This is a genomic window from Janthinobacterium aestuarii, from assembly GCF_046113285.1.
GTDB lineage: Bacteria > Pseudomonadota > Gammaproteobacteria > Burkholderiales > Burkholderiaceae_D > Janthinobacterium.
In genome coordinates, this window is record NZ_CP142524.1 from 1832549 (window position 1) to 1888587 (window position 56039).

Annotated in this window: 53 protein-coding genes and 4 tRNA genes (2 of these 57 running past the window's edge); 42 read left to right on the plus strand and 15 right to left on the minus strand. The window is 63.8% G+C overall.

Going from position 1 to position 56039, the window contains the following annotated elements:
* The 12 genes from bamB to OX462_RS08235 form a co-directional block, all read left to right on the plus strand.
* Nucleotides 1-1078, plus strand: the 3' portion of a protein-coding gene (gene bamB, locus OX462_RS08180) for an outer membrane protein assembly factor BamB (protein ID WP_070221914.1). Its footprint begins 68 nt before the window's first position; the window shows 1078 of its 1146 coding nt (coding positions 69-1146); its start codon lies off the left edge, out of view; it ends in the stop codon at nucleotides 1076-1078.
* Nucleotides 1079-1082: 4 nt separating this feature from the next.
* Nucleotides 1083-2429 (plus strand): ribosome biogenesis GTPase Der, encoded by a 1347-nt coding sequence (der, locus tag OX462_RS08185; protein ID WP_070221915.1) that lies wholly within the window; start codon nucleotides 1083-1085, stop codon nucleotides 2427-2429.
* A gap of 242 nt (nucleotides 2430-2671) precedes the next feature.
* Nucleotides 2672-2908, plus strand: a complete 237-nt coding sequence (gene hfq, locus OX462_RS08190) for an RNA chaperone Hfq (RefSeq protein WP_008450615.1) — start codon at nucleotides 2672-2674, stop codon at nucleotides 2906-2908.
* A gap of 114 nt (nucleotides 2909-3022) precedes the next feature.
* Nucleotides 3023-4246, plus strand: coding sequence for a GTPase HflX (gene hflX / locus OX462_RS08195; protein ID WP_046685708.1), 1224 nt, complete (start codon nucleotides 3023-3025; stop codon nucleotides 4244-4246).
* A gap of 2 nt (nucleotides 4247-4248) precedes the next feature.
* Entirely contained in the window at nucleotides 4249-5541 is a 1293-nt protein-coding gene (gene hflK / locus OX462_RS08200; RefSeq protein ID WP_070221916.1) for an FtsH protease activity modulator HflK, read from the plus strand.
* Entirely contained in the window at nucleotides 5541-6428 is an 888-nt protein-coding gene (hflC, locus tag OX462_RS08205) for a protease modulator HflC (RefSeq protein WP_070221917.1), read from the plus strand. The genes hflK and hflC overlap by 1 nt, the downstream gene beginning before the upstream one ends.
* Nucleotides 6429-6696: 268 nt before the next feature.
* Entirely contained in the window at nucleotides 6697-7857 is a 1161-nt protein-coding gene (locus OX462_RS08210; protein WP_070310467.1) for an ATP phosphoribosyltransferase regulatory subunit, read from the plus strand.
* A 3-nt stretch (nucleotides 7858-7860) separates the two neighbouring features.
* On the plus strand, nucleotides 7861-9174 hold the full coding sequence (locus tag OX462_RS08215) for an adenylosuccinate synthase (RefSeq protein ID WP_034752021.1): 1314 nt from the start codon (nucleotides 7861-7863) through the stop codon (nucleotides 9172-9174).
* Between the two features lie 66 nt (nucleotides 9175-9240).
* Complete coding sequence (locus OX462_RS08220; RefSeq protein WP_034752020.1) at nucleotides 9241-9786, plus strand: phosphoribosyltransferase; 546 nt, start codon at nucleotides 9241-9243, stop codon at nucleotides 9784-9786.
* 65 nt (nucleotides 9787-9851) lie between these two features.
* On the plus strand, nucleotides 9852-10361 hold the full coding sequence (locus OX462_RS08225) for a GNAT family N-acetyltransferase (protein WP_070221921.1): 510 nt from the start codon (nucleotides 9852-9854) through the stop codon (nucleotides 10359-10361).
* Nucleotides 10358-11284: a WD40 repeat domain-containing protein gene (locus OX462_RS08230; protein ID WP_409028157.1), complete on the plus strand. Its 927-nt coding sequence runs from the start codon at nucleotides 10358-10360 to the stop codon at nucleotides 11282-11284. The genes OX462_RS08225 and OX462_RS08230 overlap by 4 nt, the downstream gene beginning before the upstream one ends.
* Nucleotides 11281-11586: an NIPSNAP family protein gene (locus OX462_RS08235; RefSeq protein ID WP_034752016.1), complete on the plus strand. Its 306-nt coding sequence runs from the start codon at nucleotides 11281-11283 to the stop codon at nucleotides 11584-11586. Before OX462_RS08230 ends, OX462_RS08235 begins: the two co-directional genes overlap by 4 nt.
* A 19-nt stretch (nucleotides 11587-11605) precedes the next feature.
* Here the strand turns inward: OX462_RS08235 and OX462_RS08240 are convergent, their stop codons facing one another.
* The 4 genes from OX462_RS08240 to OX462_RS08255 all read right to left on the minus strand — a co-directional run bounded on the left by OX462_RS08240 (nucleotide 11606) and on the right by OX462_RS08255 (nucleotide 15726).
* On the minus strand, nucleotides 11606-12265 hold the full coding sequence (locus tag OX462_RS08240) for a glutathione S-transferase family protein (RefSeq protein ID WP_070292229.1): 660 nt from the start codon (nucleotides 12263-12265) through the stop codon (nucleotides 11606-11608).
* A gap of 131 nt (nucleotides 12266-12396) precedes the next feature.
* On the minus strand, nucleotides 12397-13827 hold the full coding sequence (locus tag OX462_RS08245) for a Dyp-type peroxidase (protein WP_070221926.1): 1431 nt from the start codon (nucleotides 13825-13827) through the stop codon (nucleotides 12397-12399).
* A 76-nt stretch (nucleotides 13828-13903) separates the two neighbouring features.
* On the minus strand, nucleotides 13904-14362 hold the full coding sequence (locus tag OX462_RS08250) for a hypothetical protein (protein ID WP_070308399.1): 459 nt from the start codon (nucleotides 14360-14362) through the stop codon (nucleotides 13904-13906).
* Nucleotides 14363-14664: 302 nt separating this feature from the next.
* The gene (locus OX462_RS08255) at nucleotides 14665-15726 is read right to left on the minus strand and encodes an AI-2E family transporter (protein WP_409028158.1); all 1062 of its coding nucleotides are present in this window, start codon (nucleotides 15724-15726) and stop codon (nucleotides 14665-14667) included.
* Nucleotides 15727-15929: 203 nt separating this feature from the next.
* Between OX462_RS08255 and OX462_RS08260 the strand changes: the two genes are divergently transcribed.
* Nucleotides 15930-16556 (plus strand): flavin reductase family protein, encoded by a 627-nt coding sequence (locus tag OX462_RS08260; RefSeq protein ID WP_409028159.1) that lies wholly within the window; start codon nucleotides 15930-15932, stop codon nucleotides 16554-16556.
* A 15-nt stretch (nucleotides 16557-16571) separates the two neighbouring features.
* On the opposite strand, the gene OX462_RS08265 is transcribed toward OX462_RS08260, so the two are convergent.
* Together OX462_RS08265 and OX462_RS08270 are read right to left on the minus strand one after the other, a co-directional pair.
* Complete coding sequence (locus OX462_RS08265) at nucleotides 16572-17906, minus strand: MFS transporter (protein ID WP_409028160.1); 1335 nt, start codon at nucleotides 17904-17906, stop codon at nucleotides 16572-16574.
* A 34-nt stretch (nucleotides 17907-17940) separates the two neighbouring features.
* A complete protein-coding gene (locus OX462_RS08270) occupies nucleotides 17941-18744 on the minus strand; it encodes a substrate-binding domain-containing protein (protein ID WP_409028161.1) in 804 nt (267 codons plus the stop codon).
* A gap of 251 nt (nucleotides 18745-18995) precedes the next feature.
* On the opposite strand from OX462_RS08270, the gene OX462_RS08275 reads away from it, so the two are divergent.
* The gene (locus OX462_RS08275; RefSeq protein ID WP_409028162.1) at nucleotides 18996-19910 is read left to right on the plus strand and encodes a LysR family transcriptional regulator; all 915 of its coding nucleotides are present in this window, start codon (nucleotides 18996-18998) and stop codon (nucleotides 19908-19910) included.
* Nucleotides 19911-19949: 39 nt separating this feature from the next.
* Here the strand turns inward: OX462_RS08275 and OX462_RS08280 are convergent, their stop codons facing one another.
* Nucleotides 19950-20762: a FadR/GntR family transcriptional regulator gene (locus OX462_RS08280; RefSeq protein WP_070221971.1), complete on the minus strand. Its 813-nt coding sequence runs from the start codon at nucleotides 20760-20762 to the stop codon at nucleotides 19950-19952.
* A 189-nt stretch (nucleotides 20763-20951) separates the two neighbouring features.
* Here OX462_RS08280 and OX462_RS08285 point away from each other — a divergent pair, with 189 nt between their 5' ends.
* From OX462_RS08285 to denD, 6 genes are read left to right on the plus strand one after another with little or no spacing between them, the layout of a single operon-like run.
* Entirely contained in the window at nucleotides 20952-22280 is a 1329-nt protein-coding gene (locus tag OX462_RS08285; RefSeq protein WP_409028163.1) for an MFS transporter, read from the plus strand.
* A gap of 14 nt (nucleotides 22281-22294) precedes the next feature.
* Entirely contained in the window at nucleotides 22295-23194 is a 900-nt protein-coding gene (gene ltnD / locus OX462_RS08290; RefSeq protein WP_409028164.1) for an L-threonate dehydrogenase, read from the plus strand.
* Nucleotides 23195-23214: 20 nt separating this feature from the next.
* Nucleotides 23215-24516 carry a 3-oxo-tetronate kinase gene (gene otnK, locus OX462_RS08295; RefSeq protein ID WP_409028165.1) on the plus strand — a complete coding sequence of 434 codons (1302 nt, stop codon included), beginning with the start codon at nucleotides 23215-23217 and terminating at the stop codon, nucleotides 24514-24516.
* Nucleotides 24513-25157 (plus strand): 3-oxo-tetronate 4-phosphate decarboxylase, encoded by a 645-nt coding sequence (otnC, locus tag OX462_RS08300; RefSeq protein ID WP_070221939.1) that lies wholly within the window; start codon nucleotides 24513-24515, stop codon nucleotides 25155-25157. Before otnK ends, otnC begins: the two co-directional genes overlap by 4 nt.
* Before the next feature lie 17 nt (nucleotides 25158-25174).
* Entirely contained in the window at nucleotides 25175-25972 is a 798-nt protein-coding gene (gene otnI / locus OX462_RS08305; RefSeq protein WP_409028166.1) for a 2-oxo-tetronate isomerase, read from the plus strand.
* The gene (denD, locus tag OX462_RS08310) at nucleotides 25969-26940 is read left to right on the plus strand and encodes a D-erythronate dehydrogenase (protein ID WP_121670103.1); all 972 of its coding nucleotides are present in this window, start codon (nucleotides 25969-25971) and stop codon (nucleotides 26938-26940) included. The genes otnI and denD overlap by 4 nt, the downstream gene beginning before the upstream one ends.
* A gap of 135 nt (nucleotides 26941-27075) precedes the next feature.
* Here the strand turns inward: denD and uvrB are convergent, their stop codons facing one another.
* Nucleotides 27076-29163, minus strand: a complete 2088-nt coding sequence (gene uvrB, locus OX462_RS08315; protein ID WP_070221947.1) for an excinuclease ABC subunit UvrB — start codon at nucleotides 29161-29163, stop codon at nucleotides 27076-27078.
* 112 nt (nucleotides 29164-29275) lie between these two features.
* On the opposite strand from uvrB, the gene OX462_RS08320 reads away from it, so the two are divergent.
* From OX462_RS08320 to OX462_RS08335, 4 genes are all read left to right on the plus strand, one after another.
* Nucleotides 29276-30490: an amino acid aminotransferase gene (locus OX462_RS08320; RefSeq protein WP_175444695.1), complete on the plus strand. Its 1215-nt coding sequence runs from the start codon at nucleotides 29276-29278 to the stop codon at nucleotides 30488-30490.
* A 131-nt stretch (nucleotides 30491-30621) separates the two neighbouring features.
* Nucleotides 30622-30697 (plus strand) — tRNA-Asn (locus tag OX462_RS08325).
* A gap of 136 nt (nucleotides 30698-30833) precedes the next feature.
* A tRNA-Asn gene (locus tag OX462_RS08330) sits at nucleotides 30834-30909 on the plus strand.
* A gap of 186 nt (nucleotides 30910-31095) precedes the next feature.
* On the plus strand, nucleotides 31096-31842 hold the full coding sequence (locus OX462_RS08335) for an alpha/beta hydrolase (protein ID WP_070224170.1): 747 nt from the start codon (nucleotides 31096-31098) through the stop codon (nucleotides 31840-31842).
* A gap of 12 nt (nucleotides 31843-31854) precedes the next feature.
* Here the strand turns inward: OX462_RS08335 and OX462_RS08340 are convergent, their stop codons facing one another.
* Complete coding sequence (locus tag OX462_RS08340) at nucleotides 31855-32793, minus strand: alpha/beta fold hydrolase (RefSeq protein ID WP_409028167.1); 939 nt, start codon at nucleotides 32791-32793, stop codon at nucleotides 31855-31857.
* A 203-nt stretch (nucleotides 32794-32996) separates the two neighbouring features.
* Between OX462_RS08340 and OX462_RS08345 the strand changes: the two genes are divergently transcribed.
* The 8 genes from OX462_RS08345 to OX462_RS08380 all read left to right on the plus strand — a co-directional run bounded on the left by OX462_RS08345 (nucleotide 32997) and on the right by OX462_RS08380 (nucleotide 39994).
* Nucleotides 32997-33323 (plus strand): Dabb family protein, encoded by a 327-nt coding sequence (locus tag OX462_RS08345; protein ID WP_070224169.1) that lies wholly within the window; start codon nucleotides 32997-32999, stop codon nucleotides 33321-33323.
* 73 nt (nucleotides 33324-33396) lie between these two features.
* Nucleotides 33397-33472: transfer RNA gene (locus tag OX462_RS08350), tRNA-Asn, on the plus strand.
* Between the two features lie 137 nt (nucleotides 33473-33609).
* Nucleotides 33610-33912, plus strand: coding sequence for a hypothetical protein (locus OX462_RS08355; protein ID WP_205602266.1), 303 nt, complete (start codon nucleotides 33610-33612; stop codon nucleotides 33910-33912).
* 349 nt (nucleotides 33913-34261) lie between these two features.
* Nucleotides 34262-34921, plus strand: coding sequence for a sugar dehydrogenase complex small subunit (locus OX462_RS08360; RefSeq protein ID WP_409028168.1), 660 nt, complete (start codon nucleotides 34262-34264; stop codon nucleotides 34919-34921).
* Nucleotides 34918-36576 carry a GMC family oxidoreductase gene (locus tag OX462_RS08365; protein ID WP_070224167.1) on the plus strand — a complete coding sequence of 553 codons (1659 nt, stop codon included), beginning with the start codon at nucleotides 34918-34920 and terminating at the stop codon, nucleotides 36574-36576. The genes OX462_RS08360 and OX462_RS08365 overlap by 4 nt, the downstream gene beginning before the upstream one ends.
* Complete coding sequence (locus tag OX462_RS08370; protein WP_409028169.1) at nucleotides 36573-38051, plus strand: c-type cytochrome; 1479 nt, start codon at nucleotides 36573-36575, stop codon at nucleotides 38049-38051. Before OX462_RS08365 ends, OX462_RS08370 begins: the two co-directional genes overlap by 4 nt.
* Nucleotides 38052-38194: 143 nt before the next feature.
* Nucleotides 38195-38596 carry a GtrA family protein gene (locus tag OX462_RS08375; RefSeq protein ID WP_070224166.1) on the plus strand — a complete coding sequence of 134 codons (402 nt, stop codon included), beginning with the start codon at nucleotides 38195-38197 and terminating at the stop codon, nucleotides 38594-38596.
* Between the two features lie 99 nt (nucleotides 38597-38695).
* Complete coding sequence (locus tag OX462_RS08380; RefSeq protein ID WP_409028170.1) at nucleotides 38696-39994, plus strand: NCS2 family permease; 1299 nt, start codon at nucleotides 38696-38698, stop codon at nucleotides 39992-39994.
* Nucleotides 39995-40064: 70 nt separating this feature from the next.
* On the opposite strand, the gene OX462_RS08385 is transcribed toward OX462_RS08380, so the two are convergent.
* Nucleotides 40065-40772: a GntR family transcriptional regulator gene (locus OX462_RS08385; protein ID WP_409028171.1), complete on the minus strand. Its 708-nt coding sequence runs from the start codon at nucleotides 40770-40772 to the stop codon at nucleotides 40065-40067.
* A gap of 270 nt (nucleotides 40773-41042) precedes the next feature.
* Between OX462_RS08385 and OX462_RS08390 the strand changes: the two genes are divergently transcribed.
* Nucleotides 41043-41118 (plus strand) — tRNA-Asn (locus tag OX462_RS08390).
* 151 nt (nucleotides 41119-41269) lie between these two features.
* Here the strand turns inward: OX462_RS08390 and OX462_RS08395 are convergent.
* Entirely contained in the window at nucleotides 41270-41653 is a 384-nt protein-coding gene (locus OX462_RS08395) for a hypothetical protein (protein ID WP_227742012.1), read from the minus strand.
* 340 nt (nucleotides 41654-41993) lie between these two features.
* On the opposite strand from OX462_RS08395, the gene OX462_RS08400 reads away from it, so the two are divergent.
* Complete coding sequence (locus OX462_RS08400; RefSeq protein WP_070224163.1) at nucleotides 41994-42785, plus strand: alpha/beta fold hydrolase; 792 nt, start codon at nucleotides 41994-41996, stop codon at nucleotides 42783-42785.
* Complete coding sequence (locus OX462_RS08405; RefSeq protein WP_070224162.1) at nucleotides 42782-43159, plus strand: VOC family protein; 378 nt, start codon at nucleotides 42782-42784, stop codon at nucleotides 43157-43159. The genes OX462_RS08400 and OX462_RS08405 overlap by 4 nt, the downstream gene beginning before the upstream one ends.
* A 23-nt stretch (nucleotides 43160-43182) precedes the next feature.
* On the opposite strand, the gene OX462_RS08410 is transcribed toward OX462_RS08405, so the two are convergent.
* On the minus strand, nucleotides 43183-43887 hold the full coding sequence (locus OX462_RS08410) for a hypothetical protein (protein ID WP_409028172.1): 705 nt from the start codon (nucleotides 43885-43887) through the stop codon (nucleotides 43183-43185).
* A 138-nt stretch (nucleotides 43888-44025) separates the two neighbouring features.
* Here OX462_RS08410 and OX462_RS08415 point away from each other — a divergent pair, with 138 nt between their 5' ends.
* The 4 genes from OX462_RS08415 (at nucleotide 44026) to OX462_RS08430 (ending at nucleotide 50676) form a co-directional block, all read left to right on the plus strand.
* Nucleotides 44026-44865: a M15 family metallopeptidase gene (locus tag OX462_RS08415; RefSeq protein WP_070288797.1), complete on the plus strand. Its 840-nt coding sequence runs from the start codon at nucleotides 44026-44028 to the stop codon at nucleotides 44863-44865.
* Between the two features lie 217 nt (nucleotides 44866-45082).
* On the plus strand, nucleotides 45083-48904 hold the full coding sequence (gene tssM / locus OX462_RS08420; protein WP_409028173.1) for a type VI secretion system membrane subunit TssM: 3822 nt from the start codon (nucleotides 45083-45085) through the stop codon (nucleotides 48902-48904).
* Nucleotides 48901-49881 (plus strand): type VI secretion system-associated protein TagF, encoded by a 981-nt coding sequence (tagF, locus tag OX462_RS08425; protein ID WP_409028174.1) that lies wholly within the window; start codon nucleotides 48901-48903, stop codon nucleotides 49879-49881. Before tssM ends, tagF begins: the two co-directional genes overlap by 4 nt.
* A 9-nt stretch (nucleotides 49882-49890) precedes the next feature.
* The gene (locus OX462_RS08430; protein ID WP_409028175.1) at nucleotides 49891-50676 is read left to right on the plus strand and encodes an OmpA family protein; all 786 of its coding nucleotides are present in this window, start codon (nucleotides 49891-49893) and stop codon (nucleotides 50674-50676) included.
* Between the two features lie 28 nt (nucleotides 50677-50704).
* On the opposite strand, the gene icmH is transcribed toward OX462_RS08430, so the two are convergent.
* From icmH to tssJ, 3 genes are read right to left on the minus strand one after another with little or no spacing between them, the layout of a single operon-like run.
* Complete coding sequence (gene icmH / locus OX462_RS08435) at nucleotides 50705-51490, minus strand: type IVB secretion system protein IcmH/DotU (protein ID WP_070311259.1); 786 nt, start codon at nucleotides 51488-51490, stop codon at nucleotides 50705-50707.
* The gene (gene tssK, locus OX462_RS08440) at nucleotides 51487-52857 is read right to left on the minus strand and encodes a type VI secretion system baseplate subunit TssK (RefSeq protein WP_070311262.1); all 1371 of its coding nucleotides are present in this window, start codon (nucleotides 52855-52857) and stop codon (nucleotides 51487-51489) included. The genes icmH and tssK overlap by 4 nt, the downstream gene beginning before the upstream one ends.
* A gap of 37 nt (nucleotides 52858-52894) precedes the next feature.
* On the minus strand, nucleotides 52895-53491 hold the full coding sequence (gene tssJ / locus OX462_RS08445; protein ID WP_409028176.1) for a type VI secretion system lipoprotein TssJ: 597 nt from the start codon (nucleotides 53489-53491) through the stop codon (nucleotides 52895-52897).
* 271 nt (nucleotides 53492-53762) lie between these two features.
* On the opposite strand from tssJ, the gene OX462_RS08450 reads away from it, so the two are divergent.
* The 3 genes in view from OX462_RS08450 to tssC are tightly spaced (at most 37 nt apart) and all read left to right on the plus strand, a layout consistent with a single transcriptional unit that may run on beyond the window.
* Nucleotides 53763-54353 carry a tetratricopeptide repeat protein gene (locus OX462_RS08450; RefSeq protein ID WP_070288791.1) on the plus strand — a complete coding sequence of 197 codons (591 nt, stop codon included), beginning with the start codon at nucleotides 53763-53765 and terminating at the stop codon, nucleotides 54351-54353.
* A 37-nt stretch (nucleotides 54354-54390) separates the two neighbouring features.
* The gene (gene tssB, locus OX462_RS08455; protein ID WP_121670092.1) at nucleotides 54391-54900 is read left to right on the plus strand and encodes a type VI secretion system contractile sheath small subunit; all 510 of its coding nucleotides are present in this window, start codon (nucleotides 54391-54393) and stop codon (nucleotides 54898-54900) included.
* 1 nt (nucleotide 54901) lies between these two features.
* On the plus strand, nucleotides 54902-56039 hold the 5' portion of the coding sequence (gene tssC, locus OX462_RS08460) for a type VI secretion system contractile sheath large subunit (protein WP_070224152.1). Its footprint extends 353 nt past the window's final position; the window shows 1138 of its 1491 coding nt (coding positions 1-1138); the start codon lies at nucleotides 54902-54904; its stop codon lies off the right edge, out of view.

Consider the following 56039-nt stretch of genomic DNA (forward strand, 5'->3'; position numbering starts at 1 on the left):
CCCGTTCGCCTCGAAAGATCCGAAAGTCGAGCCGGCCAAGCTGGTCGAGTTAAAATCGAGCATTGCCGTGCGCGACGCCTGGAAGTATTCGATCGGCAAGGCCGGCGTGTACGCGTTGACGCCTGCGCTGGCCGGCAGCAGCCTGTACGTGGTCAGCGCCGATGGCGCGCTGGCGCGCCTGGATGCGGCCAGCGGCCGTGAAACGTGGCGCATCAAGGCCGGCAGCGACATCACCTCGGGCGCCGGCAGCGATGGCGCCGTCGTCGCTGTGGGCGCCGCCAAGGGCGCCGTGCTGGCGTTTGACGCCGATGGCAAGCAGCTGTGGAAGGCGCAGGCGTCCAGCGAAGTATTGACGGCGCCCGTCGTGGGGCAGGGCGTGGTCGTGGTGCGCAGCGTGGACAACCGCATCGTCGGCTTCGACGCCAAGACGGGCGAGCGCAAATGGACGGTGCAGCGCGCCACGCCGGCATTGACCTTGCGCAATGCGCCGGGCATGGTGCTGGGCGGCGCGAACATCTACGTGGCCCAGCCGGGCGGCAAGCTGCTGGCACTGACGGCGGCGACCGGTGTGGTACGCTGGGAGATCGTCGTCAGCGAACCGCGCGGCGCCACCGAACTGGAGCGCGTCTCCGACATCGCCGGCACGCCGGTGGTGTTCGAAGGCGAAGTGTGCGCCGTCACGTATCAGGGCAAGGCGGGCTGCTTCGACGCCGCCACGGGCGTGCCGCGCTGGACCAAGCCGATCTCGTCCGATGTGGGCGTGGCCGTCGACCAGCGTTTCGTGTTTGTTGCCGATGACCAGGGCGCCGTGGTGGCGTTCAGCCGCGAAGCCGGCCAGAGCGCCTGGAAGAATGAGGCGCTGGCGCGCCGCCGCCTGTCGACGCCGGCCTCCTACGGCCGCAGCGTCGCCGTCGGCGACTATCAAGGTTATATCCACTTCCTGTCACGGGAAGATGGCGCATTAATAGGTCGTGTCAGCACCGACGGTAGCCCGATTGTTTCGGCTCCCGTCGTTGCCGGTTCGAATTTGATTTTTCAAACCCAATCAGGGACAGTGACCGCTCTCGCGGTCGAGTAATACAATGAAGCCGGTAATTGCACTAGTAGGTCGACCCAATGTTGGGAAATCGACTTTATTCAATCGTCTGACCCGCTCGCGCGATGCGCTGGTGGCGGATTTGCCTGGGTTGACGCGCGATCGTCACTATGGCGAAGGCCGTGTCGGCGAACGTCCCTTCCTCGTCATCGATACGGGTGGTTTCGAACCCGTCGCCAAGGAAGGCATCATGCACCAGATGGCACTGCAGACCAAGCAGGCCGTGGCCGAGGCCGACGTGGTGGTGTTCATCGTGGACGGCCGTCAGGGCCTGACCCCGCATGACAAGACCATCGTCGACTTCCTGCGCAAGAGCGGTCGTCCGGTCTTGCTGGTGGTTAACAAAAGCGAAGGCATGCGCTACACGGCCGTCGTGTCCGAATTCTATGAATTGGGCATGGGCGATCCGTATGCGATCTCGTCGGCGCACGGTGACGGCGTCAACGACCTCGTCGAAGTGATGCTGGACCTGGCGTTCGCGCAGCGTCCGGATGAGCCTGAAGAGCTGGAAAAGACCGACCGCGGCATCAAGATCGCCCTCGTCGGCCGTCCGAACGTGGGCAAGTCGACCTTGATCAACACCCTGCTGGGCGAAGAGCGCGTGATCGCCTTCGACATGCCGGGCACGACGCGCGATTCGATCGAAATCCCGTTCGAACGCGATGGCCAGCAATACACCCTGATCGACACGGCCGGTATCCGCCGCCGCGGCAAGGTGTTTGAAGCGATCGAGAAATTCTCGGTGGTGAAAACGCTGCAGTCGATTTCCGAAGCCAACGTGGTCGTGCTGATGCTCGACGCGCAGCAGGATATTTCGGAGCAGGACGCGCATATCGCCGGCTTTATCCTGGAATCGGGCCGCGCGCTGGTCGTGGCCGTGAATAAATGGGATGGCTTGCAATCGCACCAGCGCGATGAAATCAAGATCGATATCGACCGCAAGCTCGATTTTCTGTCGTTCGCGCAAATGCACTTCATTTCGGCGCTGAAGGGCACCAACATCGGTCCACTGATGAAGTCGCTCAACGCCGCGTATGCGGCCGCCATGTGCGACCTGTCGACGCCGAAGCTGACGCGCGCCCTGATCGAAGCCGTGGAGAAGCAGGAACCGCGCCGCAAGGGTTCGATCCGTCCGAAGCTGCGCTATGCCCACCAGGGCGGCATGAACCCGCCTGTGATCGTTATTCACGGCAATGCGCTCGACGCCGTTGGCGATCCCTACAAGCGTTATCTGGAAAAACATTTCCGCGATACGTTTGCCCTGGTCGGTACGCCGCTGCGCATCGAATTGCGTACGGGTAAAAACCCGTTTGCACGCACGCCAAGCAAGTAATGAGTTAACAGCTGGATTAAGTGCATATTAAGGCGCCGCGGAGATAATGCGGCGCCGACAGCCAATTCAATGGTTATTTGCACGGAAATAATAAAGTGTTAATGCGCCATGCGCGACAGCGATCGCGAAAACAGGTTACAGTAGCTATGACGCATCTTTCTTTCTTTGAAAGGTGTGAGAGCACTTGAAATCAAGCGAGTCGCCTCCAATTCTTACACAACAACATAAACAACGGAGCTGTTATGAGCAACAAAGGGCAACTGTTACAAGACCCATTCCTCAATGCATTACGCAAAGAGCATGTTCCTGTCTCGATCTACCTGGTCAATGGCATTAAATTGCAGGGCCATATCGAATCGTTCGATCAATATGTCGTATTGCTGCGCAATACGGTGACACAGATGGTATACAAGCATGCCATCTCGACAGTGGTGCCGGCCCGTGCCGTCAATCTCAATATTGAATCTGAAGCGGAGTAAAGCGTTGAGCTTGACGGCCCAGCGCCTTTCACCCTCCATCGCCCCCGTCCGCGCCAGCGGCGCTGATGCGTTTGCATCGGCGTCGGCGTTCGCCGCAACTCATCAGATGCCATCATGCGCGCGGCACTAGTCGGGGTTGACTTCGGTCACAGCGACTTCGCCGCCAGCATGGAGGAACTCATGCTGTTGTCGCGTTCGGCTGGCGCGGACCCGATTTCCACCATCACGGCCAAGCGTTCCAGTCCCGATTCCGCGTATTTCGTCGGCAGCGGCAAGGCCGATGAAATTGGCGACGTCGTCGTCAACGATGGCCTGGAAATCGTCATCTTCAATCACGCCCTCTCGCCCGCCCAGCAGCGCAATCTGGAAAAGCGCCTGAATGTGCGCGTGCTCGACCGTACCAGCCTGATCCTCGACATCTTCGCGCAGCGCGCCAAGAGCCACGAGGGCAAGCTGCAAGTCGAGCTGGCCCAGCTGCAGCATCTGGCCACGCGCCTGATCCGCGGCTGGACCCACCTGGAACGGCAAAAGGGCGGTATCGGCTTGCGCGGTCCCGGCGAGACGCAGCTCGAGACCGACCGCCGGCTGATCGGCGACCGTGTCAAGGCCCTGCGCGCGCGCCTGGAAAAACTGCACAAGCAGCGCGAAACGCAGCGCCGCGCGCGCGGCCGCAATCACACATTCTCGGTGTCCCTCGTCGGTTATACCAATGCCGGCAAGTCGACCCTGTTCAATGCCGTGACCAAGGCCGGCGTGTATGTCGCCGACCAGTTGTTCGCCACCCTCGACACCACCTCGCGCCGGGTTTACCTGGGCCAGGAAGTGGGCAACGTGGTGATCTCCGACACGGTCGGCTTCGTACGCGAATTGCCGCACCAGCTGGTGGCCGCCTTCCGCGCCACGCTCGAAGAAACCATCCATGCCGATCTGCTGCTGCACGTCGTCGACGCCGCGTCGCCGGTGCGCATGGAGCAGATCGAGCAGGTCAACCTGGTCTTGAAAGAGATCGGCGCCGATCATATTCCGCAAATCCTCGTGTGGAACAAGATCGATGCGGCCGGGCTGGAGCCTTCGGTGGAGCGCGACGAATATGCTACGATCAGTCGCGTGTTCGTCAGTGCGCAGAAGGGCAGCGGGCTCGACCTGCTGCGCGATGCGATCGTCGAGATGGCCAGGAAGGCGCCCCGTTCTGCCCACCTGTATCAGAACGACGAAGCACCGCAGGAAGATCAGTTTGACGGTCAGTACGACCAGCACGATGGCGCCGCCCCGGACCAGGACGAAGAGCCTGGCGAGGACGATAGGATTTCCACCCACTCCCAAGTCGGAACACGATAGTTATGCTTGTCTCCCTACTCAAAAAAACAGGCTTGAAGTTGTCCCTGAACGATCCCCGCTGGGGCAATCGCAAGGACGACGGCAAGAAAGCCCAAGAAGGCAAAAAGCCCGGCGAAGGTCCGCCGGACCTCGATCAGTTGTGGCGCGATTTCAATCAGCGCCTGAACGCCTTTTTCGGACAGAAGAACCGTCCCGACAACGGCGGCAATAACAACGGTGGCGGCGGTGGCCCGCGCCCCGACATGAAGGGCGCCGGCATCACCGCCGGCGTCGTTGGCGTGATCGCCGTCTTCATCTGGCTCGCCAGCGGCGCCTTCATCGTGCAAGAGGGCCAGAGCGGCGTGGTGCTGACGTTTGGCCAATACACGCGCACGGCGCCGGCCGGTCTCAACTGGCGCTGGCCGTATCCGTTCCAGACCGATGAAACCGTCAACGTGTCGCAGGTGCGCACGGTGGAAGTGGGTTATCGCACCTCGCTGCGCAACAAGCAGGCCAGCGAGTCGCTGATGCTGACGGATGATGAAAACATCATCGACATCCAGTTCGCGGTGCAGTACACCCTGAAAGATCCCGTGGAATGGCTGTTCAGCCTGCGCGACCAGGAAGACACCTTGCGCCAGGTCGCCGAAACGGCGATCCGCGAAGTGGTCGGCCGCAGCAAGATGGACTTCGTGCTGTATGAAGGCCGCGAAAAAGTGGCTTTTGATACGCAGAAATTGATGCAGCAGATTCTTGAAGATTACAAGGCTGGCGTGTTGATCAACAACGTGACGATGCAGGCCGTGCAGCCGCCGGAGCAGGTGCAAGCCGCCTTCGACGATGCCGTCAAGGCAGGCCAGGACCGTGAACGCCAGAAGAATGAAGGCCAGGCCTACGCCAATGACGTCATTCCGAAAGCCCGCGGCGCAGCATTCCGCCTGGTGCAGGAAGCAGAGGCCTACCGGGCCATGGTGACCGAGAACTCCGAAGGTAACGCGTCGCGCTTCAAGCAGGTGCTGGTCGAGTACCAGAAGGCGCCGGCCGTCACGCGCGACCGCATGTACCTGGAAACGATGCAGCAAGTGTTCAGCAGTGCCAGCAAGGTCATGGTTGACGCCAAGACGGGCAGCAATCTGCTGTATCTGCCGCTCGACAAGTTGATCGCCCAGACGGCTGCCACCGATGCTGCCGCTGCCGCCGCCCGTGCTGCCGCGACACCCGCAGCCAACACCGTTTTGCCACAGGAAGCCATGCCGACAGTAGAAGTCAATCAGCGCCGTGACAGCCGCTCTTCGCGTGAACGGGAGAGCCGCTAATGAACCGTATCGTTGCCGCCCTGATCGCGGGCTTTATCGCGATCATGCTCCTTTCCTCGACCGTGTTCGTCGTCGATCAGCGTAAATACGCCATCGTCTTCGCCCTCGGTGAAGTCAAGGACGAGATCAGCAAGCCAGGCTTGTACTTCAAGCTGCCGCCGCCGTTCCAGAACGTCATCTACCTGGACAAGCGTATCCTGACGCTCGATACGCCGGAACCGGAACGCTTCATCACGGCCGAGAAGAAGAATATCCTCGTCGACGCGTATGTGAAGTGGCGCATCGTCAATCCGAAGACCTATTTCCGCAGCTTCGGCGGCGATGAAAGCCGTGCGCGCAACCGCATGTCGCAAATCGTCAAGGCGGCGCTGAACGATGAAATCACCAAGCGCACGGTGCGCGAAGTGATCTCGGGCGAGCGTGGCAAGGTGATGCAGGCGATCAAGGCCAAGGTGGCGGCCGAGGCCGAGGCCATCGGCGTAGGCATCGTCGACGTGCGCCTGAAGCGCGTCGATTACGTCGAGCAGATCAACAACTCCGTGTACGAGCGCATGAAGTCCGAGCGCGTGCGCGTGGCCAATGAACTGCGTTCCACCGGTTCGGCCGACTCCGAGAAAATCCGCGCCGACGCCGACAAGCAGCGCACGGTGATCCTGGCCGAAGCGTATCGCGAAGCCGAGAAGATCCGCGGCGAGGGCGATGCCAAGGCGTCGCAGGTGTATGCGGAAGCGTTTGGCAAGAATCCGGAGTTCTACAAGTTTTACCGCAGCCTGGAAGCCTACCGCGCCACGTTCAAGGACAAGGGCGACGTGATGGTGGTCGATCCGAGTTCGGAATTCTTCAAGTACTTCAAGGGTAACGGCACGGCCGCTCCGTCCAAGAAGTAAGACAGCATCGGTACTGCGCCAGTCCGCAAGGACGGGTGGCAGCAGCGGGGCCGGCATCGATGCCGGCCCCGTTTTTTTGTGCCCGTCCAGTTGTTGCGGGAAGGCGTAAAATGCGGTGTTTTTAGGGCCGTGCGGCAGCGTTTCGGACAACTTATCCCTAAAGGCCCGTGTTTTCGCGTAAAATATCAGGTTCGGCCTCTTGCCTGGCGCGCCCGCCGCTGCCTCGCATGATGCATTTTTTCAACTTTCTTCCGTATCTCGCTCCCTCATGCCGAATTGGCTTTTGCCCGAAAATATTGCCGATGTTCTGCCGTCGGAAGCGCGCAAGATCGAAGAGCTGCGCCGCCTCATGCTGGATAATTTCCGTCTGTACGGATATGAACTGGTGATGCCGCCGCTGCTCGAGTATCTGGAATCGCTGATGACCGGCGCTGGCAAGGATACCGACCTGCGCACGTTCAAACTGGTCGACCAGCTGTCGGGTCGCATGCTCGGCCTGCGCGCCGACATGACGACGCAAGTGGCGCGTATCGACGCCCACCTGCTCAACCGTGCCACCGTCACCCGCCTGTGCTACGCCGGCAGCGTGCTGCATACCCGTCCGTCGGGCCTGCACGCCACCCGCGAACCGCTGCAGATCGGCGCCGAAATCTATGGCCACGCCGGCCTGGAAGCGGATGCCGAGATCCAGGAACTGGCGCTCGCTTCGCTGGCACTGGCCGGTTTCGACAGCGTGCGCCTGGATCTGTCGCACGTCGGCCTGTTGCGCGCTATCATTGCGCAAGACGCCGCCGCCGGGCGCGACGAAGCTGCGCTGTACGCCTTGCTGCGCGCGAAAGATGCGCCGGGCCTGCGCGCCCTGACCGCATCCTACGATGCCGTCACGCGCGATGCGCTGCTGGCCTTGCCGAACCTGTACGGCGACATCGACGTGCTGGCGCGTGCGCGCGAAGTGCTGCCGCCGCTGCCGGGCGTGCTCAAGGCGCTGGCCGAACTGGCCGCGTTGGCAGGATCCGCGCTGGGCCGCGCCGAAGTCGCGATCGACCTGGCCGACCTGCGCGGCTACCAATATGAAAGCGGCGCGATGTTTGCGCTGTATGTACCAGGCTTGCCGAACGCGGTTGCGCGCGGCGGCCGTTATGACCACGTCGGCGAAGCGTTCGGCCGGGCACGTCCCGCGACCGGCTTCTCGCTCGATTTGCGCGAACTGGCGCGCCTGTTGCCGACCGCGGAACGGAAGCATTCGATCCGCGCGCCGTGGGGCAGCGCGCCAGAATTGAAGGAAAAAATCGCCGAGTTGCGCAAGGCGGGCGAGGTCGTGATCCAGAGTATGCCGGGTCACAGTAATGAACAAGACGAGTTCGAGTGCGATCGCGTGCTGGTACTTGCCGATAATGGTAGTAGCTGGATTCTTAAAAACTTAGGTTGAGTGATGTCAAAGAAAATTATGGCAAAGAACGTTGTTGTCATCGGCACCCAATGGGGCGATGAAGGTAAAGGCAAGATCGTCGATTGGTTGACCGATCACGCCCAAGGCGTGGTGCGCTTCCAGGGCGGCCACAATGCAGGCCACACGCTGGTCATCGGCGGCGTCAAAACCGCACTGCAGCTGATCCCGTCGGGCATCATGCGTCCAGGCGTCGCCTGCTACATCGGTAACGGCGTGGTCGTTTCCGTGCCGGACGTGCTGCGCGAAATCGACAAGCTCGAAGCGGTCGGCGTCGAAGTCGCCTCGCGCCTGAAAGTGTCGGACGCGGCACCCGTGATCCTGCCTTACCACACCGCGATCGACCTGGCGCGTGAAGCCAAGCGTGGCGATGCGAAGATCGGCACCACCGGCAAGGGCATCGGCCCGGCCTACGAAGACAAAGTGGCGCGCCGCGCGATCCGTATCGCCGACCTGCTCAACGAGAAGCGCTTTGCCGAAAAGCTGGCCGAAAACCTCGATTACCACAACTTCGTGCTGGAAAACTACCTGAAGGCGCCGAAAGTCGACTATCAGAAGACCCTCGATGACGCGCTGGCCTATGTGCCGCGTCTGCGTCCGATGGTCACCGACGTGTCGAGCGCGCTGTACAAGGCGCACAAGGCCGGCGCGAATCTGCTGTTCGAAGGCGCGCAGGGTTCCCTGCTCGACGTCGACCACGGCACCTATCCGTTCGTCACTTCGTCGAACTGCGTGGCAGGCAATGCCGCCGCCGGTTCGGGTGTCGGTCCTGGCATGCTGCACTACATCATGGGCATCACCAAGGCTTACACGACGCGCGTCGGCTCCGGCCCGTTCCCGTCGGAACTGCCAACGGATGCGGGCGTTGGCCACCATCTGGCGCAAGTCGGCCATGAATTCGGCACCGTGACGGGCCGTGCCCGCCGCTGCGGCTGGTTCGACGCCGCCTTGCTGCGCCGCTCCGTGCAGATCAACGGCGTGACGGGCATGTGCCTGACCAAGCTGGATGTGCTGGACGGTATCGAAACGCTGAAACTGTGCACCGGCTACACCATCGACGGCGTGGCCACGGACATCTTCCCATCGGGCGCTGAAGAAGCCGCCCGTTGCGTGCCCGTGTACGAAGAGATGCCGGGCTGGACGGAAAGCACGGTCGGCGCGAAATCGCTGGCGGCCCTGCCTGCCACGGCGCGCGCCTACATCAAGCGCATCGAAGAACTGGTCGGCGTACCGGTGGACATGGTTTCGACCGGTCCGGATCGTGAAGAAACGATCGTGCTGCGCCACCCATTCGAGTAAGCTGCTGGACACAATCCGCCGCAAGGCGGATTTTTTTAATCACGCTAATAATAAGATTTCACTATCATGACTACCCCACAATCGAACGATCAACATCTCTGGGTCAACTGGGAAGAGTACCACCGCCTGATCGAGCGCCTGGCGCTCAAGGTCTATGAATCGGGCTGGAAATTCGACCAGGTATTGTGCCTGGCGCGCGGCGGCGTGCGTCCTGGCGACGTGTTCTCGCGCATTTTTGATTTGCCGTTGGCCATCCTGTCGACCAGCTCCTACCGCGAAGACGCGGGCACGGTGCGCGGCGACCTCGATATCGCCAAGTACATGACCATGACCAAGGGCCCGCTGGCCGGCCGCATCCTGCTGGTCGACGACCTGGCCGATTCCGGCGTCACGCTGGACAAGGTCACGCGTCACCTGAAGGAAAACTTCCCTGACGTGACCGAAGTCAAATCGGCCGTGATCTGGCTCAAGGGCTGCTCCGTCGTGCGTCCCGACTACTTCCTCGACGAACTGCCGCATAATCCGTGGATCCATCAGCCGTTCGAAGACTACGACGGCCTGCGTCCGCACCAGCTGGCGGCGTGGATCAAGAAGGGCGAAGCAGGCAAGTAATTGCGTGCGCGCTTGCAAAAAAAAGACGATCGTGTATCGTCTTTTTTTTCGTCCAAGGAAATGCGATGACCATACTGACGACGGCGCGGCTGCGCCTGGAACCGATCAACGAGAGCCACTACGAGCGCATGCGCACGCTCAACACCGATCCCGAGGTGATGACCTACCTGAACGCGGGCCAGCCCGAGACCGAAGAGGTGACGCGCGCGGCCATCGCGCGCACCATGGGCCGCTGGGTCGAATGGGGTTATTCGTGGTGGGCGCTGATACGCCTCGATGACGGTGAACTGGTGGGCATGGCCTGCCTGCAGCACCTCTCCGGCGACAGGGCCAATCCCCTTGAAATCGGCTGGCGCCTGGCGCGTACGGGCTGGGGGCAGGGCTATGCCAGCGAGGCGGCGGCCGCCATCGTCGCGCATGCGTTCGACGTCGTCGGCGCGCCGGAAGTGGTGGCCGTGGCCCATCCCGACAACGCCGCCTCGATCAAGGTCATGACGCGCCTGGGCATGCAATATGTGGGCATGGAACGCCATTACGATATCGACAGCGTCGTCTACCGCCTGGCGCGCCCATGACGGCAGCGCGCAAGCCCCTGAAGCTGGGCTGCAGCTACGGCGTGCGGTTTTCGCCCGATGGCACGCGCCTGGCCGTGCTGGGGCGCGACCTGGTCCTGTGGGATGTGGCGGCACGCCAGAAACTGTGGCGCGGCAAATTCATCGCGCACATGTCGGGCATGGCCTTTTCGCCCGATGGCAGCCGGCTGGCCATCAAGAGCACGACGGGCCAGCTGGCCGTGGTGGAAGCGGCATCGGGGCAACTGCTGCTCAATTTCCAGAACAGGAAGGATGGCGAAGGCTGCGGCCCCGCGTGGTCGCCGTGCGGGCAGTATCTTGCCGACGGCGGCTGGGATGGCCGCCTGCGGCTACGCGACGCGCAGACGGGCGAGGTGCGCTTCATGCAGGAGCACCCGGGCGAGATGCTGCGCGGTGTCCACATTATCGACGGCGGGCGGCGCTTGCTGGTCCTGCACGGCGTCAAATCGGTGGACGAGGGGCAGGTGCAGCCGCCCGACTACTGCAGCGTATGGGACTGGCCCCTGCAGGCGGGCGGCGGGCGCAAGGTGCTGTCGCTGCCAGGACTGAAGTCGTGCGCGCCATCGCCCGACGGAGCGTCCCTGGCCGTGCTGCATCACGCGGGCGGCGAGGAGTTCCTGTCGGTGTATGCGCTGGCCGATGGCCGCCGGCTGGCCACGGTGCCGGTGGAGGCGGGCGGCGGCACGGGCGACGCCCTGCGCTGGCTGCCCGACGGCAGCGCGCTGGGACGCATCGGCAAGGGCAAGCTGCTGTTGTATGGCTGGCCCGGGCTCTGCGTCCTGGCGCAGGAAGAATTTACGTATCCCTGCGCGCTGGACTTTTTGCCCGGCTCGCCATTGTCCGCCATCGGCTCCTGGGAATCCGGCATGCTGATGGAGTTGAACATACACAAGGAAACCGCATGATCACCTGTTATTTGCGCTACATCATCGACCCTTATAAATTGCGGGAATTCGAAGCCTACGGCAAGCTGTGGATACCGCTGGTCGAGCGCTTCGGCGGCCAGCACCACGGCTACTTTTTGCCATCGGAAGGCGCGAGCAATGTGGCCCTGGCCATGTTCTCGTTCCCCAGCCTGGCCTTGTACGAGCAGTACCGCAGCGATTCGATGCAGGATGCCGAATGCCAGGCCGCCTTCCGCTATGCCGAGGAGACGCGCTGCATCGTCAGCTACGAGCGCAGTTTTTTCCGGCCCGTGTTTGCCTGAACAGGTTTACTGAACAAGGTCAGTCGCGCTGCGGCGCGCCCAGGGGGAATAGGTGGCGGTACGGACGCGCCTCGTCCACCGCGCGGGCGAACGATGGACGGGCCAGCAAGCGGGCGCGATAGGCGCGCAGCAGGGGCAGCGTGGCGGGAATCGGCTGCGTCCAGTCCGCATAGAACAGCGACGGAGCGGCGGCGCAGTCGGCCAGGGTAAAGTCTTCGCCCGTCGCCCACGTCTTGCCGGCCAGGCGGGTTTCCAGCCAGGCGTAGGCGAGGTCCAGCTTGTTGCCGGCAAACACGCGGCCTTCCTCGGTCTTCGCCGGGTCGCCCGTCAGGGCGGCGCCGACGGCATGCTGCACGGGCGTCATGACGTGCAGGTCGAAATAGCGGTCGAGAAAGCGCACGTCCAGCGCCTGCATGGCGTCGTCCGGCAGCAGGCGCAGCGGGCCGGGATGGGCCAGCTGCAGGTATTCGATGATGATGCTGGTCTCGGCGACGTTGCGCTCCCCATCCACCAGCAGCGGAAACTTGCGCAGCGGCCAGCGCGCCAGCCACTGCTGCAGGTGCTGCGGCATGTCCGGCGCCAGGCAGCGGAAATCGAACGGTATGGCGTTTTCGTACAGGGCGATGAGCACCTTTTGCGTGTACGAGGAAAAGGGATGGCCGTAGAGGATCAGCGACACGGTGGGATCTCCTGTGCAAGGTTGGCAACACGCGCGTGCAGCAACGATAGTGCAATCACAGGATCAATGCAAGCGGTCCGGGCCGATCGTGCACCGGCCGTTTCCGCTTGCACTCCTGGCTCGCCCGCCGTCTAACCGAGGCTCGCCAGGTAGCGCAATCCCGTGATGCTGGGGAAAAAGCAATACACGCCGCCCCGCGTGATGACACTGCGCGAGAAATGCTGCAGTTTTGTATTGCCGCTGCCCTTGGGGCCCACGCCTGGCAGGGTGAAGGAGCTGACGGCAGGGTCGTTGATTCCCAAAAACACGTCCTGGCCGCTGATATTGAACGTGGCATTGCCCGCCTCGGGACCGGCCGGACCGACGGCCGATTTGACGAAGGCATCGTCGTCGTTCCATTGCTCCATCAGAAATTCGAATTGATTGCGCAGGCTGGCATTGATGAAATAGCCGACCAGGCCGCGCTGCTGCGCGATGGGTGCGGCCGGATCATATTCGCTGCCGTAGGGCATGGCGCGCCGCACGATGCGGTGGTGGCGGGCGGAGGTGCCCACGACGCCTTCGTCGCGCGGATTGTTGCGCCGGATATGCGCGCCGACCGGGCATTTCAGGCCCAGCGTGTCATCCAGTTCCGGCTGTGCGCCATCGACATAGTGAAAGCGGTTCAGGCTGTCGTCCGGCAGCACGGGGCCGGCCTGGTCCGGCCTGAGCACCAGTGGATTGCCGTTGCGCCAGCGCCCGCACATCTTGGCGGCCAGCATCTCGGTGCTGAGCCCGGAACTGGCCGCGCCCTGGCTCAGGATGCTGTCGAACAGGGGCACGTCCTGCTCCAAGATGCGGAAGGCGGCATAGCTGCCATTGGTGGACAGTTGCGGCGGCTGCACCTGGTAGGTGCCGCCATTTTCATTCAGGTAGCCCAGCAGGAATTCCCCCGTCTTGACGCTGTTGAGCGGGTCGGGGTCGTGTTCGTGCTTGCGCTGCGGGGCGCCATCGACGTCCGGCTGGGCGATGCTGTCGCGGTAGCCGAAATGCACGCGGTTGCCTGGCAGGGCCATGCCGTCGTGTGCATACAGTTCACGCCAGCCAGCGGCAAATGCGCGGCGCAGTGTGGCCGAGGTCTCCTGCAGCACTTCCTCCGATTCGCTGACCCATAGGCTCAGCAGCGCATGCACCTGGCCATGCTGGGTGGCCGGCCCCAGGTTGCCGAGCCAGTGTTCGGGGGCGCTGTCGCCCACGTCGCCCACGGCAGCGACGCTGGCCGGGTCGGCCGCGCCCCGCTGGAACGCCTGGTCGAAGGTGGCCAGGTTGGCCGCAGCAACGCCCAGCGCGGACAGGCCGGGAGCGGTAAAGCTGAGGTTCAGGAAGCAGGGCGGCTTGGGATGGATATGGCGCGCTGTAGTTATCGACGGCAGTCCGTCGCTGCCGTCGAGCAGGGCCGCGATGGTACGCCGCGCCTGCGCCGCATCCGTGATGCTAAGGATGAAATGGCGCGCCAGGTTGACGCGGTAGCCGCGCAGGATCGTGCCTTGCACGTCGTCGTAATCGATGGTGGGATCGGCCATGCTGTCTCTCCGGGGGCTGGGGTTGTGACTGGCAGGGTGGTGGGGCCGCTTGCGCAGCCCCGGCGTGGTGTCGAGTTCAGACTGAAGCGAGGATTTGCTGGACGGTCTGTGGATAGGCGCTATACAGGCCGTTATTGGGCACGTGCTGCGCAGCGTCGTTGGCGGTGATGAAGGCTTCAAAAGCAGCCACGTGGTTGGCAACGGGCATCAGCGCCTTGCCGCCCACGACAAACTGCAGTAGCGCGTCGAATACCTCGCCCAACTGGGCCACGAAATCCTCGATGTAGCCGTTGAAACTGCCGTCGTACTCGGTGATGACGCCGATGACGAGGGTGTTGGAAGCGCCCGCCGAGTTAATGTTGGGCAGCAGGTTGGCCTGGGAGCGGTCAAGCAGGGTGAAGCGGGCAAAGTGCACGGTACCAATATCGGTGAGGGCGGCATTGATCTTCGCCTGGTATTCCTGCAACGCTGCGGCGATGGAAATCGGATTGGTGTCGGGCAGTACCGGCATCATCAAGCACAGTGGATTTGCCATGGGAAGCTCCTCATTACGTGGTTGTCGGGAGGGCCGACACTACGCTGCGGCGCCCACTGCGTCAAAAACTATATTTTTGAACTTGTTGCTAAATTAGCACCATTGCAACATGATAGTCGATATGAAATGTAGTCTCATGTGGATAGTCGCCGGGGCTGGCCGGCACTGGCGGACACTCTGCCGCCAGGCTGTTCCGGCCTGTTGCGGGAAGCGCAAGTGGCGCCGCCGGCAGCGCCGGATTCTGGACGATTATTTCTGCAGAATGGGATGGCGATGCGATGCCGGCCGCCTGGTGCCTGGCCTTAATCCTCAGCCTGGAATTCGCTGGCCGAGACGAACAGGTCCCACGAGGCGATGAACAGGGCCGCCACCACGGGGCCGATGACAAAGCCGTTCAGACCAAACAGGGCCATGCCGCCCACGGTCGACAGCAGCACCACGTAGTCGGGCATCTTCGTGTCCTTGCCCACCAGGATAGGGCGCAGCACGTTGTCGACCAGACCGATGACGAAGACGCCGAAGGCGGCCAGGCCGGCGCCTTGCCAGATGGCGCCCGTGGCCAGGAAATAGGCTGCCACGGGCGCCCACACGAGGGCGGCGCCGACGGCCGGCAGCAGCGACAGGAAGGCCATCAGCACGGCCCACAGCAGGGGCGCCGGCACGTCGAGGAACCAGAACGCCAGGCCGCCGAGGGCACCCTGGGCGATCGCCACGAGGATGTTGCCCTTCACCGTGGCGCGGATCACCGTGGTGAAATTGGTGAACAGGCGCTGCTTGTACTTGCGGCTCAGCGGCACGGCGTTCTTGATGCGGGCCGACAGGGTCGAGCCATCGCGCATGAGGAAAAACAGCAGGTACAGCATGATGCACAGGCTGGTGAGGAATTCGAAGGTGTACAGGCCCACATTGATGGCTTTGACGGCCACCACCTGGCTTACCTGCGTGGCGCCCTCGGCCAGCTTGTCCTGCAGGCTCGCCAGGCTGGTCAGGTTGAAGCGCTCGAGCAGGTTGATCAGCGACTGCGGCAGCACGGCCATGATTTTATTGAAGAACATGGCGACCGTGATTTCGCCCGAACGCACCATCTCCACGACGCTGGCCGCCTGGTTCACGAGCGATACGGAAATGAGCGACAGCGGCAGGATCACGATGACGATGATCAACAGCAAGGTCAGAAGCGAAGCCAGGCCGGCGCGGCCCCGGGTTTTGGCCAGCAGCCAGCGGTACACGGGCGCGAACAGGATCGCCAGGATGACGCCCCAGAAGATGGCGCCCGCATACGGCGCCAATATCCAGCCGAAGCCGATGGTGACGATGCTCAAGAGGAGCAGGAACACTTTCTGGTGCAGCGTGAGGGTAGGCATGGGCGATAGCGCAATGATAAGGGTTGAGTTGCCCCATCATAAGCGAGGCCAAGGGCCGTGCGCCATACAATTGTCGTGCTGCGTGCGCGAGCGCACCCGGCGCGTCGGCGGGCTGGCAACGCGGTGGCGGCAATTCCAGTAAGCTGTCGTTCCAGGCGTTCCATCCCGGGCGCCGTTGACTTCCTTTGACTTCAGGAATCCGCGTGCTTGACCCCATCCATTTTTATGAACCTGCGCAGGGCCACGGCTTGCCGCACGATCCCTTCAATGCCATCGTGGGGCCGCGGCCCATCGGCTGGATCGCCTCGCGCAGCAGCGCGGGCGTGCTCAATCTGGCGCCGTACAGCTTTTTCAATGCCTTCAATTACACGCCGCCGCTGATCGGCTTTTCCAGCATCGGCCGCAAGGATACCTTGCGCAATATCGAACAGACGGGCGAGTTCGTGTGGAATCTGGCGACCCGCCCGCTGGCCGAGGCGATGAATGCCAGCTGCGCGCCCGCGCCGCCCGAGGTCGACGAATTCGCGCTGGCCGGCCTGACGCCGGCCGCCTCGCGCATCGTGGATGTGCCGCGCGTGGCCGAAAGCCCCGTGTCCTTCGAATGCCGGCGCACGCAGATCATCGAACTGCAAGGCGTCAATGGCGACGGTGTCGGCAGCTGGCTGGTGCTGGGGGAAGTGGTGGGCGTGCACATCGCGCGCCATCTGCTGGTCGACGGCGTGTACGACACGGCCGCCGCCGCGCCGATATTGCGCGGCGGCGGCCCGGCCGATTATTTCGAGATCGGACCGGCCAGCCTGTTCCACATGCGCCGGCCTGCCTGGCCATAAACAGGTCGTACTGGTTCAAGCGGGAACTGGATGGCGCTCCTTGACGATGCCGCGATAGATCAGCCACGTCGCCAGCAGGCTGATGGCGCCGGCGCCCGCCATCCAGTAGCCTGGCGCCGCCTTGTCGCCGGTGCTCTCGATCAGCAGGGTCGACACCAGCGGCGTCAGGCCGCCGAACAGCGCGGTGGCCAGGCTGTAGGCCAGCGAAAAGCCCGTGGTCCGCACGCTGGCCGGGATGATTTCCGTCAGCGCGACGATGGTGGCGCCGTTGTAGCTGCCGTACAGGAAGGACAGCCACAGCTCGACCATGAGCATGTTGTTGAAACTGGGATGGGCGACCAGCCAGGACAGGGACGGGTAGGCGGTCAGCATCGTCAGCGCCGCGCACGCGGCCATGATGGGCCAGCGCCCGATGCGGTCGGACAGCGCCCCCATGACCGGCAGCCAGAGGAAGTTCGACAGGCCGATGCACAAGGTGACGAGCAGGCTGTCTTCGGTGCTCAGTTTGAGCACGCTCTTGCCGAAGGTCGGCGTGTAGACGGTGATCAGGTAGAACGCCACCGTCGTCAGCACGATCAGCATCGCGCCGCTGACGACCAGCGGCCAGTTGAGGCTGATGGTCTTGAGCATCTGGCGGAACGTCGGATGCGACTTGCGCGTCAGATAGGCCTCGGTCTCCTGCAGCGAACGACGGATGTAGAACACCACGGGGATGATGGAGCAACCGATGAAGAACGGAATGCGCCAGCCCCAGTCCGCGATGAATTCCTTGCTCAAGGTTTCGTTGAGATAGTAACCGAGCGCGGCGGAAAAGATGATGGCGACTTGCTGGCTGGCCGATTGCCAGCTGACGTAATAGCCCTTGTTGCCGGGTGTCGCCATCTCGGACAGGTAGACCGACACGCCGCCCAGCTCCACGCCGGCGGAGAAACCTTGCAGCAAGCGCCCGATCAGCACGAGGAACGGCGCCAGCAAGCCGATGGTCGCATAGCCGGGCACGAAGGCGATCAGCGCCGTGCCGGAAGCCATGATGGCCAGGGTCAGCACCAGGCCCTTGCGGCGGCCGATGCGGTCGATATAGCTGCCGAGGATGATGGCGCCCAGCGGCCGCATGAAAAACCCCGCGCCGAAGGTGGCGAAGGTCATCATCAGGGCCGCGTATTCGCTGGTGGCGGGGAAGAAGGCCTTGGCAATATACGTCGCGTAAAAGCCGAACAGGAAAAAATCGTACATTTCGATGAAGTTCCCGCTCGTCACCCGGATGACGGTGGCGATGCGCGAGGGAGGGCGTGCCTGTGCGCGCGGCGCTGCCGGCTCGGCGAGGGGTGCGGCGGTCGATGGAATGGCCATGATTTACCTCTTGATGAAAGATGAGTGACGTCGCCTAGTGCGTTGCTGTCGCTGGCGCCGATGCCGGCTGCAGCCCGGTCGCTTCGATCGCGCCGGCGTTGGCAGGGGCGGCGAGGAAGCGCAGCAGGGCGCGGCCGGCTTCCGGTTCCTTGCCGCCCGGGACCAGCGCCGCCGAAAACTGCGTCATCAGCTGCACTTCCGGCGGCAGCAGGCCGACGATGTCGATGCCTTGGACCGGCAGCAGCTCGCTGCGCTGCTGGCAGCCGAAATCGGCCTCGCCATGCGCGATGATTTCGCCGACGGGGGTGGCGGGAATTTTCGCGGCCTTGCCCTGCATCTGCTCCGCGATGTGCAGTGTCTTCATCAGTTGCTTCTCGATGTATTCGCCGCTGGCGCTGTCCGAATAGGCCACCTTGTGCGCCTGCAGGAAAGCGCTGCGCAAGCCCTCGGTGGTGCTGATGTCAGGCTTTGCCGCGCCGTGGCGCACGGCGCAGGCGATCGGCGAATTGGCCAGGACCACCTTGCTGCCGGGGACCAGGCGGCCTTCCCGCATCAGCGTGTCGAGCGCGTCGCCCACCATGATGACGACGTCGATCGGCTCGCCGCGCGCCAGGCGCGCCGGGATCGCATTCTTGGTGGTGCCCATCGACGGTCCCCATTCGGACAGCAGATGGTCGCCGCTGGCGCGCTCGTAGGCGGGGGCCAGGTTTTTGTAGGCCTGGGCGAAACCGCCCGAGCTGACCACGCGGATGTCGGCGGCATGCGCCGCGCCGGCGGCCAGCAGCACCAGCGCCGCGAGCAGCGGGCGCGAGGTTTGCAGCAGAATATGCTGAGGCATGATGGTTCTCCTGATGTTAAATTTTTTCATGAGGCCGGGTGTCAAGCCCGTGCCGTGGCGGTTGTTGAGGTGTGTTTCCGTGACGCCGGCAGCGTCGCGCCGCCGGCCGCCGGTAAAAGCGCGAACGTGGAATGGTGTCGCATCATGTCTCCTTTTTCAGGTCAGGCCTTCTTGGCGAGGCTCAGCATTCAGACCCCATCATCGTTGAAATGGCATAATTTGATAATTGCAATTTTTCCGAGGATTAATGCATGCAGCGCATCAATTACGAGCTTCATGATTTGCAGGCCTTCGTGGCCGTGGCGGAGCGCAACAGCTTTCGCCAGGCCGCGGCCGACCTGTTCCTGTCGCAGCCGGCGCTGAGCCGCCGCATCGAAAAACTCGAGGATGCGCTGGGGGTCAAGCTGTTCGAGCGCACCACACGGCGCGTGCAGCTGACCAATGTGGGGCAGGCGTTCCTGGTCAACGTGCGCGATGCGCTCAACGGCCTGGAAGATGCCGTGCTGGGAGTGGCCGACCTGGCCGCGCACCGCACGGGGACGGTGACGTTCGCCTGCGTGCCTTCGGCCGTGTGGCACTTCCTGCCGGACGTGCTCAAGCGCTTCAGCGCGCAGTTTCCGAAAATCCGCGTGCGCGTGCATGACGAAAGCGCGCAGGACGTGCTCAACCTCGTGCTGGCCGGCGAGGCGGACTTCGGCATCAGCTTTACGGGCGCGGAAAATCCGGAGATCCACTTCCAGCCCATCTACGTCGAGACCTACGTGCTGGCCATGCGGGCCGATCACCGGCTGGCCAAGCGCAAGAAGCTGAGCTGGAAGGATACGGTCGACGAACGCTATATCTCGGTGGCCAAGTCGAGCGGCAACCGCAGCGTGCTCGATGCGGCGCTGGCCGGCGTGGAAAAGCACCCGTGGATCTCGTGCGAGATCAACCACGTCTCAGGCATCCTGGCGCTGGTGGAGTCGGGCTTGGGCGTGGCGGCGGTGCCGGGCCTGTCGATTCTGCCGGAGCGGCAAGGCACGGTGGTCGGCGTGCCGCTCGTCAATCCCGCCGTCAAGCGCACGCTGGGCTTGATCAGCCGGCATCAGCACGCGATGCCGCCCGCGTCACGCACTCTGTTCGAGATGATGAGCGCGAGCATAGGAAAGCAGGGGCGGCGGGCATGAGCGCTGCAGTGCGGCGCAGGAGAATCGAGGGCCCGGACCTTATTTTTGCATGATGGGATCGCGCCCCAGCGTGCGCGCCAGCGCGCCGCCGTCGCCGCGCCAGAATTCGCGGTCGGCCAGGCGCACGCGCTCGGCCGCGTGCTGCATGTGTTCCATGGCCGCCTGGCGCGCCCGCTGCGGGTCGCCGTCGGCGATCGCCTGCACGATCTTTTCATGTTCGCGCCGCACTTCGATGGAAAAGTCCGTGCGCCGCGCTTCGTTCGCGCGCGTCACCTTCACGGCCGAGCGGATCGGGTCGGCGAACATGGCGACGAATTTCGGCCAATAGGGGTTGCCCGTCGCTTCGGCGATGCACAGGTGCAGGCGCACGTCTTCTTCCACGCCGTCGACGCCGGCCGCCACGGCTTCCTCGATGCGGCGCAGCGCGTGTTCGATGTCGGCCAGCTGGCCCGGCGTGCGCCGCACGGCCGCCAGCGCGGCGATTTCCGCTTCCAGTCCCTGGCGTACCTCGATCAGGTTCAGCAGCGACTGCACGGACTGCTCCGTCAGCTCGTCGCCCCGTTCGCCCGTCTTCGCGCCATCCTGCGCGCACACGAAAGTGCCGCTGCCCTTGCGCGTGGCGACGATGCCGTCCGCCTGCAGCAGGGCGATGGCTTCGCGCAGCACCGTGCGGCTGACGCCAAAGTGGCTGGCCATGGCTTGCTCCGACGGCAAGCGCGTGCCGCCGGCCAGGCCGTCGTTGTGGATTTGCTGGCGCAGCCGTGCCGCCACCCGCGCACCCAGGGTGCCGGTGGTGAAACTGCCCGCGGCGGGCTCCGGCGGGGGAAGGGTAAAGCGGAACGTGCGGTCCATCGGGTGCATCCTTGTGCTAGCGGTTTTTATGCGGGCTTGCCTGCTTGCCATTATATGGAATATACAGCTTGACACACACAAAACACACACATAATATACATCCATACAAATTTTAGACAAGTTGCCAGCCACCTCCGGTGGACCATAAAAACCCGGCACGGTCGATCCCCCAGCGATCAGGAGACAAGCATGGACGTATCACAAGCATTGCCCGGACAGGCGGCCGGCGTGGCCGCCAGCCAGAAAACCATCGACGACGCCGTCTATCGCAAGGTGACCTGGCGCATCATCCCTTTCCTCATGCTGTGCTACATCGTCGCTTACCTCGACCGTGTCAACGTGGGCTTCGCCAAGCTGCAGATGCTGGCCGACCTGCAGTTTTCCGAAACCGTGTACGGCCTGGGTGCCGGCGTGTTCTTCCTCGGCTACTTCCTGTTCGAAGTGCCCAGCAACGTGATGCTGCACAAGATCGGCGCGCGCGTGTGGATCGCCCGCATCATGATCACCTGGGCCATCATCTCGGGCGCCTTCATGTTCGTCACCACGCCGACCCAGTTCTACGTCATGCGCTTCCTGCTCGGCATCGCCGAGGCGGGCTTCTTCCCCGGCATCATTCTCTATTTGACCTACTGGTATCCGTCCGAGCGCCGCGCGCGCATGGTGTGCACCTTCATGGCCGCCATTCCCGTGGCGGGCCTGATCGGCGGCCCCCTGTCGGGCTGGATCATGGAAACCTTCGCCGGCTGGCACGGCTATGCGGGCTGGCAGTGGATGTTCGTGCTCGAAGCGATACCCGCCGCGCTGATGGGCGTGGCCGTGCTGCTCTACCTCGACAACAGCATCCGCGCCGCGAAGTGGCTGACGGAAGACGAAAAAGTCATCCTCGAGCAGCGCATCGCCACGGAAGCCCAGGGCAAGGTATCGCACCCGTCGATCCGCGCCATGTTCGCCGACCCGCGCATCTGGGTCATGGCCCTGATTTATTTCTGCTGCGTGATGGGCCAGTATTCGCTGACCTTCTGGCTGCCCAGCCTGATCAAGGCGGCCGGCGTGACGGGCGTGCTCAATATCGGCCTGTTCACGGCGATCCCGTATTCGGTGGCCGTGGCGTCGATGATCCTGCTGGGCCGCAGCTCGGACAAATACCGCGAACGCCGCTGGCATATGGCCATCCCGCTGGTGGTCGGCGCCGCCGCCATCGTCTGCAGCGCGCTGGCCGGCGCCCACAACACGGGCTGGGCCATCTTCTTCCTGACGATCGCCGCCGGCGGCATCCTGGCCGCTTCGCCCATGTTCTGGAGCCTGCCGACGGCTTTCCTCGGTGGCGTCTCGGCCGCCGCGGGCATCGCCGCCATCAATTCGGTGGGCAACCTGGCCGGCTTCGCGGCGCCGTACATGATCGGTTCCATCAAGGACCTGACGCAATCGACCGACATCGCCATCTACCTGCTGGCCGGCATCCTGGTGATCGGCGCGTTCATCATCATGCGCGTGCCGGCCAAGCTGGTGAACAAATAAGACTGGAGTAGAAGATGAACGTGGAAATGAAAAAAGTGGGCGTGATCGGCCTGGGCGCCATGGGCATGGGCATCGCGCAATCGTTGCTGCGCGCGGGCTTCGAAGTGCATGCCTGCGACGTGCGCCCGGAAACCGTGCAAACGCTGGTCGACAAGGGCGCCCATGCGGCGCAATCGCCGGCCGTGCTGGCGGCGCAGGTGCAAGCCTTGCTGATCGTCGTCGTCAATGCGCAGCAGACGGAAGCCGTGCTGTTTGGCGAACATGGTGCGGCCAGCGTCCTGGCGCCGGGCAGCGTCGTCATCGCCTGCGCCACCGTGGCGCCCGAATTTGCCGAAGCGCTCGGTGCTCGCCTGGCGGCCATGGGACTGCGCTTCATCGACGCGCCCATTTCTGGCGGCGCGGCCAAGGCGCAAGCCGGCGAGATGTCCGTGATGGCGGCCGGCGCGCCCGATGCGTTCGACGCTTGCACGGGCATTTTTGACGCCATCTGTGCAAAGCTGTACCGCCTGGGTGAGCAGCCGGGGCAGGGCTCGAAAGTCAAGATGATCAACCAGCTGCTGGCCGGCGTGCATATCGCCGCCGCTGCCGAAGCGATGGCGCTGGGCTTGCGCGCCGGCTGCGACGCCGATGCCTTGTACGAAGTCATTTCAAACAGCGCCGGCAGTTCCTGGATGTTCCAGAACCGGGTGCCGCACATTTTGAAGGGCGACTATACGCCGTTATCAAGCGTGAACATTTTCGTGAAAGACCTCGGCATCGTGCTCGATTACGCGAAAAAGAGCGTCTTTCCACTGCCCCTGTCGGCCACGGCGCACCAGATGTTCATGCAGGCGTCGGCCGCTGGCTTTGGCGGCGAGGACGACTCGGCCGTGATTAAAACTTTCCCCGGTATCGATCTGCCGGCGAAAGCGTAACTGAATCAAAAGGAACCATCATGACTGTATTACTGGGATGTATCGCCGACGATTTCACGGGTGGCACCGACCTGGCCGGCATGCTGGTCAAGGCCGGCATGCGCACGGTGCAGCTGATCGGCGTGCCGCAAGGTCCGCCGCCAGCCGACGTCGATGCCGTCGTCATCGCCCTCAAGTCGCGCACGAATGCGCCGGACGAGGCGGTGGCCGAATCGCTGGCCGCGTTGGCCTGGCTGCAGCAAGCCGGATGCCGCCAGTTCTACTTCAAGTACTGCTCCACGTTCGACTCCACGCCGCGCGGCAATATCGGTCCCGTGGCCGAAGCGCTGATGCGGGCGCTCGACACGGACTTCACGATCGCCTGCCCCGCGTTTCCCGCGAATGGCCGCACCATCTACAAGGGCAACCTGTTCGTCGGCGACGTGCCGCTGGCCGAGTCGGGCATGCGCGACCATCCCCTGACGCCGATGACGGATTCGAATCTGGTGCGCGTGCTGCAGCAGCAGGTGCAGGCCAAGGTGGGCCTGGCCGATTACAGTGTGGTGGAGAAGGGCGCTGCCGCCATCGCCCAGCGCTTCACGGACTTGCGCGGCCAGGGCTGCCATTTCGCCGTCGTCGATGCCGTGTCGAACCGCGACCTGGAAGCCATCGGCGCCGCTTGCGCGGACTTGAAACTGATCACGGGCGGCTCCGGCATCGCGCTGGGATTGCCGCAGAATTTCCGCCAGCGGGGCCAGTTGTCGCCATCGCATGCGGGACAGGCAGGGCGCTTGCCGCCGGCGTCCGGATTGCGCGCCGTGATTTCGGGCAGCTGCTCCGTGGCCACGCAGCAGCAGGTGGCGCACCTGCGCGAACTGGCGCCGTCCTTCCACGTCGACCCTTTGTCGCTGGCCGCGGGCGGCGAGGTGGTGGACGCCGTGGTGGCGCAGGCGCTGGCCTGGGCGAATCAGCACCTGGCGCAAGGCCCCATTTTGATCTATGCCACGGCCACGCCGGACGCCGTGCGCGCCGTGCAGGCGCAGCTGGGCGTGGAGCGTGCCGGCGCCCTCGTCGAGGAAGCCCTGGCCGCCATCGCGCAGGGACTGGTGCGCCTCGGCGTGGGCCAGTTGATCGTCGCCGGCGGCGAAACCTCGGGCGCCGTGGTGAAAGCGCTGGGCATTGCCGGCTTGCGCATCGGCCCCGAAATCGACCCCGGCGTGCCCTGGACGCTAGCCTTGCCAGCGCCGGGCGACGAAGGCAGGGCACCGTTGGCGCTGGCGCTCAAGTCCGGCAATTTCGGCACCGTGGATTTCTTCAGCAAGGCCTGGCAGGTGCTGGCATGAGCGCCACGGAATCGCGCCAGCGCGAGCTGATCGTCGACTTCGGCAAGTCCCTGTTCGAAAGGGGCTTGACGGCGGGCAGCAGCGGCAACCTGAGCGTGCGCCTGTCCGACGGCTGGCTGCTCACGCCGACGAACGCCAGCCTGGGCCGGCTCGATCCGGCGCAGCTGTCCAAGCTCGATTGGGATGGCAAGCTGATCAGCGGAGCGCCGCCGTCCAAGGAGGCGTTCCTGCACCGCGCCATGTACGCAGAGCGGAGCAGCGCGGGCGCCATCGTGCACCTGCACTCGACGCATTCGGCCGCCGTGTCGTGCATGTGCGGCTTGAACCATGACGACTGCATCCCGCCGCTCACGCCATACTTTGTGATGAAGGTGGGGCGCTTGCCCCTGGTGCCGTATCACCGTCCGGGCGACCCGGCGCTGGCGGGCGCGATCGGCGCCATGGCGCGCAAGCACTCGGCCGTGCTGCTGGCCAACCACGGTCCCGTCGTGTCGGGCACCAGCCTGGAAGCGGCCGTGTATGCGGCCGAGGAACTGGAAGAGACGGCCAAGCTGTTCCTGCTGCTGCGCGACGTGCCCACGCGCCCGCTCGACGCGGCGCAGATCGCGGACCTGAAGCAGACATTCAAACTCGAACTATAGAATTCAAGGAGACACGCATGCCCCGTTTTGCCGCCAACCTGACCATGATGTTCAATGAAGTGCCTTTCCCGCAGCGCTTTGCCGCCGCCGCGCAAGCGGGTTTCCAGGGCGTCGAATTTCTGTTCCCCTACGATCACGCGCCGCAGGAAGTGGCCGGCTGGCTGCGCGAAAACAAGCTGCAGAACGTGCTGTTCAACCTGCCGCCGGGCGACTGGGCGGCAGGTGAGCGGGGCATCGCCTCGCTGCCGGGCCGCGAAGCGGAATTTCGCGCTGGCGTGGCACAGGGCATCGCGTATGCGCTGGCGCTGGGCACGCCGCGCGTGCACATGATGGCGGGCCTGCTGCCCGTGGGCGCCGACGTCAATCTGCACCGCGCCACCTACCTGGCCAACCTGCGGTACGCGGCGAAAGCCGTGGGCGAGCATGGCATCGAGCTCCTGATCGAACCGATCAACGGGCGCGACATGCCCGGCTATTTCCTCGTCACGCAGGCGCAGGGCCATGCGCTGCGCCTGGAGTCGGGCGCGCCCAACGTCAAGGTGCAGATGGATTTTTATCACACGCAGATCGTCGAGGGCGATATCGCCATGACGTTCCAAAACAACTTCGACGGCATCGGCCACGTGCAGATCGCCAGCGTCCCGGCCCGCAATGAACCGGACGATGGCGAAGTCAATTACCCGTATTTATTCAGGCTGCTCGACGAGCTCGACTACGAGGGCTGGATCGGCTGCGAATACCGTCCGCGCGGGCGCACCGAGGATGGCCTGGGCTGGCTCGCTGCATACAACAACACGCAAGGAGAATTGAAATGAAGGTACTGATTACCGGCGGCGCCGGTTTCCTGGGACAGCGCCTGGCGCGCCAGTTGCTGGCGCAAGGCCGCTTGACGGACAGCCACGGCCAGCTGCAAGCGATCAGCGAGCTGGTTTTGGTCGACGTGGTGGCCGCGCATGACTTCCACGATGCGCGCGTCAAAGTGGTCACGGGCGACATCGCCGATGGCGCCTTGATGCGCGCCACCATCGATGCGCAGACCGCGTCGATCTTCCACCTGGCCGCCATCGTCAGCGGCCAGGCGGAAGCCGATTTCGAGCTGGGCATGCGCATCAACCTCGATGCCTCGCGTTTGCTGCTCGACATCTGCCGCGAACTGGGGCACAAGCCGAAAGTGGTCTTCACCAGCTCCGTGGCCGTCTACGGCGGCAAGCTGCCGGACGTGGTGCAGGACACCACCGCGCTGAACCCGCAATCGTCGTACGGCGCGCAAAAAGCCATCGGCGAATTGCTGCTCAATGACTACAGCCGCCGCGGCTTTGTCGATGGCCGCGTGCTGCGCCTGCCCACCATCAGCGTGCGTCCCGGTAAGCCGAACAAGGCGGCGTCGTCTTTCGCCAGCGGCATCATCCGCGAACCGTTGAATGGCGAGGCGGCCGTCTGCCCTGTGTCCACCGATTTGCGATTGTGGCTGCTGTCGCCGCGCGGCGCCATCGCCTCGCTGATCGCCGGCCACGAACTGGCGGGCGAGGCCTTTGGCGCCAGCCGCACGGTGAACTTGCCGGGTTTGAGCGTGAGCGTGGGCGAGATGATCGCCGCGCTGGAACAAGTCGCCGGCGCGGACGTCGTTGCCCGCATCAGCTATGCGCCCGATCCGGCCGTCGAGCGCATCGTCAAGAGCTGGCCCGGCGCCTGGGACACGGCACGGGCCGAGTCGCTGGGCTTGACGGCCGATGCGGATTTCGCCAGCATCATCCGTGCGTATATCGAGGATGTGAAAGCATGAAGCCGCGTAGGTCGGATTAGCGGCGGCACGCCGCGTAATCCGACAATATTGCTGGCGTTGGTTTAAGTGCTGATGTCGGATTGCGCTGGCCTGTCAGCCAGCTAATCCGACCTGCGCCATGCCAGCGCGTGGGGCTTATTTGCCCAGTATCGACGCCACATTGTCGGTGCCGGGCGCGCCGAACAGCTGCTGCTTGAGGATGTGCAGCTGGTCGCGCACTTGCGCCGCCTTTTCGAACTCCAGGTTCTTGGCGTGGTCGACCATCAGTTTTTCCAGGCGCTTGATTTCCTTGCTGACCTGTTTCTCGCTCATCGCTTCGAATTTCGCCGCTTCCTGCGCCACCTGCAGGGTCTCGCGCGCTTCCTGCGGGCTGTAGACGCCGTCGATCATTTCGCGGATCGATTTCTTCACACCGATCGGGATGATGTTGTTGGCCGTATTGAAGGCGATCTGCTTGGCGCGGCGGCGTTCCGTCTCGTCGATGGCGCGGCGCATGGAGTCCGTGATGCGGTCGCCGTACAAAATCGCCGTGCCGTTCAGGTTACGCGCGGCGCGGCCGATGGTCTGGATCAGGCTGCGTTCGGAGCGCAAAAAGCCTTCCTTGTCCGCGTCGAGGATGGCGACCAGCGATACTTCCGGCAAGTCCAGGCCCTCGCGCAGCAGGTTGATCCCCACCAGCACGTCGAAGGTGCCCAGACGCAGGTCGCGCAGGATTTCCACGCGCTCCACCGTTTCGATATCGCTGTGCAGGTAGCGCACCTTGATGCCATGGTCGCCCAGGTATTCCGTCAATTGCTCGGACATGCGCTTGGTGAGGGTGGTCACCAGCACGCGCTCGTCCTTCTTGATGCGCTCGACGATTTCCGACATCAGGTCGTCCACCTGGCTGCTGGCCGGACGCACGATGATCTGCGGGTCGACCAGGCCGGTCGGGCGCACGACCTGTTCGACCACCTGGTCAGAATGGGTCTTTTCGTATTCGGCCGGCGTGGCCGAGACGAACACGGTCTGGCGCATCTTCTGTTCGAATTCCTCGAATTTCAAGGGCCGGTTGTCGAGCGCCGACGGCAGGCGGAAACCGTAGTCGACCAGGTTCGTCTTGCGCGAGCGGTCGCCGTTGTACATGGCGCTCAGCTGGCCCGTCAGCACGTGCGACTCGTCGAGGAACATCAATGCGTCGGGCGGTAAATAATCGACCAGGGTCGGCGGCGGTTCGCCGGGCAGCGCGCCGCTCAGATGGCGCGAGTAGTTCTCGATGCCCTTGGTGAAACCGATCTCCGCCATCATTTCCAGGTCGAAGCGCGTGCGCTGTTCCAGCCGCTGCTCCTCGATCAGTTTATTTTCCTTGCGGAAGAACTCGAGGCGCTCGCGCAGCTCGTCCTTGATGGTCTCGACGGCGCGCAGCACGGTGGAGCGGGGCGTGACGTAGTGCGAACCCGGGTACACGGTGAAGCGGGGGATCTTTTGCCGTACGCGGCCCGTCAGCGGGTCGAACAGCTGGATCGATTCGATCTCGTCGTCGAACATTTCCAGGCGCACGGCCAGCTCCGCATGCTCGGCGGGGAAGATGTCGATCGTGTCGCCGCGCACGCGGAAGGTGCCGCGGCCGAAATCGACCTCGTTGCGCGTGTACTGCATCTGGATCAGGCGCGCGATGACGTCGCGCTGGGCGACCCTGTCCTTGACGCGCAGGGTCAATATCATCTGGTGGTATTCGTTCGGATTGCCGATACCGTAGATGGCCGAGACGGTGGCGACGATGATGACGTCGCGCCGCTCCATCAGCGATTTGGTGCACGACAAACGCATCTGCTCGATATGCTCGTTGATCGACGAGTCCTTTTCGATGAACAGGTCGCGCTGCGGCACGTAGGCTTCGGGCTGGTAGTAATCGTAGTAGCTGACGAAGTATTCGACGGCGTTCTGCGGGAAAAAGTCGCGGAACTCGCTGTACAGCTGCGCCGCCAAGGTCTTGTTCGGCGCGAAGACGATGGCGGGCCGGCCCATGCGCGCGATGACGTTGGCCATGGTGTAGGTCTTGCCCGAACCGGTCACGCCCAGCAGGGTCTGGAAGGCCAGTCCGTCGGCAATCCCCTCTGACAGCTGGTCGATTGCCGTGGGCTGATCGCCGGCCGGAGGGAAGGGCTGGTGCAGCTTGAAGGGGGAGTCCGGGAAAGAGATAATTGCGCTTTCCGCCTCGCTGGCGGTAGATAATTCGGGCATGTGAATCAGACCTTTGTTAGAATAGTGCTCTGCTGGCGGCCCTGGCGTTGTATTTCGGGGCGCTGTCTACAACTCCGCTGTGAACCTGCTTCCAATCGAATCCAATCTTATCATGACGAACCCAACTGTTTCTGCCAGTCTGTTTAGCGCCATCGAGATGGCCCCACGCGACCCGATCCTGGGCATCACCGAAGCATTTAACGCGGACCAGAATCCCGCCAAAATCAATCTGGGCGTTGGCGTCTATTATGACGACAACGGTAAAGTGCCTCTGTTAGCTTGCGTACGCAAGGCGGAAGCCATCCTGATCGAACAGGCCGCCCCACGCACCTATCTGCCGATCGAAGGCCTCGCTGCCTACGACAAGGCGGTGCAAGAACTCGTATTTGGCGCCGATAGCGCCGTAATTCAAGAGCGCCGCGCCATCACCGTGCAAGCGATCGGCGGCACGGGCGCACTGAAGATCGGTGCCGACTTCCTGCAGCGCTTCGCGCCGGGTGCCCAGGTCTACATCAGCGACCCGAGCTGGGAAAACCACCGCGCGCTGTTCGAGAACGCCGGTTTCGTTGTGAATAACTACACCTACTACGATGCCGTCACCCATGGCGTGAACTTCGACGGCATGCTGGCCAGCCTGAACGCCATGCCGGCCGGTTCCATCGTCGTGCTGCACGCCTGCTGCCACAACCCGACCGGCGCCGACCTGAGCGTGGCCCAGTGGGACCAGATCATCGCCGTCGTCACGTCGCGCGGCCTGGTGCCGTTCCTGGACATGGCCTATCAAGGCTTCGCCAACGGCATCGCCGAAGACGGCGCCGTGGTGCGCCGCTTTGCCGACGCGGGCGGCCCGCTGCTGGTGTCGAACTCGTTCTCGAAATCGTTCTCGCTGTACGGCGAGCGCGTGGGCGCGCTGAGCGTCGTCGCCGCCAGCGCCGATGAAGCGGCCCGCCTGCTGTCGCAATTGAAACGCGTCGTGCGCACCAACTACTCGAACCCGCCAGTCCACGGCGGCAAGGTGGTCGCCACCGTCCTGGCCACGCCGGAACTGCGCCAGCTGTGGGAAGAGGAACTGGCCGGCATGCGCGTGCGCATCCGCGAAATGCGCAATGCCTTCGTGGAAAAGCTGAAAGCCAAGGCGCCAGGCCACGACTTCGAATTTGTGCGCCAGCAAATCGGCATGTTCTCGTACTCGGGCCTTAGCAAGGAACAAGTGGCTTCCCTGCGCGAGCAATCGATCTACGCCGTCGACACGGGCCGTATCTGCGTGGCAGCATTGAATTCGCGCAACATCGACATCGTTATTGACGCGATCGCCAAAGTGCTTTAAGATCTTGCTTCTTCGGCGCTGCATGCAAGTGTGGCGCGGATGGCAATAGAAAGTCGGCGCTGGCCGTGTTTGTGAAGATGCAGTATCCATCTTGCAAATATGGAACAAGCGACATATAATATTGCCTCTTTTCCCTGATAGCTCAGTTGGTAGAGCGACGGACTGTTAATCCGCAGGTCCCTGGTTCGAGTCCAGGTCGGGGAGCCAGAATTCGAAAGGCCGCGTTGAAAAACGTGGCCTTTTTTGTTTTTGCGCTGTCGGCGGGCAGCTGCTGTCCGGAATAGAAATTTCCCTGGGGGAATCTGGACATGTGCTTGCTTGCCCTATATAATACGGCCTCTTTTCCCTGATAGCTCAGTTGGTAGAGCGACGGACTGTTAATCCGCAGGTCCCTGGTTCGAGTCCAGGTCGGGGAGCCAGAACATCAGCAGTATCGAAAAGCCCAGCCTTCACCGGTTGGGCTTTTCGCGTTTCAGAGCCTGCATGAGGCATCCGTGTCATCACTCTTGATCCCGCGCATAGGCCGCCAGGCACCCGGCGCTATGCTGGAGGCGACAAGGCGCCGGCAGGCCTGTCATCGCCTTCAACTTCCTGGAGGGGCTGAAATGGATGAGGTCACAAGTGTTGGGTCGGCAACGATCGTGCTCGTGCATGGCGGTTTTGTCGACGGGTCGGGTTGGGAAGCCGTTTACCGGGCGCTGCGTGACGAGGGTTGTCACGTTGCCATTGTGCAAAACCCAACGCTATCGCTGGCGGACGATGTGGCCGCGACCGGACGGGTCATCGCCGCGTCGCCGGGTCCCGTGGTCCTCGTTGGTCATTCGTATGGCGGTGCCGTGGTCACGCAAGCGGGGAACGATCCCAAGGTCAAGGCATTGGTCTACATCGCGGCGTTTGTGCCGGATCAAGGCGAGTCCGTCGATTCCTTGCTGAAGAATGCCCCGCCTGGCGCACCGGTGCCGCCGATCTTGCCGCCGCACTATGGCTTCCTGTTGCTCGACCAGAAAAAGTTTGCGGCCGCCTTCGCGGCCGATGTGCCCAGGGACAAGGCCCGCTTCATGGCGGTATCGCAAGTGCCCTGGGGAGTGGCCGCGCTGACCGGCGTGGTCAGCGCGCCAGCGTGGAGGAGCAAGCCCAGCTGGTACCTGGTGGCGACTGAGGACAAGATGATTGCGCCGGCGATGCAACGCAAGATGTCCGAACGCGCGGGCTCGAAGGTGGTCGAAGTCGCCGGCAGCCATGCCATTTACATTTCGCAAGCCCATGCGGTGGCGACGCTGATCCGCAAGGCCGCCGCCGGCATTGCCGGCGACCAGGCCAGCCTGTCCGCTTCCGGGATTGGTGTCCCGTGACGGGGCGTCGTATCAGGACTTCGGCGCCGCATCCAATGTCTTGATGATGGCTTCCTGGAACTGCACCGGTTCATCCTGGTGAATTTGATGCCCGGAATGGTCAAAGAAAAACAGCCCCTTCTTTGGCGTCTTCAATGTTTCAAAATACGCTTGCGTGATCCTGGTCGAGGTCTGGATATCGTTTTTGCCGACGAAGAAATACACGGGGCAGTCAACGCTCTTCAAGGTCCTGGGCAGATCGATGTTCATGACCTCGTTCCAGACTGGCGACCAGGTTTTCGACCATTGAAGAAAGCCCGTCTTGAAGCCCTCGCTTGTGGCAAATTCCTTGCCATCCTTGTAAAAAAGCCATTTCCTTAAATAAAACATGCTTTCGTCACTTGCAAACGGGAAACTGACGCTGTCCAGTTCCTGGCTGGCGACGGCATTGTCCTTGAAATGCACTTTCAAGGTTTTCAGCAATTCTTTCTCGCTTTCCAGCTGGCTCACGACAGGATTGGACGCGAAATAGGCATGCAGCAGTTCCGGATGATGCTTGACGATATAAAAGCCCAGGACGTTGCCCCAGGAACTGCCCAGCAAGTATATTTTTTCCTGCTTGAGCTCTTTTTGTAGAAACGTGATGACCTGGTACGTGTCCTGCTCCATCTGCGCGACGGAAGGTTGGCTTGGCGAAGGATTCAGTTTCAGGGTTTTTCCTGCATCGCGCTGGTCCCATTGCACAAGCGTAAATCTCTTTTTCAGGATGGCGGTAAACGCATCCGCATTCTTCATCATCGAACTTCCCGGCCCGCCCGATAGAAAGAGAAGAGCAGGCTTGTTGGAGTCATCTGTTTTGATTTCCACAAACTGCTTTATCCCGCCAATGTCGGGAGTCAGCAGCACGTCGATGACAAGCGGAACGGGTTGTGCTTTACATGCATAAAATGGAATCAAGGCGATGAATAACATGGCCATTATGCTGTTTTTTGTCATGGGCTGGTATGGATGGTTGCTGGCAGGTATGGGGTGTCCATGTAGGATGTTATCCGAATAATATGTTGCATATGAAAAATATCTGCAGCGCGTCCGCAGTGGCGCCATGGCGGGCTGCGGCCTGTGTCTTTTCCCGTTTTGCGCTATCCTGAATGCAACCCCATAGGAGAGTTGCCACCATGACCTGTTCTATCCCGTTGCGCCATATCGTTCTCTGTGATTTTCTTGAGGACATCACACCGGCCAAGCATGCCGAGCTGGTCTATGAATTTTCCCAGCTTAAACATCGCATCCCCGGCGTGCTGCAATTCGAGTGGGGGCCGAACGTCAGCCCGGAAGGCCTCGATGACGGCTTTACCGATTGCTTCAGCTTGAGTTTTGCCGATACGGGCGCGCGCGATGCGTATCTGACCCATGCCGCGCACCAGGCTTTTGTCGAGCTGCTTAAACCATGGCTGGGCCGCGTACTCGTGTTCGACTATCATCCGCAGGAAAATCCGGGCTGAGGTATGCCGCGCATAATTTTTTTCGCGTAAATCTGGACAACTGAAAATTTGCGCTATAGAATGCGGCCTCTTTTCCCTGATAGCTCAGTTGGTAGAGCGACGGACTGTTAATCCGCAGGTCCCTGGTTCGAGTCCAGGTCGGGGAGCCAGAACATCAGCAGTATCGAAAAGCCCAGCCATTACGGTTGGGCTTTTTGCATTGTGACATTGCACGCAGATGTGTCGAAAAGCATCTGTCATACTTGCAGGGCATATTTGCCGCCTCTCGAGGAACACAAGCCTTCCCATGAAGAATATCTGCGCCCTGGTGCTGATGCTGGCCGCCGGCATCGTCTATGCGCCCCTTGCCGGCGGCCAGGGACGCCAGCCCTTGTCCGAAGCGAAGGTCAAGCAGCAGATCATCGCCGAATCGATTGCCGCCTATCCGGGGCGCTGCCCCTGTCCCTACCATGCCGCCAAGAATGGCAGCGCTTGCGGAGGACGCAGCGCATGGAGCAGGAAGGGCGGTTATGCCCCCATTTGCTACGAACGCGAAATCAGCAGCGAGATGGTGCGCAAGTGGCGCGAGGAAAATGCCGCGGCGCCGTGACCATTGCCCCCTGCGCAGCGCCTGCAGCTGTGCCAGCATAGGGGCTGATGCCCAAGCGGCCCCATAAATCGTGGTACAGCCTGACCGGCACGAGGCCCGTATGGCCATCGATATCGCCGGGCGTCACCCTCGTGCGATGCCGCTATCTCGCCCCTGGCCAGCACATGTTCTTGCTGGGCAGCCAGCCGGCATCCATGCCGGCATCGCGCAGGGCAAATTCTCAATAGTAATACTACATTGGCAGACAATTTACTTCTGTAGGATAATGTGGAACCGGTTCCATTTATGCGCAAATGCAATGTGGCGCAATCATCGAAGTCAATAAAACAACAAGTCTTGCGGGAGTCTCATGAACTATCCAGGCAGCGAACCATCTGCAACATCCGTTTCATCCCTTCCCCGGATCAGCCGCCGCCACGCCCTGATCGGCCTGGCCGCCTTGCTGGCGCAGGCCGGTTTCTGGAGCAATCCGCTCTCGGCCGCCATGCCGGCGCCAGCCAGCGCTCCGGCGCCCGGCCTGGCGCCTGCCACGATGCTGTTCTACACCTTGTCGCAAACCATCACGGGCCACCGCGACCTGTCCGCCGCGACGGCGGCGCGCATCGAGCAAGCCATGCGCACGAACGTGCCCGGCTTCGCCGAGCGCTTGCCGCAACTGGGCGCGCTGCTCGTCACGGGCCAGGAAGCCAAGGCGCTGCTGGCCGCCGCCAGCGCCGCCGATGCGGGCTTGCGCGAGCTGGCGCTGGCCATCGTTGCCGCCTGGTACACGGGCACCGTCGCCGGCCATGCTGAGCAGGGCACGAAGTCCATCGTCGTCGCGTATGCGGAAGCCTTGATGTACCGCACGGTGGCCGATGGCCAGGTCGTGCCGACCTATTGCAATTACGGCCCCCTGTGGTGGCTGAAGGCGCCGCCGGCCGTGCGCGTCTCCGCGCCCGTGGCGCCCAAACCCGTACCGGCCCCGGCCACCACCGGCACTCCCGAACTGAAAGGCAAGCAAGCGAAATGAAATCCCCCCAATTCAAGAGTAATGGCGACGTCGTCGCCGATGTCGTCATCGTCGGCACGGGTGTCGTCGGCGCCATGATGGCCGACCAGCTGGCCGCGCAAGGCCATTCCGTGATCATGCTGGAAGCGGGCCTGCGCATCGAGCGGGGACAAGCCGTGGAAAACTGGCGCAACATGCCGTTCGAGAACCGCGTCGGTTCCGACTTCCAGGGCCTGTATCCGCAGGCGGACAATGCGCCCGCGCCCCTGTATTTCCCGAAGAATAACTATGTGGAATTGTCCGGTCCCAGCGGCAGCAGTTTCCAGCAGGGCTATCTGCGCACGGTGGGCGGCACGACCTGGCATTGGGCCGCGTCGTGCTGGCGCCATTTGCCGTCGGACATGCGCATGAAGAGCGATTACGGCGTCGGGCGCGACTGGGCCATTTCCTATGAGGAACTGGAACCCTACTATTGCCGCGCCGAGCAGGAAATGGGCGTGGCCGGCCCCAACGATCCCGCCTTGCAGTCGCCCAGCGAGCGCAGCGCGCCGTACCCGATGGACATGGTTCCCTGGGGCTATGGCGACAAGCGCTTCGCCGAAGTGGTCAACCCGCACGGCTACCGTTCCGTGCCGATTCCGCAAGGGCGTTCGACGCGCCCATGGCAGGGCCGTCCCACGTGCTGCGGCAATAACAATTGCCAGCCGATCTGCCCCATCGGCGCCATGTACAACGGCATCCACCACGTGGAGCGTGCCGAGCTGAAAGGCGCTGGCGTGCTGGCCGAGGCCGTCGTCTACCGCATCGACACGGACCAGAACAACCGTGTCACGGCCGTGCACTGGTATGACGCCAAGAAACAGTCGCACATGGCGACGGGCAAGGCCTTCGTCATCGCCTGCAACGGCATCGAAACGCCGCGTTTGCTGCTGCTGGCGGCGAACCAGAATAATCCGAACGGCATCGCCAACAGTTCGGACCAGGTCGGCCGCAACATGATGGACCACTCGGGTTTCCACTGTACCTTCCTGGCCAATGAACCGATCTGGACGGGCCGTGGCCCCGCGCAAAGCAGCTGCCTGGTGGGCCCGCGCGACGGCGCCTTCCGCGCGCAGTATTCGGCCAACAAGATGATCTTGAACAATATCACCAGGGTGGGACCTGCAACGCAGCAGTCATTGAAGCTGGGCCTGGTGGGCAAGGACCTCGACGACGAGATCCGCCGCCGCGCCGCGTTCGGCGTGGACCTGTCGATCAGCCTGGAACCGCTGCCCGAAGCGCACAACCGCTTGACCTTGAGCAAGACGCGCAAGGACCCGCTGGGCCTGGCCTGTCCCGACATCTACTATGACGTAGGCGATTACGTGCGCGATGGCGCGAAGGCCGCGCATGCGCAGCTCGAACACATCGGCAAGCTGTTCGGCGCCGTGGAATTCCATATCACCGACAGCCTGAATGCGAATAACCACATCATGGGCGGCGTCATCATGGGCAGTAACCGTCTTGACTCCGTGGTCGACGGCAATTGCCGCGCCCACGACCACGCCAACCTGTGGCTGCCGGGCGGCGGCGCCATGCCGTCGGCCAGCGTCGTCAACACGACCCTCAGCATGGCTGCGCTCGGCTTGCGCGCGGCCGACGACATCGCCCGCACCCTGGCAAGGGAGGCAGCATGATGCGCCGTTTCTTGCTGGGCCTGACCCTGGCGGCCGGCTTGCCGCTGGCCGCGCGTGCTTTACCACCTGTGCCGCCGGCGCCGCCCGTCACCCTGACGCCGGACCGTCCGGCCGCGCCGGCCGCAAGCACAGCCGCCAAGCCCGATGCGCGGCTGGAGCGGGGCCGCTACCTGGCCATCGCGGCCGATTGCATGGCCTGCCATACGGCAGCGGGCGGCAAGCCGTATGCGGGCGGCTACGCCATCGATTCGCCGCTGGGCACGATTTATGCCACGAATATCACGCCATCGAAAAAAGGCGGAATCGGCCATTACACGGAGGCCGACTTTGCACGCGCCCTGCGCGCAGGCGTGCGCGCCGATGGCAGTCATCTGTATCCGGCCATGCCCTACACCAGCTATGCGCAGCTGACGGATGCGGACGTGGGCGACCTGTATTACTACTTCATGCAGGCAGTCAAACCCGTCGACGAGCCGGCGCGCCAGACGGCCCTGCCATTCCCGTTCAATGTGCGCCTGTCCATGCTGGGCTGGAACACCTTGTTCCTCGACAATAAACGCTTCGTGCCCGATCCGGCAAAGAGCGCGCAGATCAACCGCGGCGCCTACCTGGCCGAAGGGCTGGCGCACTGCAGCGCCTGCCATACGCCGCGCAACGCGCTGATGGCGGAAATCGGCAGCCAGACCCTGGCGGGTGCCGCGCTCGGCTCCTGGCATGCGCCGAACATCACGTCCGACAAGGTCAGCGGCATCGGCGCGTGGACGGATGCGGAGCTCACGGCCTACCTGAAGACGGGCCACGTGGAAGGCAAGGGGCAGGCGGCGGGCGGCATGGCCGAAGCCATCCAGAACAGCCTGCAATTTTTGCGCGACGACGACGTGGCCGCCATCGTCGCCTGGCTGCGCACGGTGCCGCCTGTGCGCGCACCGGGGCAGACCAAGGCTGCCTTCAGCCATGGCAGCGCCGCCAGCGAGGAAGCGGCATTGCGCGGCATGGCCGGCGCCACCGAGCGCCATTCCTTGAATAGCGGCGCCGTGCTGTTTTCCGGCTATTGCGCCAGCTGCCATTCGGCCAGCGGCACCGGCAGCACGGGGCAAAGTTATCCGGCCCTGTTCAACAACACGGCGACGGGCGGCAATACGCCGGCCAACCTGGTCTCGGCCATCCTGTTTGGCGTCGAGCGCAAGATCGAAGGGGAAGAGCACGAAGCGTTCATGCCCCGCTTCGACCAGCGCTCGTACGTGCAGCCCTTGACGGATGAGCAGATCGCTTCGATCGCCAATTACGTGCTGAAACAGTACGGCAACCCGGAGGTGTCGGTGACGCCTGCCTACGTGGCGCAGGCGCGCAGCGGCGGCGAAAAACCCGTGCTGGCGCGGGCGCAACCGTTCATGCTGCCGGGCGGCATCGCGGCCATCTTGTTGCTGATCGCGCTGTTTGTGTGGCTGCGCCGGCGCCGTCAAGTCAAGAAATAGGCATCGGAGCCGTGGAGTATCGGCGGCGAATATGAACGTTGGGCGCAACTTGCAGTAAAATGCAGGCTGAAAAATGGTTACGAGCAATCGTAGCCATTTTTTATTCTGGCCCGACCCTGCTATCGTTCATTTGAAAATTGACAATGTCCCATTCCCTGCATCACCAATTCTTGCGTTTCGCCGCCGTCGGCGCTTCCGGCACGGCCGTGCAATACAGCGTGCTGTGGGGTGGCGTGGAATGGGCGGGCATCAGCGCCGCCGCCGCGTCCGGCATCGGCTACATCCTCGGTTCCGTCGTCAACTACCTCCTGAATTACTTTTTCACGTTTAAAAGCGACAAGGGCCATGGCGAGGCGGCCAGCAAGTATTTCACCTTGCTGGGCATCGGCTGGTGCATCAATACGGGGCTGATGTGGCTGCTGGTACACCAGCTGGGCTGGTATTACTGGCTGGCGCAGGTGCTGGCGACGGGCATCGGGCTGGTCTGGAATTTCGCGGGCAGCCGCTGGTGGGCCTTCAAGCCGGCCGGCGCGCCAGGCAAGTAATCAAGTAAGCAAGTAAGCAAGTAAGTAGTTGTTGCAAGAAAAAAAGATGCGCATAGTCCAAGACCAGGCGCGCGGTTTTACCAAAACAAGGGGTTAATCATGCAGTTCCTGGAACGCTATTTCAAACTGAAGGACAACGGGACCAATGTGCGCACGGAGCTGCTGGCCGGCCTGACCACGTTCCTGACGATGGCCTACATCATCTTCGTCAACCCGTCCATCCTCGGCGACGCGGGCATGCCGAAAGACGCCGTGTTTGTCGCCACCTGCCTGGCGGCCGCCATCGGCACCCTGATCATGGGCCTGTACGCGAACTACCCGATCGCGCTGGCGCCGGGCATGGGCTTGAACGCGTATTTTTCGTATGCGGTGGTCAAGGGCATGGGCATGAGCTGGGAAGTAGCGCTGGGCGCCGTCTTCATTTCCGGCTGCCTGTTCATCCTGGTCAGCCTGTTCAAGATACGCGAGATGATCATCAACAGCATCCCGCCCGCGCTGCGCACGGCGATCACGGTGGGTATCGGCCTGTTCCTGGCCATCATTTCGCTGAAAAGCGCCGGCGTGGTGGTGTCGAACCCGGCCACCATCATCGCGCTGGGCGACTTGCACCAGGCGGCGCCCATCCTGGCCATCCTCGGTTTCTTCATCATCGTCGCGCTGGACCGCCTGAAAGTGCCGGGCGCCATCCTGATCGGCATCCTCACCATCACCATCGCCAGCTTCTTCTTTGGCGGCAACCAGTTCAACGGCATCGTCTCGGCGCCGCCCGCCATCGAACCGACCCTGTTCAAGCTCGACATCATGGGCGCGCTGTCGATCGGCATCGTCAACGTGGTGCTGGTATTTTTCCTGGTTGAATTGTTCGATGCGACGGGCACCCTGATGGGCGTGGCCAACCGTGCCGGCTTGTTGAAAGACGGCAAGATGGAACGCATGAACAAGGCCTTGCTGGCCGACAGCACGGCGATCGCCGCCGGCGCCTGCCTGGGCACGTCGAGCACCACCGCCTTCGTCGAAAGCGCTGCCGGTGTGCAAGCGGGCGGACGTACGGGCTTGACGGCCGTCGCCGTCGCGCTGCTGTTCCTGGGCAGCCTGTTTTTTGCTCCGCTGGCGCACACGGTGCCGCCGTACGCGACGGCGCCCGCGCTGCTGTACGTGGCCTGCCTGATGCTGCGCGAACTGACGTATATCGACTGGGATGACAGCACGGAAAGCATCCCGGCCGCCATCACGGCGCTGATGATGCCGTTTACGTATTCGGTGGCCAGCGGCGTGGCCTTTGGTTTCATCACCTATGCGGTATTGAAACTGTTGACGGGCAAGGGCAAGCAGGTATCGGTAGTGGCCTACATCATCGCCGCCATCTTCCTGTTCAAGTTTATCTACCTGGGCGAATAGCAAGTTTGCCTGCAAGCAGTGACAAGGCCGCCCGCGCATCAGCAGGGCGGCCTTTTGCTTTTGGCGCCGCTTACATGAGCAGCGCGGCGACCAGGTCTTTTTTGGCGTCGCCGGCGCTGCCGTCGAAGCGCAAGGCCGCTTCCACATGCGCCAGGTGCTCGACCATCAGGCGCGCCGCCAGATCGGCGTTGCCGCTGCGTGCCGCATCGAGAAAGCGGCCGTGTTCGTCGCACGAGCAGGCGGCCGCGTGACCCGACTGGTACAGCATGGTGATGAGCGAGCTGCGGCCCACCAGTTCGCGCACGATGTCGCGCAGAACGGCGTTGCCGGCGATATCGGCCAGCAAGACGTGGAAGTCGCCCAGCAGTTGCGAGCGCAGCGGCGTCGCTTGCGCCAGCGCCAGGCGTTCCGCTTTCAGGTGCCGATCGAGCATCCTGTAGTCGGCAGGTTTGGCCTGCGCGACGAATTCGCGCGCCAGGGCCGCTTCGATGATGCGCCGCGCGGCAAAGATGTCGCGCGCTTCCGCTTCGGTGGGCTGGCTGACGAAGGCGCCCTTGTCGGGCACCATGCGGATGAGTTTGTCTTTCGAGAGAATCAGCAGGGCGGCGCGTATCTTGGTGCGGCTGACGCCATACAGCCGGCACAGCGCCTCTTCGCGCAGCCGCGTGCCGGGCGGCAATTGGCGCGCCACGATGGCGGCCGCCATATGTTCGGCAATTTCTGCCGAGCTGTCGCCGCTGCCGGCCTTGTCTACCAGGGTTGCGCTTGATTCTGTCATGTCGGGTAAGAGCAGTCAGCCAGGGGCAAGGCGAACCTTGCAAACGCATGTCCGCGCGGCGGCGTGGTTGACGCCCCGCTGCCGGCATGCCGTTGTGGGCCTTGCGTATCGGCAAGGCATGGCTATTCTACTATCTTGCCTGGCGGCGCGCAGACGGGGCCTGCCGCCTCGCGAGGCATGTTCCCTGGCTGCCTGTTTTGCTGGCCATGCAGCAACCATGTAGTAACGACTGGACATGGGAAATTTTGACGTATATAATTCGGCCTCCTTTCCCTGATAGCTCAGTTGGTAGAGCGACGGACTGTTAATCCGCAGGTCCCTGGTTCGAGTCCAGGTCGGGGAGCCAGAACAAGCAGCAGCAAAGGGCCACGTGGCAACACGTGGCCCTTTTGTCATGTGCGCATGGTTTTCATCCATGCTTGCCATCCCGTCAGTGTATCAACGGCCTGCGCGATGCCATTCCGCTGGTGGCAGGGGCACGCGCAATGATGCCCGGATCAGGGATCGACAAACACGTCGAAGCGCACCTTGAGCGGGCTGCCCCAGGAGATTTCTACCCAGGCGCGGAAGCCGCCGTTGTATGGCGCGATGTTATACACGGCCATGCGGGCGGCGCCGATGAAACGGTCCTGGGGATTCGCGCCATATTCGCTGATATTGAGAAATACGCGCGAATTGGCGTGCACATTGGCATTGGCGAAGTTGACCGAAGGATGCACGCCATTGGCCGTCCACGTATAGTAGGTGGTGAAGGCAGCGGGACTCAGGTTCAAGTCCTGTGCGGCCGCGCCTTGGGCGCTTTGGCCTTCCTGCTCCATCGGCGTATCGGTTTCATCCAGTGCCAGGTTGCTGCCGGTGCGATGTTCTACTTTCATTTCCATGATGTACTCCTGATCGATAGTTTGGACGCCGCGCCTGTCGTCGTGCGGCAAGACGCCCTATCTGTGCTGCCGTGACGGCCAGTGTCACGTCCTGGCTGATAAGGTAGCCGCCTGCTCCATGCTGTTGGAGTAATTCATTCTAGGCATACGCGGGGGCGGAAAGCGCGCTGGGCCGCCGGAAAAGCGGCGTGCGATTGTGCTGGCGCAAACACCTTGCAAGCAGGCGGCAAGATATTTTCCCCCAGGCTATTTTTACGGGGCCGCCACGCATGCGGCGCGGGACAATGGCACAATAGGCCCAGCCGACCTGCCGATACGGAACCCGTTGCGAGCCTAGCCCATGCCGATACTGAACCTGAGTGCCGAAACCGATATCTATTACGAACTGATCGAAGGCGACCCCGTCAAGCCCTGCCTGGTATTCCTGCACGAAGGACTCGGTTGCTGTGCGATGTGGAAAGATTTTCCCGCGCAGCTATGCCAGGCGACGGGGTGCCGCGGCTTGCTGTATGACCGTCATGGCTATGGGCGGTCGTCGCCGCTGGCGGCGCGGCGCCAACTCCATTATTTGCACGACTATGCGCTGTGCGAACTGCCGCAAGTGCTGGCGGCACTGCTGCCGGGGCAGGACCATTTTCTCGTCGGCCACTCCGATGGCGGCAGCATCGCCCTGATCTATGCGGCGCAGCAGCCGCCGCGCTTGCGTGGCATCATTACCGAGGCGGCGCACGTGTTTGTCGAAGGCATCACGCTCGATGGCATCCGCGTGGCGGACGCGGCGTTTGGCGCGGGCAAGCTGCGGGCGCTGGCGAAATACCATGGCGACAAGACGGAATCGATCTTCAAGGCCTGGTCGGACACCTGGCTCAGCTACGGTTTCCAGTTCTGGAACATCGAATACCTGCTGCCTTCCGTCGAATGCCCGGCGCTGGTGGTGCAGGGCAGCGAGGACCAGTACGGCAGCGCGGCCCAGGTCGACACGATCGTGGCGCAGGCCCTCAACGCCATGCCCGCCATGGTCGAGCAGTGCGGGCATACGCCGCACCAGGAGCAGCCGCAGGCATTGCTGGCGCTGATGGAAGGTTTCTTGCAAGGCCGCATGGACGCGGCCGCTCACCCGAAAACTATATGATAGACCACCTCGATCACCTGGTATTGACCACCCGCGACAAACCGGCCTGCATCGATTTCTATACGCGCGTGCTGGGCATGCAGCTGGAAACGTTCGGCACCGGCCGCCATGCCTTCAAGTTTGGCGCGCAAAAGATCAATCTGCATGAAGCCGGCAAGGAATTCCTGCCCAAGGCGGACCTGCCCACGCCCGGCGCGCTGGACCTGTGCTTCATCGCCGCCGTGCCGCTGGACGTGTTCATCGCCCATCTGGCGGCGCTGGGCATTGCCATCGAGGAAGGACCAGTGTCCCGCACGGGCGCCAATTGGCCCATCCGCTCCGTGTATCTGCGCGACCCGGACCGTAACCTGATCGAAGTGTCCGAGCGCGCCTGAGGTTTCATGCGGCGCCCAGGCGTTCAATGGCAGGCGGGATCGCTGTCCCAGCGGCCCGAGCAGATGCGCGAACGGCACAGCATGCCTTCGATCAGGCCCAGCTGCTGACAGCGCCGCAACAGTTCCGCCGTGTCCTGTTCCTGTTCCTGTCCCTGTCCCTGCTCCTGCTCCTGCCTGTGCAGCACCACGTCGCGCACGGGCGGCGCCATGCCTTCCTGCCGGTGCGCATGCGCGACCATCGCCGTGAGCAAGGCGACGTCGCTGTCGCCGGATGCGGCGGCCGGTTTCGCTCCCTGTGGGCGGGTGGCCGCCTGGCGCGCGGGCGGCGGCGTCTTGGGCGGCGCGCTTGCTGTGGCGGCGACCGCAGCAGGCAAGGGCGGCGCCGCCGTATTGACGATGGTGGCCGCCTGTGCCGCGTGCGGCAGCGCCGTTGCTGCTGGCGCGGGCGGAATCTCGGTCATGGCTGTGGCGGGCGCCGGCGGCAGGGGCGGCACCTCCGTGTCGTAGGCAAGCACGGCCATGATCAGCGCCGCCAGGCACAGGGCGCCGGCGGCGCCGTACCGCCAGCCGGGGCGCCAGCGCGGGGCCGGCATGGCTGCGGGCGCGGCGGCGCCGTGCTCGAGCTGCGACAGGATGCCCTTGCCTTCGATGCGCGCGCCCGCCGCGCCGGCCTTGCTCAGCAGGTCAGGACCGCGCGCCTGGCCATCTCCGGTTTTCAGTAAAGACAAAATATCACCTCCGCAATGGATCAAATTCGACTGACCTTGATGTAAACCGCGCTCATGCGGGCCGCGGACGCCTACGATCTAACGATACCGCCGAGCAATGGATTGCCGGCCCCGCCGATTCCCGTCACGGAGCGCCCCATGTTTGTCGCCCTGGTCCTGATGTATTTCCTGCTCGCCTGTCTCGCTTGCTGGCTGCTGCTGTTTCCCGGCGGCCGCGCCATCGTGCTGCATACGCTCGTCAACCTGGGCTGGCGCATGCAGCGGCGCGCGCAAGGGCTGCAGCGGGGCGGCGGCGCGCAGTGGCAGCGCGTGCAGCAGCACACGGGCTCGGGCATGGCACGCGCCTGGCAATTGCTGTGGCGGCATCGCTGGCTGAGCCTGGCAGGCAGCGTGCTGGTCATCGTGCCCCCGCTGCTGGCCTGGCTGTCCAGCGACCGCATCGCCCTGCGCGGCTATGCCGACCAGCAACACGTCATCAATGACCAGGTCAGCGACTTGCTGAAGGGCGAACAGCTGGTACCGCCACCGACCTTGCCGCCGCTGCTGTTTTCCACTGCCGAAGTCACGCAGCTGCGCCCGCTGCTGGGCGGCGCCAGCCGCAACTGGCAATTGCTCGACCACGATTTCGCGCAGCGCCTGCTGCTGGTCTTCAAGATCATGAAGGAGGTGCATGGCTACGACATGGTCTTGCTGGAAGGCTACCGCAGTCCCGCGCGCCAGGACCAGCTGGCGGCGGCAGGCCCGAACGTGACCAACGCGAGGGCGTTTCAAAGCTATCACCAGTACGGCCTGGCCGCCGATTGCGCATTCATGCATGAAGGAAAGCTCATCATTTCTGAAAAAAATGCCTGGGCCATGCGCGGCTACCGTTTGTATGGCGTGACGGCCGAATCGGTAGGCCTGCGCTGGGGCGGGCGCTGGACCATGATGGATTTTGGCCACACGGAATTGCCGCAACCGCGCGGGCCGGGCAAGTAAGCCGCGCCAGCCATTCTAGCGCCGCGTACCGGCCTGAATTTCACCGCTGCAAGCTTACTTGCGCAGCGTCAATGGCACACCGGCGCGGGCCGTGCGCTGGCGCCTGGAACTTGTCGTATGTCAACAAAGGCGCGCCGCATTGCTGTCAGCATGGGCCGAATCCGCCTCGCTGCGCGGCGGCGTTCCTCCTGTTTTGCGACCTCACCCTGGGCTCATCATGCTGCGACGACTCTGGCATTTCCTCACCGACAGCCGCAATCTGACCATCTTCGGCTTCGTGGCGCTGGCACTGTCCCTGTACCTGGGCGCCGAGGTGCTGGAAGTGGCGCTGATCTGGGCGCTGGCCTTGCTGCTGCTGGCTTTTGTCACGTGGCTGGGCCTGTGGCTGTGGCGCCGTCGCCGCGCGCGGCGCAATGCGCAGGCGCTGGGCCAGGCCATCCTCAACGAGGCCGAGATCGCCGCCGCGCAGGCGGCCTCGTCCTCGACGGCCAGCAACACGCAGCAGGGCGAACTCGACGCCGTGCGCACGGGCATGCTGGCCGCCATCGAGACCATCAAGACCTCCAAGCTGGGCCTCAAGTCGGGCGCCGCCGCCCTGTACGAATTGCCGTGGTACATGATCATCGGCAATCCGGCCGCCGGCAAGAGCAGCGCCATCCTGCATTCGGGCCTGCAGTTTCCTTTCGCCGACGGCAAGATCGTGCAGGGCGTGGGCGGCACGCGCAACTGCGACTGGTTTTTCACCACGGACGGCATCGTGCTCGACACGGCAGGGCGCTACTCCGTCGTCGACGAGCACCGGGGCGAGTGGTTCGGCTTTCTCGACCTGCTGAAAAAATACCGGCGCAAGGCGCCCATCAACGGCATCCTCATCGCCGTCAGCATCGCCGAATTGAAGGGCGACCCCGACGTCGGCATGCAGCTGGCGCGCAGCCTGCGCAAGCGCGTGCAGGACGTCATCGAGCGCCTGGAAGTGTTCGCGCCCCTGTACATCGTGTTTACCAAGGCGGACCTGATCGCCGGCTTCACGGAGTTTTTTGCCGATGCCGAACGCAGCGAGCGCGAGCGCGTATGGGGCGCCACCATGCCCTACCAGCGCAAGCTGCCCACGACCGACTTGCTGAGTTTTTTCGACCAGAGCTTCGATGAATTGCACGATGGCTTGACGGAGCTGAGCCTGGCCAACATGGCGCACCGGCAACGCAAGACGATGGCGCCCGGCGTGTTCACCTTCCCGCTGGAATTTGCCGCCATCAAGCCGGCCCTGCGCGCCTTCATCGCCACCCTGTTCGAGGAAAACCCGTTCCAGTTCCAGCCCGTGTTCCGCGGTTTTTACTTGACCAGCGCGCTGCAGGAGGGCGAGCCCGTCAGTGCCTCGTCGCAGCAGGTGGCGCGCCGCTTCGACCTGGCCTTCGCGCCGGCCCCGGCCGCCGTGCCATCGGGCGCGCGCCAGCACGGCTATTTCCTGCTGGAACTGTTCCGCAAGGTCATTTTTGCCGACAAGCACCTGGTGGCCACCTATGCCAACCGCGCCAGGCTGCGCTTCAAATATGCCGTGTTCTTTGCCGCCACGGTGTCGCTGGGCGCCTGCCTGGGCGGCTGGAGCTGGTCCTACCTGGGCAACCGCCAACTGGTGGCCAACGTCGAGGCCGATCTGAATAAAGTCGTGAAGCTGCAGGAGAAGCGCCTGGACTTGCAATCGCGCCTGGAAGCGCTCGAAATACTGCAGGACCGCATCGAGCAGCTGGAAGCGTACCGGGAGCAAAGGCCGTGGTCCTTGCGCCTGGGCCTGTACCAGGGCGACTTACTGGAGCGCAAACTGCGCGAGGAATATTTCGCCGGCGCGCGCCAGCTCATGCTGACCCCCGTGGCGGGCGCGCTGGAAGCCTTGCTGTTCGAGATGAACGCCAGCGCCGACCAGCTGCAGCCCACGGCGCGCACGCCGCAGACGCCGGCCGCCGTATCGCCCGCTGCGGGGCCCGCCGCGCCGCGCAGCGTGCAATACCAGGCGGCCAGCGCGACGAATGTGGAAGACGCTTACAACGCGCTGAAAACCTATCTGATGCTGGCCGACAAGACGCATGCGGAGAGCAGTCACCTGAACGACCAGATGACGCGCTTCTGGCGCGGCTGGCTGGAGGGCAACCGGGGCGCCATGCCGCGCGAGCAGATGATACGCAGCGCCGAACGGCTGCTGACGTTTTACCTGGCGCAGATCGGCGACCCGTCCTGGCCGCGCATCGAGCAAAAGCTGGCGCTGGTCGACCAGGCGCGCGAAAACCTGCGCCGCGTGGTGCGCGGCATGCCGGCGCGCGAGCGCGTGTATGCCGACATCAAGGCGCGCGCTTCGACGCGCTTTCCCGGCATGACGGTGGCGCGCATCGTCGGCGAACAGGATCAGGCCCTGCTGGCGGGCAGCTACGCCGTCTCCGGCGCCTTTACGCGCCAGGCCTGGGAAAAGTTCGTCGAGGGCGCGTTTCGCGATGCCGCCAACCGCGAACTGCAAAGCGCCGACTGGGTGCTGAAAAGCGCTTCCACCGACGACCTGACCCTGGAAGGCAGTCCGGAGCAGATCGAGAAAAACCTCGTGGCCATGTACAAGGCCGACTACGCGCGCGAATGGCAAAAATTCGTGCAGGGCGTCGCCGTCGCCGACCTGAAGGGTTTTGACGGCGCCGTGCAGGCGATGAACCGCCTGGGCGACCCGCAGTCGTCGCCAATCGCCAAACTGCTGACGACGATTTACGAGGAAACCTCGTGGGACAACCCGGCGCTGCAAAATGCCCAATTGCGCAAGGCCGAGCGGGGCATCATCGCGTGGTTCAAGGAAACCGTGCTGCGTCGCGCGCCGTCGCAGCTGACGGCCAGTCCCGGCGTCAATGCGCAGCTCGATCCGGCGCGCCTGGACAAACCGATGGGCCCTGTGGGACGCGAATTTGCCGGCGTGGGCAAGCTGGTGGCGGCCAGGGACAACAATGCCTCGCTGATGCGCGCCTACCTGGAAGCGCTGTCGAAACTGCGCAGCCGCTTGAACCTGCTGAAGAACCAGGGAGACGCAGGACCGGGCGCGCGCCAGTTCATGCAGCAGACCTTGGAGGGCAGCGGCTCCGAGCTGGCCGACGCCCTGAAACTGGTCGACGAGCAGCTGCTCACGGGGATGAGCGACGCGCAAAAGCAGGCGATACGCCCCATCCTCGTGCGCCCGCTGATGCAGACCTTTGCCGTCATCGTCGCACCGGCCGAACTCGATATCAACAAGACCTGGGCGGCGCAGGTATATGAACCGTTCCAGAAATCGCTGGCCAACAAGTATCCGTTCGCGCCCACGGCGCGCATCGAGGCGAGCAACCTGGAGATCGGCCAGTTCTTCGGCCCGGAAGGCCTGGTGGCGAAATTCGTCACGACGTCGATAGGCCCCCTGGTGGTGCGGCGCGGCGACGTGCTGGCGCCGCGCACCTGGGCCGACATGGGCATCAGCCTGTCGCCGCAGGTGGTGGCGCGCTTCCCCGGCTGGATCGCGCCGCTGGGCGCGGGCGGCGTGGCGGCCACGTCGACAGCGGCGCAAACCGTGTTCCAGATCCAGCCGTCGCCCGCACCGGGCACGCTGGAATACACGGTGGAGATCGACGGCCAGCAGCTGCGCTACCGCAACACGCCGGCGCAGTGGACGAACATGGTCCATCCGGGGCCGCAGGGCGCGGCGGGCATGCAGGGGGCGCGCATCACGGCCGTCACCTTCGACGGGCGCACGGTGGAGCTGTTCAACGAGCCGGGACAGTTCGGCTTGAAGCGCATGATCGATGCGGCGAGCAAAAAGCGCAAGGATGGCGGCGTATTCGAATTGCGCTGGACGCGCGGCGAGGTGGCCGTGGCGGTCGACCTGAAAATCACCAGCAGCGCGGAAACGACGGCGACGGGTGCGGGCGGGACTGCGGCGGTGCAGGAGCAGGGCTTTCGCGGCATGCAGCTGCCCGAGACCATCGTGGGTGCGCCGGCTCCTGTGCCGGTCATCGCCGCGGCTGCGGGAGTGTCGCCATGATGCGCGCAGCGCAGCAGGTGCGCCTCGGCTACTTCGGCAAGATCCCCGCGCGCGGCGATTTCATCAAGGCTTGCGACAATCACGCGCTGGTGCAGCTGCTCGACGACTGGCTGGCGCAGGTCATGACTGCGCTGACGGTGGAACCGCGCTGGAAGCTCAATTACGACGCCTTGCCGCCGCTGCGCTTCGCCTTCGTCGGCACGCGCAGCCGGCGCGCCATCGCCGGGCGCCTCGAAGCGAGCAACGACCAGTCGCAGCGGCGCTTCCCCTTCATGGCCATGGGCGCGCTGGAAATCGACGACGCCGAAGCCTTTGTCGGCTGCAGCCCGCTGGCGCTGGCGCCGCTGTGGCAGCGCGTGGAGCAGCTGTCGCAGGGTATCGTGGCCAGCCCGGAGCCGGGTCCGGCCTTGCTGGCGCTGGCCGGCAACGTGGTGGAAATTGAACCGGCCGCGCCTGAGCACGCGGCGCGGCTGGCCGCCTTTTTGCAGGCGCAGACCGTGCATGGCCTGCAAACGATGCTCGCTTCGCCCGCGTTCCCGGTGACGGTGCGCGAATTGCTGCTGGGCCTGGGCCTGCTGCTGCAGCCGGTGCGGCGGAGCGGCTTGCCGCGCCTGGAAAAAAGCCTGGTGTTGCCGCTGCCGCAAGATGCGCAGCTGCGCGAGCTGGTGGCCAGCTTCTGGCTGCATCTGATTGCGCCTTTCCTGCGCCAGGCCGATTTCGAACTGGCGCTGTTCTTTTCCCACCTCGACGAGGCGCCCGTGCTGGTGATCGGCTTTTGCGGCGCCGACCCGCATGGCTTGCGCGCGCTGATCGATCCGCAGGCCGGCAGCGAACGGCTGATCATCTTCGACCAGCTCGACTGGGTCGAGGAGCAGCTGGGACACGCACCGGCGCTGCGCCGGTTGTCCGCCTGCCTGCAGCAGGAGCAGCTGTCGCTGCGCTCGGCCTGCGCCATGTTCACGAATACCTTTGCCTGAAGGATTGCGATGAAATCAACCGTTTTCTTCCTGCTGCTTGCCGCCGCCGTTCCCTGCATCGCCCAGACGCAGGCGCAAGCGCCGCAGACGCCGATGCCGGGGCAGATCCTCGTCACGGGCACCCTGGCCGACGAGGCGGGCAAGGCGGCCGTGCTGGCCCGCCTGCGCGAACTGTATGGCGCCGAGCGCGTGGTCGACCAGATCAGCGTCGGCAACGTGGCCGTGCCGGCCAACTGGAACGCTTACGTGCAAAAGCTGATCGCGCCGAACCTGAAGCTCATTTCGCGGGGGCAGATCAGCATAGCCGGCAACAACGTCAGCGTGCGCGGCGAGGTGGCGAACGAGGCGCAGCGCCAGCAGATCGCCAGCGACATCGCCACCAGCCTCAATCCCACCTACACCGTCAACAATGGCTTGCGGGTCAAGGCGGCCGAGGCCGAGCAGGGCTTGCTCGATGCGGCGCTCGATAAACGCATCATTGAATTCGACAGCGGCAAGGCCACCATCACGCCGGCCGGCCAGGCCATCCTCGACGAGATGGCGGCCGCCATGCTCAGGCTGCGGGGCCGCAAGGTGGAGGTGATCGGCCATACGGACGACACGGGCCTGCGCGCCAGCAACGTGGCCCTGAGCCAGGCACGGGCCGAAGCCGTGCGCGCCTACCTGGCCAGCAAGGGCGTCGCGGCCGATACCGTGCTGGTGTCGGGCCAGGGGCCGGACCGTCCCGTGGCCAGCAACGCCACGACCGATGGCCGGGCGAGGAACCGGCGCATCGAGTTCCGCATTGCTCAATGAAGCACGCGTAATGGGACATGCGCGATGATCAGGGTAAGGTAATGGTCAGGTGCGCGGGCCGCGGCGCCAGCTTGACCAGGTCCGCATACGCGGCCAGGGTCGTTTGCGTGCCGCGCGTCAGATGCGTTTTCAGACCGAGGTAGGCGCAGATGGCCAGCAGGGCGAAAAAGCTCGACAGCGCCCACAGCGGCACGTCGCTGCCGCGTTTGTTGACCACCTGGTCGGGGCGTTCCGCGCGCGGCGCGAAGCCGCGGCTCTTGCCCTTGATGTGGGCGATTTCGTCGCCCAGGCGCGCCGTCAGGTAGCTGAGTTTTTCGCCGCCGTCGATCGCATACTTGCCCTGGAATCCCAGCAATAAGCACATGTGGAACACCTGCAGCGCCTGCACGCGCATGGCGCCCTTGCCGCGCAAGGCGTCGAGGCGGTCGAAGAAGTGTTCGCCGGCCAGCTGGTCGCCGAAGATCAGCAGCTGCAGCGGGCGCCGCTCCCACTGCTTGCGCAGGGCGAACGGCGAGGCGAGGATGATTTCATCGACGGCCGCGCAGAACGCATACTTGGCCGCCTCGATATCGTCGCCATCGGCGCGGATCTTTTTCGCTTCGCGTTCGAAGTCGTCGAGGAAGGCCGTGATGCGGTCCATGAAGCTTTGCTCGTCGCCGGGCGCCGAACCGTGCTTCAGCATGAACAGCATGTAAAAGCCTTCGTGCATCAGGTCCAGCAGGGCGCTGCCCGCATGCCGGCTGCCGCCTGCCGGGGCGGCACCGCGTGGTCCCAGCAGGGAGGGCGCCGCGCGCCGTTCGATGAGCTGGCTCATGCCGTCACCGCGATCAGTTCCAGCTGCAGGTCGCGTATGCCGGCCGGCACGTAGACGGAAATCGACTGCGCCTTGAGCATCTGTTCGTACAGCGCGCCGCGGTTTTCAATCGCAAAATAATAGGTGTCGGGCCGCACGGGAATGGCCGCCGGCACTTGCGGCGCATGCGACAGTTTCAGGCCGGGCATGGCCGTGAGCACGCATTTTTCCACGTCGTCGGGCGCGCCCACCTTGACGCGCACGGGCACCACGTCCACCAGCTCTATGGCGGGCATGGCGGCGCGTATCGCCAGGTACAGGGTGGTGTGCTGGTCGATCTTGCCCGAATCGAGCTTGCCCAGGTAGTACGAGGGCTTGTCTTCCAGCAGGGCGATGGAAAAATACTTCGACGAGATGACGGTGTCGAGCAGTTCGCGGATGATGGCGTCGATGGCATCGAAGCAGGCGCCCGGCTGCGCGTGGTCGTAGGCGGGCAGGCTGGCCAGGGTGTAGTGCTTGGAGTAGCTGAGCAGGCCGCCCGCCAGGCCCAGCAGCGCCTCGTACAGGCGCTCCGGATGCAGGGCCGGGTGGCGCACATAGTGCATCAGCGCGGCGGCGGCCGTGCTGACCGTGTGCAGCAGCCAGAACGAGGACACGTCGCCCGAGCGGAATTCGATCACGTTGCGGCTCGGTTCGCGGTGGTGGCCGTGCAGCGCGCTCACTTTCGCCTGCAAGGCGTCGAGCAGGTGTTCCAGCACGCCTTGCAGGCGCGGCGCGCCGGCGATCGCCAGGCTGGGCGCCATGAACGAGGGCAGGGGTTCGAAGCCGCCCGATACCGTGCGCCGCAGGGCGATCAGAGGCAGGCAGTCGTAGGAGCCGCGCGCCTCGCTGTCGGGAATCAGGCGCACGGTCTTTTTCAGATAGGCCACGTCGGCCACGGCGGACTCCGTAAACAGGTCGGGCGTGGCGTGCATGGCGTGCGCGAAGCGCGTGGCCGCCGGCGTACCCGCATTTGGCGCCTGCGCCGTGTAATTCACGCCTTCGCGGTTGAGGATGGGCAGGGCCGCGTAATACGTCACTTCCTGCACCGCCGGCGGCAGCGCTTCCAGGTCCACCGGCGGGGGCAGGATATCGCTGCCGGGCGCGCCGTCGCCCAGTGCCTCGAACACTTCGCCGTCGCGGAAGATGGCCGACAGCGCCTGCAGGCGCAGGGTGCCCGTCTTCAGCGCCGCCAGGTCCCACTCCATGTGCGCCACGCCCCACAGGTAGGGATGCAGCGCGCTGGCCGTGTGATGCAGGCGCGCTTCGTGATACTGGTCCTGGCGCTGGAAATGCTGCGGCCGCAGGAACAGGCCTTCTCCCCACAAGACTTTCGCTGCCATGCCCATCTCGTTTCTCCTTGAATGTGTGGCGTGTCTGTTGGTGCTATTGGCAGCGCGGGGCCGACAGCGTGGACGTGCCGCTGATGCTGAGCGCGCAGGCATGCAGGCCGACGGTGATGCCGCTGCGTTCCGCGTCGGCGGCGGCAAAGGTGGCGCGCCAGCGCTGTGTCGCAGGCGCGCGGAACAGGGCCACGACGCCGATGAAATACGCTTCTTTGCTGACTTTTTCCTGTACTTCGTAGCGCTGGCCCGGCACCAGCAGCACCTCTTTGACTTCCATCAGGTCGGCGCCCAGCGCCGCTTTTTCGCGCTGCGCGTCGAGGAAGCTGTCGTAAGGCGCCTGCTCGAAGGCGGCGCTCTGGCGCAGCTTGTAGATGCGCGCCACCAGCGCCAGCGGCCGGCCGTCGGCATCGGTGTTCAGGCGCTGCGCCGCGTGCAGGCGGATGCTGACGTTGCGCGGCGGCTGCTGCGCGTCGGGCAGTTCCGGCGGCGGCTTGGCCACGCCGGCCATTTGCAGCGCCGCGTTGGCCAGGGTGCCGAGGGCGCCGCCCGCGCAGCCGGTCAGCAGCAACGCTTGCAGCAATGCCAGCAACGGTAGCGCGGTGGCGCGGGCCGGGCGGACCAGGGCGTCAGGTGGCATGGGCGACCTTTGCAAGATGAAGTGTGGAAACAAAAGTGTTGCAGTCATTTAAACGCATGCACGGGCGACCTGCTTGCGTTGGCGCAAGATCGGTCTGCGATCAAGACAATTACTGCGCCAGATCAGGATTCATGTCGTCCTGCGCGGCTGCAGCGTGGAACTTCTTCTTTGCTGATTAATCTCAATTTGGTAAAAAATTGCCGATCAATAATAGTCTTCACGCCGCCCATCTTTCCCAGCGGTAGCGTCCTCCACGTGAAGGAGTACCCCGATGAAGCCAGCCACGATATCGCTCCGTATTGTCTGCCTTGCCAGCGCCTTGCTGCTGGCCGCCTGCGCCACGCCGGACCAGTCGGCGTCCCCAAAACCTGCCGCGGCGACCCTGGCGCAAGTGATGAGCGACGCCGATGCGGCGGCGCGCGCCGGCCAGTACGAGCGTGCCATGACCCTGCTTCAGCGCGGCGGCGCGAGCTATCCCGCCGACAAGGCGCCGTGGCTGCAAATGGCGCAGATGAAGTTCGACCGCGGCCAGTACGGCGACGCCATCGGCCATGCGCTTGAAGCGCTGGAGCGCGACCCGGACGACAAGGTGGCCAACAGCATCGTCGCCGTCAGCGGCTTGCGCCTTTCCGGCAAGGCGCTGGCCGATCTGTCGCGGCAAAATAATCTGAATGGTTCGTTGCGCTCGGAAGCGCAGGACCTGGCCAAGCTGCTGCGCGCAAGCATAGGCGAAGACGTCCTGGTGCCGCCGGCCAGGCGCCCGCCGGCGGCCGGCAAGCGCGCGGCCGGTTCCGGTACGCCGGCGGCGAAGGGCGCGGCGCAGCAAGGCAGCGCGGCCGACCCGTTCAGCGGCCTGAAATAAGCGAGCATCCCCACCATCTCCTTGCAAAGGAAGCGACATGTCCAAGTCCGACAGCGTGCAAAAACGCCTGAAGCAGGTACGCGCGCCGCGCGTGCAAATGACCTATGACGTCGAGATCGGCGACGCGATTGAAAACAAGGAGCTGCCCTTCGTGGTCGGCGTGCTGGGCGACTTTGGCGGCAACCCTGACAGCGAGAAAAAACGCCTGAAGGACCGCAAGTTCGTTTCCATCGACAGCGCCAATTTCGATGAAGTGCTGTCCGGCGTGGAGCCGGTGGCCCGTTTCGCCGTGCCGAACCGTATCAGCGAGGCGGGCGGCACGTTCGCCGTCGATCTGCACTTCCGCTCGATGGACGACTTCCGCCCGGAATCGGTGGTGCGCCAGGTCGATCCCTTGCGCAAGCTGCTCGAGGCGCGCACCAAGCTGGCCGACCTGCGCAACAAGCTGGCCGGCAACGACAAGCTGGAAGACTTGCTGACGGAAGTGCTGAACAACACGGACAGCCTGGCTACCCTGAAACCGCAGTTCCCGGCGCAGGAGGATTGAGATGAGTACCCAGGCAGAGGCCCTAGCAGTATCCACGCCCGGCGCGCCGGCCGCGACCGATTTGCTCGACCAGATCGTCGAGCAAAGCCGCGTCGCCAAGTCCGGTGCCGAACATGCGCGCGCGCGCGACCTGATCTCGGAACTGGTGGCCCAGGTACTCGACGGCACGGTGCTGATGTCGAGCAGCCTGTCGGCCACCTTGGACGCGCGCGTGGCGGAGATCGACCGCCTGATCTCGGCCCAGCTCAGCGAAATCATGCACGCGGCGCCGTTCCAGCAGCTCGAACAAAGCTGGACGGGGCTGCGCTACCTGGTCGGCAATTCCGACACGGGCACGCGCCTGCAGATCCGCATGTTCAACGCCACCAAGCGCGAACTGGTGAAGGATTTCCAGGCCGCGCTGGAGTTCGACCAGAGCAGCATGTTCAAGAAGGTGTATGAAGAGGAATTCGGCACCTTCGGCGGTGCGCCATTTGCCGCGTTGCTGGGCGACTTCGCCATCTCGCGCCAGCCGGAAGACATGTATTTCGTCGAGCAGATGTCGCACGTCGCCGCCGCCGCGCACGCGCCCTTCATCGCCTCGGCTGCGCCGGAACTGTTTGGCCTGGAAAGCTACGGTGACCTGGGCAAGCCGCGCGACCTGGCCAAGGTGTTCGATACCGTCGAGTACGCGAAATGGAAAGCCTTCCGCGAATCCGAGGACGCCCGCTACGTCGGCCTGACCTTGCCCCGCTTCCTGGGCCGGCTGCCGTTCAATCCCGTCGACGGCACCACGGTCGACGGTTTTAACTTTGTCGAGGAAGTCGACGGCAGCGATCATCACAAATACCTGTGGTGTAACGCCGCGTATGCGTTTGGCAGCAAGCTGACGCGCGCCTTTGCCGACTACGGCTGGTGCGCCGCCATCCGCGGCGTGGAGGGCGGCGGCCTGGTGGACGACCTGCCGACCCACACCTTCAAGACGGACGAGGGAGACGTGGCCCTGAAATGCCCGGCCGAAGTGGCGATCACCGACCGGCGCGAAAAGGAGTTGTCGGACCTGGGCTTCATCTCGCTGGTGCATTGCAAGAACACGGCGTATGCGGCGTTTTTCGGCGCGCAGTCGGCGCAGAAAAGCCGCAAGTACAACAGCGACGCGG

Bases quoted from the DNA above. Each gene is read 5' to 3' on its own strand.
- tssK (WP_070311262.1), bottom strand. From the start codon at position 52,857: ATGGGCATGGCAGCGAAAGTCTTGTGGGGAGAAGGCCTGTTCCTGCGG.
- tagF (WP_409028174.1), top strand. From the start codon at position 48,901: ATGATGCGCGCAGCGCAGCAGGTGCGCCTCGGCTACTTCGGCAAGATC.
- OX462_RS08265 (WP_409028160.1), bottom strand. From the start codon at position 17,906: ATGGCCATTCCATCGACCGCCGCACCCCTCGCCGAGCCGGCAGCGCCG.
- ltnD (WP_409028164.1), top strand. From the start codon at position 22,295: ATGAACGTGGAAATGAAAAAAGTGGGCGTGATCGGCCTGGGCGCCATG.
- OX462_RS08285 (WP_409028163.1), top strand. From the start codon at position 20,952: ATGGACGTATCACAAGCATTGCCCGGACAGGCGGCCGGCGTGGCCGCC.
- der (WP_070221915.1), top strand. From the start codon at position 1,083: ATGAAGCCGGTAATTGCACTAGTAGGTCGACCCAATGTTGGGAAATCG.
- OX462_RS08250 (WP_070308399.1), bottom strand. From the start codon at position 14,362: ATGGCAAATCCACTGTGCTTGATGATGCCGGTACTGCCCGACACCAAT.
- hflC (WP_070221917.1), top strand. From the start codon at position 5,541: ATGAACCGTATCGTTGCCGCCCTGATCGCGGGCTTTATCGCGATCATG.
- OX462_RS08430 (WP_409028175.1), top strand. From the start codon at position 49,891: ATGAAATCAACCGTTTTCTTCCTGCTGCTTGCCGCCGCCGTTCCCTGC.
- tssM (WP_409028173.1), top strand. From the start codon at position 45,083: ATGCTGCGACGACTCTGGCATTTCCTCACCGACAGCCGCAATCTGACC.
- otnK (WP_409028165.1), top strand. From the start codon at position 23,215: ATGACTGTATTACTGGGATGTATCGCCGACGATTTCACGGGTGGCACC.
- OX462_RS08215 (WP_034752021.1), top strand. From the start codon at position 7,861: ATGTCAAAGAAAATTATGGCAAAGAACGTTGTTGTCATCGGCACCCAA.
- denD (WP_121670103.1), top strand. From the start codon at position 25,969: ATGAAGGTACTGATTACCGGCGGCGCCGGTTTCCTGGGACAGCGCCTG.
- OX462_RS08245 (WP_070221926.1), bottom strand. From the start codon at position 13,827: ATGGCCGATCCCACCATCGATTACGACGACGTGCAAGGCACGATCCTG.
- otnC (WP_070221939.1), top strand. From the start codon at position 24,513: ATGAGCGCCACGGAATCGCGCCAGCGCGAGCTGATCGTCGACTTCGGC.
- OX462_RS08400 (WP_070224163.1), top strand. From the start codon at position 41,994: ATGCCGATACTGAACCTGAGTGCCGAAACCGATATCTATTACGAACTG.
- tssB (WP_121670092.1), top strand. From the start codon at position 54,391: ATGTCCAAGTCCGACAGCGTGCAAAAACGCCTGAAGCAGGTACGCGCG.
- OX462_RS08395 (WP_227742012.1), bottom strand. From the start codon at position 41,653: ATGGAAATGAAAGTAGAACATCGCACCGGCAGCAACCTGGCACTGGAT.
- OX462_RS08225 (WP_070221921.1), top strand. From the start codon at position 9,852: ATGACCATACTGACGACGGCGCGGCTGCGCCTGGAACCGATCAACGAG.
- OX462_RS08375 (WP_070224166.1), top strand. From the start codon at position 38,195: ATGTCCCATTCCCTGCATCACCAATTCTTGCGTTTCGCCGCCGTCGGC.
- OX462_RS08210 (WP_070310467.1), top strand. From the start codon at position 6,697: ATGCCGAATTGGCTTTTGCCCGAAAATATTGCCGATGTTCTGCCGTCG.
- OX462_RS08320 (WP_175444695.1), top strand. From the start codon at position 29,276: ATGACGAACCCAACTGTTTCTGCCAGTCTGTTTAGCGCCATCGAGATG.
- OX462_RS08255 (WP_409028158.1), bottom strand. From the start codon at position 15,726: ATGCCTACCCTCACGCTGCACCAGAAAGTGTTCCTGCTCCTCTTGAGC.
- OX462_RS08365 (WP_070224167.1), top strand. From the start codon at position 34,918: ATGAAATCCCCCCAATTCAAGAGTAATGGCGACGTCGTCGCCGATGTC.
- tssJ (WP_409028176.1), bottom strand. From the start codon at position 53,491: ATGCCACCTGACGCCCTGGTCCGCCCGGCCCGCGCCACCGCGCTACCG.
- OX462_RS08345 (WP_070224169.1), top strand. From the start codon at position 32,997: ATGACCTGTTCTATCCCGTTGCGCCATATCGTTCTCTGTGATTTTCTT.
- OX462_RS08220 (WP_034752020.1), top strand. From the start codon at position 9,241: ATGACTACCCCACAATCGAACGATCAACATCTCTGGGTCAACTGGGAA.
- OX462_RS08355 (WP_205602266.1), top strand. From the start codon at position 33,610: ATGAAGAATATCTGCGCCCTGGTGCTGATGCTGGCCGCCGGCATCGTC.
- OX462_RS08275 (WP_409028162.1), top strand. From the start codon at position 18,996: ATGCAGCGCATCAATTACGAGCTTCATGATTTGCAGGCCTTCGTGGCC.
- OX462_RS08230 (WP_409028157.1), top strand. From the start codon at position 10,358: ATGACGGCAGCGCGCAAGCCCCTGAAGCTGGGCTGCAGCTACGGCGTG.
- OX462_RS08235 (WP_034752016.1), top strand. From the start codon at position 11,281: ATGATCACCTGTTATTTGCGCTACATCATCGACCCTTATAAATTGCGG.
- hfq (WP_008450615.1), top strand. From the start codon at position 2,672: ATGAGCAACAAAGGGCAACTGTTACAAGACCCATTCCTCAATGCATTA.
- OX462_RS08380 (WP_409028170.1), top strand. From the start codon at position 38,696: ATGCAGTTCCTGGAACGCTATTTCAAACTGAAGGACAACGGGACCAAT.
- OX462_RS08415 (WP_070288797.1), top strand. From the start codon at position 44,026: ATGTTTGTCGCCCTGGTCCTGATGTATTTCCTGCTCGCCTGTCTCGCT.
- hflK (WP_070221916.1), top strand. From the start codon at position 4,249: ATGCTTGTCTCCCTACTCAAAAAAACAGGCTTGAAGTTGTCCCTGAAC.
- OX462_RS08405 (WP_070224162.1), top strand. From the start codon at position 42,782: ATGATAGACCACCTCGATCACCTGGTATTGACCACCCGCGACAAACCG.
- OX462_RS08270 (WP_409028161.1), bottom strand. From the start codon at position 18,744: ATGCCTCAGCATATTCTGCTGCAAACCTCGCGCCCGCTGCTCGCGGCG.
- OX462_RS08370 (WP_409028169.1), top strand. From the start codon at position 36,573: ATGATGCGCCGTTTCTTGCTGGGCCTGACCCTGGCGGCCGGCTTGCCG.
- uvrB (WP_070221947.1), bottom strand. From the start codon at position 29,163: ATGCCCGAATTATCTACCGCCAGCGAGGCGGAAAGCGCAATTATCTCT.
- OX462_RS08450 (WP_070288791.1), top strand. From the start codon at position 53,763: ATGAAGCCAGCCACGATATCGCTCCGTATTGTCTGCCTTGCCAGCGCC.
- otnI (WP_409028166.1), top strand. From the start codon at position 25,175: ATGCCCCGTTTTGCCGCCAACCTGACCATGATGTTCAATGAAGTGCCT.
- OX462_RS08335 (WP_070224170.1), top strand. From the start codon at position 31,096: ATGGATGAGGTCACAAGTGTTGGGTCGGCAACGATCGTGCTCGTGCAT.
- OX462_RS08385 (WP_409028171.1), bottom strand. From the start codon at position 40,772: ATGACAGAATCAAGCGCAACCCTGGTAGACAAGGCCGGCAGCGGCGAC.
- OX462_RS08280 (WP_070221971.1), bottom strand. From the start codon at position 20,762: ATGGACCGCACGTTCCGCTTTACCCTTCCCCCGCCGGAGCCCGCCGCG.
- hflX (WP_046685708.1), top strand. From the start codon at position 3,023: ATGCGCGCGGCACTAGTCGGGGTTGACTTCGGTCACAGCGACTTCGCC.
- OX462_RS08340 (WP_409028167.1), bottom strand. From the start codon at position 32,793: ATGTTATTCATCGCCTTGATTCCATTTTATGCATGTAAAGCACAACCC.
- OX462_RS08360 (WP_409028168.1), top strand. From the start codon at position 34,262: ATGAACTATCCAGGCAGCGAACCATCTGCAACATCCGTTTCATCCCTT.
- icmH (WP_070311259.1), bottom strand. From the start codon at position 51,490: ATGAGCCAGCTCATCGAACGGCGCGCGGCGCCCTCCCTGCTGGGACCA.